Genomic DNA, 57,671 nt, shown 5'->3' on the forward strand with positions numbered 1-57,671 from the left:
TGATCATCCTCTCAGACCAGCTAGGGATCGTCGCCTTGGTGAGCCATTACCTCACCAACTAGCTAATCCCACCTAGGCATATCTTGACGCGAGAGGCCCGAAGGTCCCCCTCTTTGGCCCGTAGGCATTATGCGGTATTAGCCATCGTTTCCAATGGTTATCCCCCACATCAAGGCAATTTCCTAGGCATTACTCACCCGTCCGCCGCTCGACGCCGTTATCGTTCCCCGAAGGTTCAGATAACTCGTTTCCGCTCGACTTGCATGTGTTAGGCCTGCCGCCAGCGTTCAATCTGAGCCATGATCAAACTCTTCAATTTAAGATTTTGGTGACTCAACGAATACTGACTTCAAAACTACAAAAAGTAATTCTAAAGCTATTACCATTCCAACAGAATGATAATGAATTGACTGTGCCGATAATAAATTATCGATTGGTCACTCAGTTTATTGAAATCAATGTGATTCCTAAGAATCAATTTTGATATTCACCAACGAGTGCCCACACAGATTGATAGGTTTAAATTGTTAAAGAGCTTTGCTTATCGAAACTTTCTTTTTACAAAGAAACCCTTTAAAGCGGACGTGAATTCTAGTGATTTAATCTTAAGTGTCAAACACTTTTTAAAATTAATTTCTTTCGAAGTTTCCGTCTTACTGATTCCTGCTGAAGCCTTGTGGCGTCTGCCGCGTCAGTGAGCCGGCATTATAGAGATCATCGAAAACATGGCAACCCCTTTTTTGATAAAAATTCAAAAAAACTTGTTTAAGTGTCTACTTTTACGTCAAAAGTCTCTTTCAACGCTCAAAGCTCATACAATAATAGGAATATTCCTCAAAACTTTGTGATTAAATCTCTCGAAAAGGGTTCTATATCTAACTCTATAGCCCATTTTTTACTCAACTCTACGATGTTATCTAGAGAGTGCTGCACCGTCGTTATGGTCAATGTGTTGTTATCTAGGTCGTATACTTGTTTTTGTGTGGTGTAATAGAAGTACAGAATGACCAACGCATCTTGGTCTCCTTGCTCAGCCTTCGGTTGAATTCGTTTTAGCTTTCGATAGATTTGATTGTGGATTTGTTTAAGGTTCCACACGTACACCGCTTCCTTGAAGTATTCATGTCCTTTTACACGACTCGCAATAAAAGCATTTAGCGCCACAGACAAGATCACTCCAAGCACGTTTAAATGGAAATTGCCCGTTGATTCACCAGCAATTGAATTGGTTGTACCAAATAAGTCAATCAGAATGGTGCCGAATACGATAGCAAACACTGCAAGTGATCCAACTAAAGCAACCAACAATAGGTTCATCTTCTTTCTATATTCTTCTTTATTTATTTTCTGTATCTTCATCGACTACTTCCTTCCGTAAGCCACCTAATAATTTGCGCATACTATCTATGTAAACAACCGGTCGCTTCAACCTTCACCATCTTGTAATGTGTTCATTCTCTATTTAATACGTTGAGTTCTTGAAGTTAGCGCTATAAGCAACTCTATTTGACTTCATTAATAGAAAAGAGTTACATACCGCCACAATTTTGGTTATTCATCAATTCATGTTGCTAAAGCTCGTTTCGCTTTATCACATACTGACAAGGTACATTCTATGCGTTCATTTGTATTACGCGCTCGCGCAGCCCCTACAGAAAGCAAACTTATCTTAGAAGGCGTTGGTCAAGATGCTCATACTGAGATTCTTGCTCATACTCTGATGAACACGATCTTCGTTGCTCAGTCTCACCGCGAGAATGTCACCGTACACCTGGTATTAGAAAGTACTAAAGATTTTTCACGCACGATTACATTTGATTCAAACGAGATCACCAACATTGGTGGTTTCCATGAATCGGCGTTGTTGTCAGCGATAGTAAGAGCGGTTGACGCTTCCCAAGGTATGACTAAAGAGCAGACGCGTCAGGTTGAACCGGGCATCACTGTTCGTACTATGAGTTTTGAAAAGCTGGTTAAAGAACTGGCTGAAGACCACCAGCTTTACATGATGGATAAAAAAGGTGACTTTATCCGTGATGCAGAGATTGCTGAAAACCCATGTTTCCTTTTGACTGATCACATCCCTATGCCTAAGAAAAGCTACAACAGCTTAAAGCGCCTAGGAACAGAGAAAATCAGCTTAGGCCCAAACATGCTATTCGCTTCTCAGTGTGTTGTGTTAATCAACAACGAATTGGATATCCGCAGTTTCTAAACTCAATAAGATGAAATCCAATTAACAAAGCCCGGTTGTGCCGGGCTTTTAGTTTTTCCGATGTATATAACACCTTCGTTTAATGTGTCGCACGCTCCACCCTCACATGAGATCTCGCTTTAACGTCTCGTATTGCTCCGATGCTAAGGCGACTAGATGATTGAGCTCTTTCGCATCGTCCTCAGCTAACACAATTGTAATAAAATGCACGGCATACCCTACACCGCAAAAAATCGACTGTTTTGGACAAGCAAAGACCGAATCGGACAGAAAAGAGAGCGTCGCTTTGGTATTCCAATGTATCGTTTTCAATTCCCCGGTATTACTAACAATTACGGGGATGCAATTAATCGACACCACTGCGATGTGTTAGCAACTAATGCTTTCGCGACAAAAAGAACTTCTTCTGCACTGTCTAACTCTGTGTGATGTTGCGTTGCTGCTTTCCTTTAAAAACAAAAAGAGCTCAACAATGTGAGCTCTTTTTTATTAACTATACTTTCGTATCGATTGTGTTATTTAAGATTAACCAAAGATGAAAGTGTATAGGTAACCTGCACCAATCGCCATACTTAGTATTACGAATAGAAAGGCCGCAATCATCTGATTTTTGAAGATAGACTTAAGCAGAATAACTTCTGTCAAACTTGCGCCGGCACTACCAATGATTAATGCCATTACTGAACCTAAAGCCATACCTTTTTTTACCAATGCAGCACTCAGTGGAATCACAGCTTCAGCACGGATGTACAGTGGAATACCAATTACTGCTGCGATTGGAATCGCGTACCACTTGCCCTCACCTGCATATTCAGCAATCAGGTCAGTTGGAATGAAGCCATAGATGAATGAACCAATTGCGATACCCATCATCAAGTAAGGGAACACTTGTTTGAAGTCTTTCCAAGTTGAGAACCAGATTCTTACCCAGCGGCTAGGTTCTTTCTTCTCAACCACTGTCGCTGTACCGTCAGCCGAGCAGCATGATACTTCTACTTTCGGTTCTTCTTTCTTCGTTCCACAGCATGCGCTCTCTTTAACCATTACTGGTGCAGGCTCACCACATGCACTTGTACCACATGAAGATTCCGCTTTTGCTGGTTCTGCTTTCTTAGGAGCAGAGTCACCACAACTACTACCACAGCTTGAAGATGAGCCTGTTGATTCATACGCTTCTGATTTTACGTAACGCTCAAAGCCTAGTTTTTCCAGTGTGTAACCTGCTACTACTGATACCGTCATTGCGACTAAGAAGTAGAACGCTGCCACTTGCCAGCCAAAGGTAATTACGAACAAACCAATGATCACTGGGTTCAATAGTGGACTACCAAATAGGAACACCATCATTGGACCAAAACCCGCTCGTGCACGAAGCAAACCTTTTAGGAAAGGAATCGTCGAACATGAACAGAAAGGTGTAATCGCTCCCAATAGTGCGGCAATCATATAGCCCTTACCGTTACGTGAGCTCAAGATAGATTGAATCTTCTCGGGCGTAAGGAACTCTTGAAGAATCCCAACGATGTAGCTGATCGCCAAGAAAAGGATGATGAGTTCTGCTGCTAAGAAAGCGAACATATCCAGCGCGTCTTTTAGCATTGTTAACATTTCATTGCTCATAATTAACTCCAAACAGGATTGAAGGTCGAACTCTATGATGCAAGTATTCGACCCTTTCATTTCGAATATTATCGAATTATAGAAATAAATAGTTACAGATCAAGTTTTATTTCGATAAAAATCGAATTAAATTTACAATCGACTAAACTTTCAAGAACTTACGTCTTCACTTTTTTTTAGATTTGAATTTGACCTTTATTTCGACTATTATCGAAATTAAATCTTGAGGAGTTAATATGAACTTAGAAGTCGTAGCAAAAGCACTTAAAGAACTAGGCCACCCAATTCGCCTTAGTATCTATAAGAGTGTTGTAAAAGCTGGCTACCAAGGCATTGCGGTTGGCGGCCTACAAGAAGAGCTCGGTATCCCCGGCTCTACTTTGTCTCACCACATATCAAGCCTTGCATCAGCGGGCCTCATCAGCCAAAGACGTGAAGGCAGGACTCTCTTTTGTGTTGCAGAGTATGAATGTCTAGAAGGGGTTATTGGTTTCTTACAAGACGAGTGTTGCGTCAATGAACAGTGCAGATAGCACATCTTTAAACTTAGAGAAGGTGTGGGCTGAGTATCAGCAAACATAAAAAGCATTCCTCCACTCTAAAGTCCGTAATACCGCCGATGTAGAAAATTTGCTGCATGAGATCTTAATTAAGACTTTTCAGAACCAGCACTAAGTGCAAGATGCGAGCAGTGTTAAATCGTGGCTATTTCAATTAACCAATAACACGATTATCGACTTCTACAGTAAACATGCTCGCCAACAACGTGATAGCAAAATTGATGCGGACGATTTGTGGTTTGCAGATTTAGACCACAATGAGGAGTTCAAGCAGAAGTTGTCTTTATGCATTGAACTCTTCATCCAAGCGTTGCCTGAGCAGAGTGCCTCGCTATTGCTTGCCGTTGATATCAAGGGTCAGAGCCAGAAAGCGCTAGCAGAAGAACAAAACGTCAGTTATTCGACCATTAAACCTCGTGTTCAGAAAAGCCGTGGCGATCTTAAGAATCTATTTGAACAGTGCTGCAACTTGTCGCTAGACAAACAAGGTAATGTGATTGATTGCGAGCTCAAACCGGAATCCGGTTGTGGCAACTGCTAAGTGTTGAATGACTATTTTCACATAGAACAAAGCCAGCTATTGATGCTGGCTTTGTTGTTTTTTATTGGTTGTAATATAGGCTTAGACTCAAGTTCGCTAAGCCGCTTCCGCTTTTACAACCGGTTGGTAGCGCCCAGGTTTATGATTCATCACGAGAATCAGGTTGGTGACTACTGCACCCAATACTGACAAGAGTATTAGTGGTGCATCAACGATAAACAGTGAAAGCACCACAATGGTACAGTCCAATGCCATCTGAACCTTGCCTGCTCGAATCCCAAAACGTTCTTGTAAGAACAGCGCCAGAATATTAAAACCACCTAAGCTCATCTTGTGACGGAAAATCACCAACATACCAGTACCAATTAATCCGCCGCCAAGTAATGCTGCATAGAGTGCATGAATCTCGGCGATCTGAATCACGTGATATAAGTGATCCACTGCGAGCGAAACTATCGAAACTGCAATAAAAGTATTGATTGTGAAACGCCACCCCATACGAGCGACGGATAAAATATAGAAAGGTAAGTTTAGTGCAAAGAACACTTGGCCAAAGCTTAAGTCTGTTACTTTGGTGATGAAGATTGCTAGACCAGCGGTCCCCCCGGTGAGCAAGCCGACTTGGTTGAAAAAGATAACGCCAAGTGAAACCAGTGCGCTACCTAAGATCAGTGACAGCAAGTTTTCGCGAAAGTTATGATCTTTATCCATATGAATGACTCTCCCTGAATCTTTTAACATCGCGTTTCAGTCATGTTGAAACGATTTACGCCCAAATTTACGATGTTCAATAGATAAGTCGAGCAAGCGGACAATCTTATACGGAAATTAGTTTGTATATTAGTTTTTACAGTTTTGTGAAATATATCAATAAAGCATATAGTTACAGAGACATTACTAAGTATCCATATTGAATTGCTGGCTTCTCCCTTGGAATCGGTAAGTACCGAGTTTTCCCATTTTTTAGTCACATTTCGTTCTCAGAGCAACAACGTATAAATATATGCATGAAACGCATAGAGTAAATCACAAATAGTCATTTGATACATACCCTACCCATCATTATGATGCGCGACTTCTTACAACATCGAGCGCATGTAAACACCTTATGTTTTCACAATCTCTTTTTGCTCAACTAGCCAGAATGACGTTATTCCTCGTCATTAGTTTGGTTATTGTGCATCACAGTCAACCACTGATTGATCTTTTGGCTCAGCACGCCGTGAGTAGTGGCTGCCACCAGCAATCAGGGCATGAGCATCACCATCATATGACTGAACAAAACATGTCTGCGCAAGACCACTCACATCACCACCATTAATTTAAGAGTATTAGAATGAGCATTTTCCATTTTCCTTTACTGGTATGGCTTGGGATCGGCACACTTATTATCAGTCTAGGGATCAGACAATCATTCGGCATATTCATGATGCCAATTTCAGAGCATTTCGGTACCGGTCGTGAGTTTTTCAGCTTCGCTATTGCTCTACAAAACCTATTGTTCGGTGTGTTCCAACCTTTTATTGGCATGGCTGCAGACAAATGGGGAGCAAGGCGCATCATTATTGCTGGCGCATGTGCTTACGGTTTGGGTTTACTTCTTACCTCAATTTCTACCGAATCGAGCATGCTTTACGTTTCGTTAGGCGCACTGGTTGGCCTTGGACTAAGTGCAACAAGCTATGTGATCGTATTAGGTGCAGTAGCGAAAGTGGTACCTGCAGAACACGCTGCTAAAGCATTTGGTTTAACTACGGCTGCGGGTTCATTTGGCATGTTTGCTGTCATTCCGGGTGCGCAATACATGTTGAACGGATTTGATTGGCAGAGTGCTATGCAAGTGTTTGCAGTGTTGTGCTGCGTGATGATCTCATTTGCACTTTTCATGCGAGCGCCAAAAGTCGCAACGAGCAAACAAACGCAAATGGAAGATAATCAAACCTTGAAAGAAGCGCTGTCAGAAGCCTTCTCTCACAGAGGTTACTGGTTGATTCATGCTGGTTTCTTCGTGTGTGGCTTCCACGTGATGTTTATTGCGACTCATTTACCAAGCTACCTAGCTGACAAAAACCTGCCAGCGAGTAGCGCAGCAATGGCATTGGCTTACGTTGGTATCTTCAACATCTTCGGTTCTTACTTCTGGGGTGTGATGGGCGACAAGTTCAGCAAGCGTCATGTGATGTCTGCACTTTACTTAGTTCGAACTGTGGTTATCGGTGCATTTGTCACTCTGCCAGTAACAGAATCGACCGCAGCGATCTTCGGTGCTGCAATTGGCTTCTGTTGGCTTGGTACGGTTCCACTGACTTCAGGTTTAGTTCGTCAGATCTTTGGAGCTCGTTACCTATCGACTCTGTACGGTTTGGTATTCTTCACGCACCAAGTCGGTAGCTTCTTAGGAGCTTGGGTTGGTGGTTGTATTTACGATTATTACGGATCTTACGAACCAATCTGGTGGTCGACGGTAGTACTGGCATTTGCCGCAGCGCTTATCCATTTACCAATCAATGACAAGCCAATTGAGCGTCTGAAATTGGCAATGGCTTAACGTTTAATACTGATTCCCCCAATCAGAAACAGCGATAAGCAATCCAATGAGAGAGTGGATATTGAACGGAGTAGTTCCTGAGATATTCGCTCTCTTTTTTATTGGGCGTTAAAATCGAAATTATAACTAACGAAACTTGCATAAACCTCACTGAATATTAAGACTATTTCTACCGTTTTAATTTATAGTATCCATTCGCTCCTTTAGAACTTACTCGCAGGCCTATGGAATACCTAAATCAGACTGCCCTTATCGCAATGGCACTCATTTTTGTTGGTTCATTTGTACAAACCGCTATCGGCTTTGGCTTGGCTGTTGTCGCCGCCCCATTGCTGTTTTTGGTCTCGCCAGACTATGTCCCTGCGCCTATCTGCCTCATTGGTCTATTTATCTCAATATTTAATGCGTTAAAACACCGCGCAAACATCTCTATTGGCGGACTCAAAGTCGCACTGCTAGGCCGAATCCCTGGCTCATTGGCAGGAGGTGCTTTGTTGGTGATGGTGTCAACGAGCGTATTGTCACTGTGGCTAGGATTACTGGTAGTGTTTGCCGTGATTGTAAGCCTACTACCATTTAGATTAGAGCCAACACCCGCGAAGATGGGGATTGCAGGATTTTTCTCAGGGTTCTTTGGGACAAGTTCGGGTATTGGGGGACCGCCGATGGCGTTACTGCTTCAACACCAAGACGCTAACCAGCTTCGCGGCAATCTTTCTGCTTTCTTTGTATTTAGCTCAATCATTTCATTAGTCGTGCAGATCCCGATTGGCTTCTTCACGCTCCACCATTTGATCATCACAATACCCTTGCTGCCCGCAGCTTGGTTAGGTTACAAAATGGCTATGGTGACCACTCAAACGATTTCGAAAGAGAAGATACGTATCGCTTCTTTGCTGCTATGTTCTATCAGTGGCTTGACGGCTATTTGGCAAGGCTTAGCTGGCTAACTTCAAGCGGTATCCTAAATAAACACCACCAGCACGGAACTATAGAAAGGGCGCTCTATGACATACGATGAATTCAATGCTTTTTGCGAGTCACAAGCTGCTACTAGCTATGTCATGCAATGGAACAATTCCCACGTTTGGAAAGTGGGTGGTAAGGTGTTTGCGATTGGAGGCAGGGGGTCGAACGACGAGCCTGCATTTATCTTTAAGGCATCTGATCAGAATTTCGATTTTCTCAAAGAAGAGCCAGGGTATAAACCCGCCCCCTACTTTGCTTCGCGTGGAATGAAGTGGATTCAGCTGTTTGAGAGCACACCAGAAAGGGACGACGAGTTGAGATACTACCTCACGGAATCTCACCGAATCGTCTCTTTGGGACTAACCAAAAAGAAACAAGCAGAACTCGGGCTTAATCAATAGCCAGAGATTCCGCTTGTTAAGCTAATACCAAGTTGCTTTTGGGCCGCTAACTTGTTTTCAAGAACTTATTTTTTTAAAACTTAGTTGCCTTAAACAAAGAAGCTCTTCTTGAATGGTTAAGCCGTTCTGAGGAACTTAGGCAACAAAGGTTCTATTTTTTGCGTTGGCACCAGTGGTACTAATAAGTAGATTAAGCCCGCAAGAGCGATAGATGCAGCTAAATCTTCAGGACGATGCATACCAAGCCAAACGCGGCTATACGCTACGCCACCAGCCCAAGCTAGCATGCCACCTACAAGGTAAAAACGCTTCACCTCTAAGAACAACCCACCAAAGAATGCTAAGCAAACACCCACGAAAATCATGTGTCCAGACGGGAATGAATAGTCTGTTTCGCCAAGCCAATGACGCGTTCGCCATTCGCTGACCTTATCCTCTACAGACTCAATAGCCACGTTCTTTTCTTCTAGTGGCAGTTCATAAAACAACTCTGGCATATCAACCACTTCTTCGGTAACTAAATACTCAGTATATGGACGTGGGCTCTCCGTTGATGATTTAAGGAATGTCTTCGCAGCAAAGCTTAACACCAATAAAACACCGAGCTGCAAACAAAGGCTCACTAACTTTGCTTTTGAGAACTTTAACGTCAGCACCAATAAAGAGAGAACCGCGAGTGTGATTAGGAACCCTTGATTACCCGCTGAATAAGTCACGAATGTCATCACAGCACCATAGAAAGGCAACACGGCACTTCCAAGGTCGAAATGAGACCCAAAGTTCAAAAAGGGAACAAGAGAATACAAGCTTAAAACGAGCAGTAATAAGCCTTTGGATTTGTTGGAGAACAGAGAAGTCATGGCTAAGATCTTTTGGATAAAGTGGTCGGATGCTATCGCAGCTTAGCACCGCCAATATCAATTTTTTGTAAAAACGCCCAGTAAGACATCGTAGTGCAATAAACTTCATTTATTCGAGTCGCTTTATTATTGGTTACGTGAAACACCGCAACCCATCAGCAGCAACACCCTTATTTCACATTCCAATAGCAAATGGCGGGAACCAAGCTAGCCCATAATAAAGCGCCCTGCCTGCGTTCTGCTGATAAAGTGAACACTTACCGATTTAAAAGCGATGAATCTAAAAAACTTTGCTGTGAGTCCTTTAAATCCAGTATTGAAAGGATTACCATCTGATCTGCTTTCATAGCAAAACAAATTATTAATTTTTATTCTCAGGGCGGGGCGAAATTCCCCACCGGCGGTATGTCCTTAGCAAAATCTAAAGATAAGCCCGCGAGCGCTCGATTCGTCGAGGTCAGCAGATCTGGTGAGATGCCAGAGCCGACGGTTATAGTCCGGATGAGAGAGAATGGAAACACACTCGTTTAAGTTGGAAATGCGTACCTGTTTATTGGGTTCATGCCTCCAACTCATACGTGTGCATTTCGTTTTGGATAAAACCATGATGAACCGACTTGTAATGAGTTGGCTTTGTTGTGCTCGTTGAGATCCCTCATACAGCCCTGATTCTGGTGATATTTTAGGAGTTTAACCATGAATCAGTCTTCACTACTTGCCGAATTTGGCGAACCAATCACTCGTGTTGAAAACGCACTGCAAGCTTTGCGCGAAGGTCGTGGCGTACTTTTACTTGACGATGAAGACCGTGAGAACGAAGGCGACATCATCTACTCAGTAGAACACCTAACTAATGCTCAAATGGCGCTTATGATCCGTGAATGCAGCGGCATTGTGTGTCTTTGTCTAACTGATGATCAAGCTAACCAACTTGACCTTCCACCTATGGTTGTTGATAACAACAGCGCAAATCAAACTGCGTTTACCGTAACTATTGAAGCGAAAGTTGGCGTAACAACAGGTGTTTCTGCCGCTGACCGTGTAACTACGATCAAAACAGCTGCAAACCCGACAGCTAAACCTACTGACCTTGCTCGCCCTGGTCACGTATTCCCATTACGCGCTCGCAAAGGTGGCGTACTTGCTCGCCGCGGTCATACAGAAGGTACTGTGGACCTAATGCAAATGGCAGGTCTTCAACCAGCAGGTGTATTGTGTGAAGTCACTAACCCAGATGGCACAATGGCAAAAGCGCCAGAGATCGTTGCTTTCGGTAAACTACACAACATGCCAGTACTAACCATTGAAGATATGGTGATGTACCGCAACGAGTTTGATCTTAAGCTTGCATAAAGCTGAGTGCTTAATGACTCGCTTTGTAAGTCATTGAGTGCCGCACAAATATCGAAAGGCCTCATTCTTTAATGCTGTTTCTAGTGAGCACCATTAAAGAGTGAGGCCTTTTCAATTTCCTCATGGCAACAAAAGTCAGCTCTGAAATCAAAGATACATTCCACTTTCGATGGATTACCTCTCAAAAAACCCTGCAAAATATGAGAAACATTCACTCGAATGGTGAAGTTATGCACCAATTTTGATCATTCAAAAACCGCACAGAATCATAAGTAATTGAAATATATCAACTATCAGTTCTGGCACAGCATCTGCACTACCACTAAATAGGTATTAAGATATTGGGAGTTGAATATGTTTGTAGTTATCTCAGTGGGTTTATCCATAGCAGTGCTTGCCACTCTGTTCTATTTCTCCAGAAAAAGACAGACGGCGCTATCGCACAGGTTTGAGACCTTAGTTCTACTCAGAGAGCTGCTGTTGCTGTCACGAAAACACCGTGCAGCGACGCATTACGCTCTGGCTTGTAAATTATCTAGCAACTCAATTCGCAGAGTAAATGAGATATACGACAACATACTTGAAGTATCTGAGCTGCTTCAATCGCACGTCTCATTTGATAGCCGACCTATGTATCGCATCTACCACCTCAAGCTCATCGCCATGCACACTGATTGGCAAAACCGGAGCTTAGTTCGCAACCAATCGATTCATGGCAAAACCATTCGCCACTGCATGTTCTTGATGGATGAAGTGATGATCGTATGGTTAATCCAATCTGAGCGTGAAGACATGAGCCGTGAGTATCATATGAACTGGCAGCAAATCTTGGACTGCATGGATGTTCTGACAAAACTTCGTTTGTGTATCCCAGAAATTACAGATACTGATAGCGAGAAGCTGGAAGAATATCTGAGGTTTAAGTTCTACGCGTCTCAGATGCATCGGAAGCTTAACCAACTATCGATAATTTGCCCAATCAGCACTGGCTCACCCGTTTTTTCACGAGCAATGCATTCGCTCGACGAGATCTATTCAAGCAGTGAACTAACTCAGCCTGCAGATAGCATGTATGAACTAACCAGCGATATATCTCGTGCGATTTCGCAAGTCTATGATCAGATGCTATCTGAAATAGCCAAAAGCTTGTATCAGCCTTTACCAGACATCAATGGAAATACAGTAAATACCCGATTATCCGAGCATGGATATGTATAACGACTTCGTGAGAGGAGAGCGTGCTAGAACTCTAGATTATTGAGTTCAAATCCGATATCACCATTGATATCGGATTTTTGTATTTATGGACTTTTAAATGTCCATTGCTTTGTAACATTGCCTATAAAGTTTCAAACATCTCCAGACTTGATATCGCAAGACCAAGCTTCTGCTGCAAAATCAATGAACTGACGAACAACCGGAAGCTGATAGCTCCGAGATAAATACACGGCCAAAGCACGCTGCTTGGTGAAATAAAACCCTCCAATATCCGCTTCAACTGACCATCTGCAATCAATGGGTTAGCTAGGCTACATCGTAAAAAACACTGCGACTAGGTTTTTGGAAACATTACCAACTATCGGCATCGAGCGCTTGTTGTGGGTTAGTGGTGCAGGTTCATTAGAAGTGGCATCAAACGTATCGCTAGTGACCGTTCCAGATTTCCCTGAAGAATATAAAAATGAAGCCTCAGCGCAAGGCGAAGCCCTTGAAGTATTGGAGTCGCTTACTAGTGCTCAGACATGCATCAAGTAAGCTCAATAAGCACTAGAGTCTAAAAAGCCGCTGACTTTTGGTAAGCGGCTTTCTATTTTACTTGTCGAGATAATCATCATATCAGTGGCAAATGACCTGTTTTCACTAGGATGACCGTCTCTTCTTCCACATAAGGGAAATGCTCACTCATGTGAGGGCTGCGCATCCAAGTATGCTTGGGGTACACGCCCTGTTCATCTTTAAAGGTGCCCGACAACACAAAGATCTCTTCTCCACCAAAGTGATGGTGTGGCTGAAAGCGCTCACCGACAGGCCACTTCACTAAAGCGACATGTTCATGCTCAAACTCATGCAGTGGCATCACCTGTAACCCGCCAATACCCGGTAACCATTCCGTTTCTAGCGTATTGATTCGAACTTGAGTTGAGTCTCTCGCATCAAACTGATTTAGCTTAACAAAGATCGTGCAACCCTCTTTGCTCGATGGAGAATGCGCGCTGCCAGGTGGGTTGCGAATGTAAGTGCCTGCTGGGAAATCGCCTGTTTCATCAGAGAACACACCGTCCAACACGAAGATCTCTTCTCCTTGCGGATGTGGATGTTCAGAGAATGAAGATTGAGGATCGTATTTCACCACGCTAGTCGTGTGACCCGATTCTCTCTCTTCTCTTTCTAGGGGCTTACGCCATACCCCTTTGGCAGGGCTTGCTACCCAATCTAGTTTATCGGTTTCGATAACCAGTCTCTTTGAAAAGTCCATGTTGAACATAATAATGACCTTACTCTAAGTATTGCTTTAATTATTATTGTCTTGCTAATGTCTATTCTACGCGAATAACGAGCGAGGGGGAGACCTCGCTGTTAGCTGCTACTTGTTCATTGCTAACAAAGCATCCCCCCATATTGAAAGCTCAACTTGATTAATTGCGGCCCGCGATCACACCACCATCAACATCCCAGATTGCACCCGTTACCCAATCAGCACTGTCAGATAATAGGAAAGAGATGCTGTTTGCGATGTCTCTCGGTTGGCCCACTCGACCAATTGGATGGAAAGCATTGAAGCCTTCTAGCGCTTGGTCCACCTCTTCTGGCTTAATGAATGATTCGTAGATCGGCGTTTTAACGACTGCTGGAGAAACCGCATTCACGCGAATGTTGTGGTCCGCCAATTCCATTGCCATGTGCTGTGTTAAAGCGTGTAGACCAGCCTTTGCCATTGAATAAGCAGAAGATGGCGTCGCTTTAATAGCTTGTTTCGCCCACATAGAGCCGACGTTTACCACATTTCCGCCACCGTTTTTGATCATTAACTTGCTGACAGCTTGAGTGATGAAGAAAGTCGCTTTGTTGAGCTGCATGTATTGCTCGTAATCCGACTCTTGGTGCTCGACAAACGCTTTAGGGTTAAAGTAGCCAGCCGCATTAACAAGGTAACCAATACCCTCTTCAAGCGACTCTAAATGCGAAATAAGACTCGCTACACTCGCATCATCATAAAGGTTAGCTTGCCAACCAGAAGCGTGGCCTAGTGATTGAAGTTCTGACACCGCTTTATCTAACTTAGTAGGGTTATTGCCGACAACCAGTACATGGATATTTTGAGCGACTAACTGCTTCGCTGTTTCAAGGCCCATACCACTTGTGCCACCGATTACGACTGCAATACCATTTTTAGTGAAGTTCATTTTGTTATCTCCTAAGTCATGTGAACGTGGTAATCTTAGGCTTTGAACTAACACTATGAATAGTAAGTACAAATCGGTTAGGTAGGTACTTATTGGTACATCTTTATGAAAAATCAGGAAAACTTTTTTTCAAGAAAATCCGCACCAGAGCGTTCAGCTCGGATGGTAGAGACCATCTACGGTTGTAAATGGTCGCTCACGATTTACCAACTACTGGCAAATGGCATCAATCGTCCCGGTGAAATGGTACGCTCGGTCGAAGGGTTATCGACCAAGGTCTTGAATGAGTGTTTAAAGCGAAATGTAGAGTTTGGGATTCTAGATAAGCAAATGTTCAACGAACTGCCACCAAGAGTGGAATATCAAGTCACTCCATTTGGTGAGAAGTTCTTACTGATTCTGGATCAGCTAGAAAGCCTACAAAACGAAATCAACGAAATGTAAGTTCAAGCCAGCACAACTATTGTCAAAAACGGGAGACAAAAGAAGGAAGACAGCAAACATACTTAGCTGACTGGCATTTGCTCAAAGCGACTTTTCACAAAATCAATAAAGGTTCTAATCCGGCTTGGTTGATAGCGGTCTCGATGGTAGATCGCTGAAAAGTCCACTTTAGGTACCACCCAGTCATCAAACACCTGCACTAATTGCCCATCATTCAGTTCTTGTAAACAATAGATAGTCGGTACACGAATAATTCCGTTACCCGACCTCGCGCCCTGCACTAACACTCGACCATTTTTGCATTGCAACCTTCCAGTCACATTTACATCGAGCGTTTTCTTGGTGTCATCGAGCGCTTGAAAACTCCATTTACGCACCGAGCCGGTTAAGCAGTCATGATGGATCAACTCTTTAGGGTGGTTAGGCTTTCCTTTACGAGCAAAATACTCAGGGCTCGCGAGCGTTCCCATCTCTATATCCAATAACTTCCTTGCAATAAAGCCCGCATCTTCAAGGCTTCCCATACGAAAAGCGATATCGAAAGCGTCTTCAATCAAGTCGACTCGGTTACTAGTGAAATCCAGGCTTATACTAATGTCGGGATAGAGCAGCATAAACTCATTAACCAGATCAGCAATGATCACCTCCCCCAAATAACCACCTACGCAATTGACTTTGATGTCACCGCGTACCTCTTCGACATCATCAACCGCAGCAATCAGCGCTTGGTCTATATTATCTAGAGCTTGTTCGCACCTCGTGTACAGATCTTGCCCTGCGTGGGTCAACCTCAGAGTTCGAGTTGTGCGAATAAACAATGTCACACCCATCTGCTTTTCTAGACTACTGACTTGGCGTGATACGTGTGAACGCGACACATCAAGCTCCTCCGCTGCTTTAGTGAAGTTACCTAAACGAGCAATAAGCACGAAGGAACGAATATCAGACAGGTTAATTTGATTGAGCATAGCTGCCACTCACTTGTGAGATTAAAAGGGATGAAGCAATGAGGTGAACACCTTTATTGTTGCACCACAGTAACAGTGTTTCAAGTGAGGCGCTATATATCAACAATTCTATTTTCCTTAATATACCTCCATCGCAACGAAGCAAGGCAACAAGCACTTGATTCGAATGCACTTAAACAATACGTCGTAGCCAACCTACGCAATAAAAGTACAGAGGAAATAAAGTGAAAAAACTAATCGTAATTACAGGTGCAAGTTCTGGTATTGGTGAAGCAATTGCTCGTCGTCTTAGCGATGAAGGTCACCCTCTGCTACTTCTAGCTCGTCGTATTGATCGCCTTGAAGCGCTAAACCTACCAAACTCATTAACAGTAAAAGTAGACGTGACTGACCAAGCATCATTCGAAGCAGCTATCGCACAAGGTGAAGAAAAATTCGGCCCTGTTGACGCGCTAATCAACAACGCTGGCGCAATGCTTCTGGGCCAAATTGATACGCAAGACGCATCTGAGTGGAAACGTATGTTCGATGTGAACGTGCTTGGCCTTCTTAACGGTATGCAAGCAGTTCTTGCGCCAATGAAAGAGCGTAGCAGCGGCACAATCATTAACATCAGTTCAATTGCGGGTAAGAAAACATTCCCGAACCACGCAGCTTACTGTGGTACTAAGTTCGCTGTACACGCTATCTCTGAAAACGTACGTGAAGAAGTCGCTGCAGCAAACGTTCGTGTAACAACAATTGCACCAGGTGCGGTAGAAACTGAACTTCTTTCTCACACAACATCTCAAGAGATTAAAGATGGTTACGGTGAGTGGAAAGAACAAATGGGTGGCGTACTGGCAGCTGACGACATTGCTCGCGCAGTATCATTCGCTTACCAGCAACCACAAAACGTATGTATCCGTGAAATCGCTCTAGCACCAACTAAGCAAGAGCCATAGAACTGATCTATCGCTACTAAATCAGCGATAAAATAAACCATATACTAAAAGCGCCACTACTTACCCAGTAGTGGCGCTTTTGTTTTGATTCAATCTAATTGCTAGCAATAAGCGAGATTAGAAATCAACGCGATAAACTGATGTGCTACCGCTGACTTCATTACCAACCGCAATAAAGTGGTTACCAGAACGAGTGAAATGCTTGATTGATTCTGGACCTAAGTCACCGGCTTTCGAGTTGTAAGTATCGTTGTCACAATCGCCGTCTTCATCAATCTTAGTACACACAGGTTGAGTAAAATCACGATTATTGAGATAGCTGATGAAGCTTGCGTTCTTAGGCTGCGTTACGTCGAAAACCATGATGCCACCTTGGCGTTCAAGACCGATAAAGGCATAGTGCTTACCGTTAATCTCAGCCACTTCGATAGCTTCAGGTTCCACTCCTTTATCATCGCTGCGATCGTCACCACTCTGATTGTTATCATTGGTGCTGTTGAAGTTTGCAGGATCTTGCTCAAGTACGATTCGAGCAAAGTCATCACCACTATCAAACACTAACTCGCCTGAGTCATTCCAGATAGAGAAAGAGCGGCTACCGAACGCTTGAACCTTTTGGTCAGCAGCAAGCGTGCCTTGTGGCTTGATCACTTTAAGGCGAGCCAGTTGCTTATTGTCTTTCAATGCACCTACCAATGGGTGGTTAGCGTCAACGTCTAACTTTTTGCCACGCACTTCATCAACATAAGCAATACAAAAGTCTTTCTCTGTGGTGTAGTTCTCAGTGCCTTGATAGTCATCGCCATCCCACTCAAAGCCTTTATCATCGCACACTTTTTGCGTTGTCTTGATGCCATACTCGCGGCCGTCACCTTCGTTCGCTGTTACGATGTAGGTATTGCCATCGACACTGTAGCTAGTGATGCTGTCTGGCATGTAAAGTCCTTCTAACATCGCGTAGCTTTGCAGGTTGCCGATATTTTGATCTTTATTCGACGCATCCAATTGCGCGCTATCCCAAGATTTACCGCCTAAACCAAGAATCGCATCCACCTCTGCAGTTGCGACATCAATCGCTGCTAGTGCATTGTTCTCTTGCAGGGCAACGTAGAGCTTACCGTTATCAGCAAACGTTAGGTATTCAGGCTCTAGGTCTTGAGCAAAGGTCGCATTCGGAGCTGAGATTCGAACCTTGTCGGTGAGTTCTTTGTGACGAGGCTGACCTTGGTTGAATGCTTTGAAATCAATCTGAGTTACTTTAGCTCGTAAAGGACCATTGGCTAAATCAACTAGCGTCACTGAACCTTCAGGGTCAATGGTATAGTCCGAATTCGGTTCACCTTCATTTGCTGAAGCAATATAACGACCGTCTTTAGAAAAGCTCACCATATCTGGCAGTGCGCCCGTAGTGTACGTGGTAATTAATTCTAAAGTATCTGAGCGATACAGAGCAATCATGCCATTTTGTTGTTTGTCGGCGTTTTCAATCGCGACTGCAACTAATCCTTGATGTGTCGAGACACTATTTGCTGCTCCGATATTGATACCAGAAGCTAACGCGGCAGATTGAAGATCAATCGAGCCTTTCGAGTTTGGAGAGCTATCGGCATTCATCGATAGCACGTCAACTTTCTTTGCTTGAGCATTTACGACATACAATTTATCGGTACATGAATCGTAGCTGACAATTTCTGCAGCGGAAGTTGCGAAAGGAGCGTCGGCAATAGAACTACCAACCAAAGTAAGCCCGGTAATCTCAGCATCACTTGCGATTGGCTGTTGACTGGATTGACATTGGAAGCTCAAAGCATCAAGTGAGGTTTGAGAGTGTGTACTAGCCGTAGGTGATGTTGACTGAGAACACCCAGCGAGAGCAGAACTCACTGCGATAGGTAGTAATAAAGTCAGCTTATTGATTTTGCGATTCATATATCCTCCATAATTTGAATCGCGATTTTATGAGGTGATTATGACAGCTATCTTTCTGTTTTGTTAATAACAGATGACGACAATAGGTCTACTTTACCCATAACAACAAGACGTTACAGTGACTAATCAATTAATAATAAAAAAGGCGCACAAGCAGGCTGGTGCTTGAGCGCCTGAGTAAATGGAATCGTAGGTTAGAAGTTGTAACCGCCACCGATCATGAATACCCATGGGTCGATATCAACGTCAGTTTTAAATGTATCTGTCGCAGTCTTGTATGTTGCCGTTGTTCCAATATCTGCGTACCAAACCGATGCATTTAGGAACCAGTCTTCATTGATCATGTAGTCCATGCCAACGTTTGCAGCTAGGCCCCAAGAGTCATCTAAAGACACATCTGTTAGACCAGCGTTTTTGCCGTTAGCATTCAAACCTTCATCAAAAAATACGGTGTAGTTAAGGCCAGCACCTACGTATGGACGGAAGTCACTGTTCGCCTCACCGAAGTAGTATTGAACCATGAACGTTGGTGGAAGGTGTTTAGTATCAGCAATTTTACCTAAACCGTTAACAGAAATGCTGTGAGAAAATGGGCTGGCTGCTAACACTTCAAAGCTGATGTTGTCAGTGAACATATAACCGAAAGTCAGACCAAGCTGAGTATCAGAATCAACTGAGAATCCTAAGTCAGGGTTATTGAGTACAGCGTCGCTGCTGTCGTTCGGAGATACTGTTGCTGCACCTGCACGGATGATGAAATCACCTTCTTTATGAGCAAGAACATTCGTTGACATAAGAGCCGCAGTAATCGCAATACCACATACTGTTTTTTTCATTATTATTTCCTTTGAGGGCTTCATTTTATTGGTGAATGAGTAATCATTTCTTATTTTGCGTGCAAGTTATCACAGAATAGCCCTACTTTATTGATGGAAATCAATTTGTGAAAAGATGCGACTATTTATGTAACTTTATATCGATCCGGTCACTTTATTCCTTCATTTTATTGACAGTTTTGTAACGTTCCCTCCATGCATTATTCTGTTTAACCCAACCTCATCGGCTCGTTTTAACTTGTCTGAATCAAAATAGAGCAAGCTAAGATTCTAAATGCATCAATTTGGTGCAACGAGATGGAAATCTTTATCCCCTCTTCTAATATTCAGTGGGTTACATTTGGCTTAGTGCTTGCAGGACCTTAAACATAATCATAAATACATTGAGGTTCTGACTATGCAAGACACTCTAACAATCATTCTAGCCGGCGGTGTTGGCTCTCGGCTTTCTCCTCTCACTGATAACCGCGCAAAGCCTGCGGTGCCTTTTGGTGGCAAATATCGAATCATCGATTTCACGCTCGCGAACTGCCTGCACTCCGGGCTTCGCCAAATACTGGTACTGACTCAGTACAAGTCTCACTCTTTGCAAAAACACTTACGTGATGGTTGGTCGGTGCTTAACCCCGAGCTCGGCGAATACATCACCAATGTGCCCCCGCAAATGCGCACAGGTGACAGCTGGTATAGCGGTACGGCCGATGCGATTTATCAAAACTTATATTTGCTGTCGCGTAGTGAAGCCAAACATGTAGTGGTCTTATCCGGCGACCATATCTATCGCATGGATTACGCCCCAATGCTCAAGCAACATAAGCAGAATAAAGCTGACTTAACGGTAGCCTGCATGGAGGTCTCGATAGACGAGGCCAAAGAGTTTGGAGTAATGGAGATCGACGAGTCTCATCAGATTAATAACTTTACCGAAAAGCCGCGTTACCCCGCGAGCGTACCCAGTAGGCCAACACGAAGTATGGCTTCTATGGGAATTTATATCTTCGATAAAGAGATACTGACACAGGTCTTATTAGCAGACGCAGAAGACCCAGATTCGAGACATGATTTTGGGAAAGACATCATTCCTAAGCTAGTCGAGAACAACAGTGTTTACGCCTATAAATTTGGCGACGAAGAGGGGCGCGTAACTCAGGATGCCTATTGGAGAGACGTGGGTACTATCGACTCTTATTACCAAGCGAACATGGATTTGTTAAAGCCAACTTCGCCAATCGATTTGTACCAACAGGATTGGGCAATTCGTACCTATGAACCGCAACTACCACCAGCTCGCACCATTGCTTCGGTAGAGGGAAATCAGGGGATATTCATTAACTCGATGATTGCTAATGGTGTCGTGATAGAGGGAGGCTCTGCACAAAACTCTATCTTCTTCCCGAAGGTAAAAGTGAGCAACGCGGCAATCGTGATTGATAGTATATTGTTTGAAGATGTTGAGATTGGACGAAATTGCCACATTCAAAACTGTATCATAGATAAAAATGTAAGAGTACCAGATGGAACCCAAATTGGTCTTGATAGCCTTGCTGACGCCAAGCGTTTCCACATTTCGAAACAAGGTGTCATCGTCGTACCCTCCTCTTATCAGTTTGAAGAGTGATGTTCTATCTCGGGTAACTTCACCTCAAACGAAAAAGGCAGCGATTTTGCTGCCTTTATGTTTGTTTGAATGATTTCAAGCAAAGCTCATCCGACTAAAGCCCGAGCCTTAGAATGGACCTAACTCTATCATTTGAGCAATCACGACTGAAATCAGAGCGCCTAACGACCAGAACAAAAATAATGGTAAGAAGAAACGAACCCACTTGCCATAAGGTATTTTGGCAATCGCCAGTACCGCCAGCAAGCCACCGTTGGTTGGATAAATGTAATTCGAGATACCGTCACCCAATTGAGACGCCAGCGCCGCAACTTGACGAGTCACTTCACCAATGTCTGCCAGTGGAATAATAATTGGCATGGTGATCACAGCTTGACCACTTCCCGACGGGATAAACAGGTTAATCGCCGCTTGTGAGAAGTAGATACCCGCCGCAGCAACAAGCTTAGAACTTCCTGAAATGATCTGCGCCAGATAGTAGATGATCGAGTCGACAATCTTCGCATCTTCCATAATGGTCAACACCGAACGCGCAAAGAAGATGATCAATACAGCGACCAATACATCGCTGACACCTTTGGTCCAATATTCACAAATCTTGTTTGGAGACAATCCCGCCACTAATCCCGGAATGATCGCCATTGCCACAAACGCACCTGCAATCTCCTTAAAGCCAAAGCCCATCGTCAAGGTACCGAAGATCATATACGTGAACACACCCAAGAACGCGATACCCGCTAGCTTCTCACGTAGAGTTAGAGCCTTCGCTTCAACATTTGATTCGTAATGGTAGCCAGTGCCATACAACAAGCCTTTGGTTGGATCTTGTTTTACTTTTCTTGCGTAATTCAACACATACCAAGCGCCAGTCAGCAGCATAAACATACTGACAATAAAGCGATACCACATGCCTGAATACAAAGGTAGTTCAGCAATAGTATGAGCAATACCCGTGAAAAATGGGTTCGCTAACGCCGCAGCAAAACCCGCACAACTTGCCAGTAGAACAACGCCTAACGCTGTTATCGCATCGTATCCAAGCTTGATACAGATCGGGGTCATCAACGAGATGAAAATAACATCCAATTCACGCATACCGGTGAAGGTCACGTTGAAGAAGATCGCCGTCATGATCACTGGCGCGATCACATACAAGCCTTGTTTCTTAAGCTTAGTGGTGAGCGCAACAACCGATGCGTCTAGCAGACCCATGTGTTTGATGATACCGAAAGCACCACCAACAAATACCACAACACCCATCACGCCAGAAGCGGATTTGAAGCCTTTAAAAAATGATTCGAAAAAAAAGAGGCTAATGTTGTTGGGTTGCTTGCTAATAGTGTATAGCTGTCTGGATCAATCACCGTGCGGCCATTCATAACCACTCGTTCAAACTCGCCAGCAGGGATAAAGTAGGTTGCGATTGCTGCAACGATTACCATGATGACCAAAGAAAGAAATGGATGATTTACTTCTTTCTCTGTTGAAGCTGTATTACCAGCCTGAGATGTAGGTACGGATGTAGATACCGGAGACGTCATATAGACTCCTTACTTGTCAGCAACCAAGTAATACTTGGTGCCAGGGGGATTTTTGGAAAAACGAAACCCTTCACGCAGAACGTAGTTCTACGCTAACTAGGCTGTTTCTAAAAGGCCTTTGATAGATGGTGCTCTCAAATGTACATAGTGAAGTAGTGAGAACTACTCTCTTTGCGTCCGAGCAAAATGCAGATGTTCAACCAAGTCAGGCCAAACTGAATGAGGTCATTACAAGCAGATAAACGGAAAATTCTGCTTTAGTAATGCGTTTTTTATCAAAAACAAAGACAAGCGGCGCATTCTAGCACAACGAGCGGTAAAATGTCATAAAAGTGTGAGTTAAGTCATGTTTTGGTGGCAATACAAAAAGCGCCCTGCAAACCAGAGCGCTTTTCGGAAATGGAATCAAACTACTTAGGCGCTAGCTCGTAGTTCTCTTGTATCTCATGAGGGGCAATCCCGTACTCATAATCTGCTAAGTAACCGTCCTTATAAACCTTCATCCCTTTTTCATCCCAACTCACTTTTATTACGGCTGTTTTGCCATCTTCGGTGCCCATTAGCTCAAGCATTTCAGCGTCAATCGTAATGGCCTTGATGGTTTTAATACGCTTAAACGGCTTGAACTCAGTGATCTACGTTGGCAGTGAACCATAGCTACTGATCCACGTCTCTTTTGCAACCAACCATTGGTTGAAAACATCATCAACAATCGCCTTAGGCATGCTTGCAATAACCACATCATCCGTCATCACGTTGTTAGTTTCTAAACTGTAACCACCCTTTCCGTCAGAAACGTAGGTTGGAAATCAGTGCCTATTTCAGATTCAGCAGGCAAGCGCCCCAGAGTCACTGACTTTTAAACGTACAGGTCTGCAGTTTCAAATTGCTGCATGATCTCTGGAACTTTCTGAAACTCAACAGGCGCAGCAAAAGCATTTAAAGCGAAAGAAAGTGAAGCTGCAACAGCAGCCAATTTAACAGGCATTTTCATGGTAACGAATCCAAATTTAACGAAGATGTTATGGCATCCCGTACTAACAGATAGCCCAGTAAACTACCACAGCCCTTATTTGTAATTGTGATATGGAGTGACGAATTCATCAGTGGTTAGTGCGTTACTCAGAACTTTCGGAGCTTTAAACAAATTTCAATATGGAATGGGCAGTTGAGTGTCTATAAATTAAAGTCTAGTGGTAACTTATTTATCAAAAACGAAAGAAGTTGGCTAAGTGACAAGTTCGGAATTATAAAACCGATGAAGAGATATTCACTAGAGTGGCGCTCATAATTAGAGCAAATCATCAAAGATGGAGTATTTTTTAACATGTATCGAAAACACGAAACATAATATGCGCTCAGTTATTCGGACTTTCAAGGGAGTAAGTAGAGATTATTTGATAACACTGAAGTCAATCACACATGTGTACTTTCTCTATTGGTTAATCTAACCGATGTTTGCTACGTTTAAATGACACAGTCATTGGAAAGGTATGATTTATGAAAATAAACGTTCAAACACATCACGTATCAATTAACGACGACTCACGTAAAGACATCGAAGGTAAATTCGAAAAGATATCTAACCATTTTCCATCACTGATCAGCTGCGACATCATCATTACCAAAGAACATGGTCAACATCAGGTTGAAGTGTTCACCAACTACGAAGGTGTACGTGTAACAGCAAAGGCGACAGATGACGTTATGTACCCAGCTGTTTCGTCAGCAATCAAAAAGCTAGAAGCAGGCCTGAGCAACCGTAAGGGACAATTGAAAGCAGATCTACACGAGAAGCCAACAAGTACCAAGCCAGAAATCGCTTCGGACATCATCCAAGAGATGAAGCTGGTGTAACTCCTCAAGTAGTCAAAGTTTATCGATAAAAAACTTATTAAGAATTTCAAAGCCAGCACATGTTGCTGGCTTTTTCGATCTTGAGAGTCAGCAAGTCACTCTCGTTACCAAATCACTTTTCCAGCTCAGTCCATAATTCCAGCCCCTGATAGCTATGACAATCATCAGTGGTCTTTGGTAAAGTACCCCTAGATTACCTACACCAAACGGAATATTTGTTATGAAGAAAGTCGCGTTGATCCTTTTCCTAGCCACTCAATTAATGGCTTGTACAGAAGTTGGCAGTGAAGCTTGGTGTGAAGATATGAAGGAGAAGCCAAAAGGCGACTGGACAGCGAACGAAGCAGGTGACTTTGCTAAACACTGCATTTTCTAAGCGCCAACTCTCCGCTAAATGCAGTAAAAACTGCATAAAAAAACGACCGCTAGGTAGACCGAGTACCTAGGGTCGTTTGAGCTTTAAAATGCTAGATAGACAAGCTCTCAACTTTCACACGAATCACATGTCATAAGAAATATAGTGAACACAACACATCGGTTAGATTAGTTTGTTGCGGATGTGGATAACCACAGCTTCTGCAACGATAACCACCGCAAAAATACTCACTAATACCATCGATACTTTTTGCCATTCAAAAAGGTTTTGCGCATCGTTAAGCACCACGCCAATACCGCCGGCGCCCACCAAACCCAATACCGCGGATTCACGAACGTTGATATCCCAACGGAATAACACGATTGAGTAGAACGCTGGCATCACTTGTGGCCAATACCCTTTCAACAAGATACTCATCCATGAAGCACCCGTTGCGCGTAAAGCTTCAATAGGCCCCATGTCCACTTCGGCAATAGCTTCCGCTAACAGCTTCCCTACAAAGCCGATACTGCGAATTGCAATTGCCATAATACCGGCGAGAACACCGGGGCCAAACAGTGCGATAAATAGTAATGCCCATACCAGTGAGTTCACCGATCGTGAAGACACAAGGAAAAATTGAGCAAACCAGTTCAACGCTTTATTGGGAGTAATGTTTGGTGCATTTAACAGCGCCAAAGGAATCGCGAACACCAAAGTAAACAGCGTACCCAAGGTCGCGATGTGCAGCGTTTCAATCATCGCGGCATGGATCGTTTGTGGGTAAAAAGCGTAATCCATTGGCACCATACGCTGAAACATATCAGCGAACTGAGCAGGCGCGTCATAAAGAAATTCAGGAATCACTTCCACCGTCTGCCAAGACCAAACAATGGCACACACTAGGCTAAGGTAGACGGCGAATCGAGCCACACGTTCATTAGGTGTAAAACGCTGCCACTCTCTATCGATAGATGCAGTTGTCATTAGAAGATTCTCCTAACAATGTTGGAAAGGAATTCACCGACAAGAATCAGTGCGATAATGGTGAGCAAGATAGCGGCAACGAAGTCGTAGTCGAAACGTTGGAATGCAGAGAAAAGTGTGCCGCCAAGGCCGCCCGCCCCCACGATACCCACCATAGTCGAGTTACGCAGATTAGAATCCAACTGATAGCTTGCAAAGCCAATAAATCGCGTGAAAACCTGCGGCATCACGGCATACAGAATGACACTAACAAAGCTAGCGCCTGTCGCTCTAATTGCTTCAACCGGTTTAAAAGAGATCTCTTCAATCGCTTCAGCGAAAAGCTTAGCGATGAAGCCTATCGACGCAAACACCAAGGTCAAGATGCCAGCTAGCGCCCCAAAGCCCACCGCTTTTACAAATAAGATGGCGATGATCACTGGATGAAAAGAGCGACATAAAGCGATAAAAGCACGGACCGGTGTTGAAACGATCGCTGGCATCATATTTCTTGCAGCAAGTAGACCAAGAAATAATGAAATCACAATGCCAAAGAAGCTCGAAATAATCGCTATCTGCAAGCTCTCTGCTAGACCACTCAATAGCAAACTAGTACGCGAAAAGTCAGGCGGGAACATTCGAGATAGTAATCGTTCACTTTCACTAAAGCCGACGATCAAACGATCAAACGTCAGCCCCAGTGTCGAAAAGCTATAGAACAAATAAACGATAACACCAGCGATGATCGCACGGTTCGTCCACGACGCTTTAAACGGGTTTTCACGGTTAGCTTGCGAAAGACTTGGCGACGAACTTGGGTTTAATCCAGCCATGACTCCCCCCCATAGATGATTTTCAGATCCTCCTCTGAAATGCCTTCTGGGCTGCCATCGTAATGTACCTTGCCATTACACATCCCAATGATACGCTTGGCATAACGCTTGGCTAAGTTCACATCGTGGATATTCACCAACACCGGGATGTTTTTCTGTTCGGCAAAAGTTTCCATCAACTCCATGATCTCAACCGCGGTTTTCGGGTCAAGTGATGAAGTAGGTTCATCAGCAAGAAGAATATAAGGGTCTTGCATTACTGCACGAGCAATACCAACACGCTGCCTTTGGCCGCCAGATAAGCTGTCGGCACGTTGGTTTGCAAAATCTTGCAGGCCAACAAATTCCAGTAACTCAAACGCTTTTGCTAAGTCTTGTGCTGAGTAGTTACGGCGCCACGCATTCCAAGCGGTCATGTAACCTAAACGCCCACTCAACACGTTTTCGATAACCGTTAAACGCTCTACCAAGTTGTACTCTTGAAAGACCATTCCGATATGACGGCGCTGTTTACGAAGTGCTTGGCCTTTTAGTTGAGTCAGGTCGGCACCATCAAAAATGATCTCCCCTTGACTAGGGTTGTTAAGACGGTTAATACAACGTAGAAGCGTACTTTTACCCGTACCTGACGGTCCGATAATCGCGATGATACCAGGTTCGTCTATATCAATATTAATGCCTTTAAGGATTGGCTTGCCTGCCACATATTCATGAAATAGGTTGTTGATCTTTATTCCGTCATAGCTTGCTACGGCCATACTGCATTTCCTTGTGCGAATTTTAGAATGATCTATGCCCTACCCGCGAGGGCATAGATATTGATACCAATCGTAGTAAATAACTGGTTTTGGTTGAGATAAGTGTTCTTCGAACTGTGGGTTAGCCGTTGTTTGCTTGTTTCGCTAACTCAGTGGCTTTTTTCTTTGCGCGTTTAGCAGCGTCTTTTTCAGCCAGTTTTTTCAAACCTGCTTTGGTGTAAGCCGTGCCTGTCGCATGAGCTATATCACGAATTACGCCCCACTCTTCCTTATAGCTAATTGGCGAGAAACGGTCGGCCCCTTTGAATGATGCACTCATCTCTGGTGTGAATCGGTAACTAAAGAAAGCTTCGTTGATCTTCTCAACTAACTCTGGTTTTAGGTTGTATGCGTAACCGAAAGCAGATGTTGGGAAACGTGGGCTACGGTAGATGATCTTAAGCTCAGAATCATCAACACGGCCTGCTGCCACCATGCGATCATACACGTCAGATGCCACAGGTGCTGCATCATAGTCTCCGTTATAAACACCTAAGATAGATTGGTCATGCTTACCTGAGTACAGTACTTTGTAGTCTTCATCTGGCACTAAGCCTTTTGCTGGGAATAACGCTCTAGGAGCTAGGTTGCCAGAGTTTGATGATGCAGAAGTGTGTGCAACCTTTTTGCCTTTCAAATCAGCCATGGTGTTGATACCGCTATCTTTACGCACAATGGTGATCAAATTGTAGCCTTGGAAACCAGACTCATCGCCTTTTACTGCAATTGGAACGTAACCCGCGAGGTTAACCGCGTAGCCAGTTGGACCCGTAGAGAAACCAGCTACGTGCAAACGACCAGAACGCATCGCTTCTACTTGTGCAGAGTTCGAGTGCACCGTGTAGTAAATCACTCGCTTACCTGTAATTTTACTTAGGTGAGCTTGGAAGTCGGCAAACGCGTCTTTGTATAGCGCAGGGTCTTCTACTGGTGTATAGGTGAACACAAGCGTACTTGGGTCATTCCACTCATCTGGATTTTTTGGTGAATCTGCCACCAAATCTTGGTTTTCATCACAGTATCGATCGTCTAACACACCACGGCTAGAGCAGTCGCTTGCCATAGCCATTGAAGGAAGTAGTAATGAGCTAGCGATTAACAGTCCTTTAACACTGATTTTCATATTCAAACCTTACTTTTACTTATTGTTGAAAGTCGCCTTCACTATTGCAGCCTTTGTGCCAAATTTTTACTTATTTAAATTCAACAACTTAACAAGATATTCAAATTCAACAATCTATTTTGAGTCATTCATGTCCAGCCCAAAAGCTTACATTTGGGTCATTTATGTCCCATCAATTTTAACGGTAAAAAAAGAGCCCGAAGGCTCTTTGGTTCACTACTTCTTCTCTTATTATTCTTCAATAATCCAGATAACTTAGGCGTCGCTGTCCATGCAGTTTGCGTAGTAAGTTACCGTTGCAGGCCAGTCACTAAATACACCCATCACACCTACATCTTGTGCCAACACGTCGAGCATTTTCATCATGTCGCCATCATTGTTGATGCCATCTTTCACGCTCTTATAGTACCAACCGCCGCCTTGCGCTAGTGGGCCTGAACGTTCCAGAGTCCATGCGATAATCTCGAGGTCTGCGCCTTTAGCGAGCTTAGCGTAATTAGACGCAACCAGTTCGTTATTCTCATTTAGATCAACCAGAGCAAACAGAGGTGGCGCAATAATGTTGACACCTGCATCTTGCAGCTCTTTCATGTTCTCAACAGACGCAACAAAGTCCGCTTGCTTGTAAACACGGTCATCAAGATAAACGGCTTGTTTTCCGAATTTTGGTGCTGCTTTGATCCAGTACTTCACATCATCTAGGTTGAACGATTGCATGTAAGTCTCTGAAGGTGCAAAGCCCGCTTCTTTTAATTCATCCACTAGCTTTTGCGCGTACATCTCTTGGCTGAAGCCATTGAAAGGCATCTCAACCGCTGCCGATTTCAATTCAGGAGTCACTTTTACACCGTGGTCTTTAAAAAGCGCCGCACTTTCTGCGTGTGTCATCAGCGTCCCACTCTGGCTGTAAAGATCCGTTCTCCAACCTGGAGTACCGTTCATATACTCTTCGACAGTGGTTGCTTTCGGGTTCGCCCCATCCATTTTACCTTTTAACGTCTTAAACTCTGCTAGCGTGAAATCGGAAGTACGACACTCAACCTGAGCATCTTCACCTGTCGCAGGGTTCGCAGGTTTAAATGGAACTGAACACTTCTTGGCAAGCTCTGGGTGAGCCAACACATCGGTTGTGGTGTGCAGGTCACTTTGAGAATGCCGACACACCAATTCCTTATCTTTAGTAAAGGTTACATCACACTCTACGACACCAGCTCCCATCTGAATCGCCGCTAAGTAAGATTCTTTGGTGTGCTCGGGAAACTGCATTGCAGCTCCGCGATGCCCAATAGAAAAATCGCTGCGATGAAAAGGCCCTTCGCTACAACTGAGCAGCTTGGTTTTCAAAGGGCTCTCGTCCATATTGTTGACTATAAAGAGGGGACGAGGTCCTAGGTTTGCTGACTCTGTCGCCGCCCATGCTGTCATTGAGCTAACGCCGAGTATCAGAGCAATCGAACCTTTCAGTATTTGCTTCATGTTTGTATCTCCTTGCAACAAGCAATTATGTTTCTAATTTCCTTAATCCGGTCATTTCTATTTTCCTGAGGTGACCTCATGTGGGCTGATGCCACAATGTTGGGATTGCACGCTTTGTGCCAAATGTTAAAACTCTTTTATTACAATCACTTGAAACAGTTAATCATTCCACTAATTGATTAATGGGTCATTGTTGTCTGTGCTTTTTCTTCCGCTTGGTCTTTTGGTTTAAGTTTGCTCTTTGCTCCTCAAGAACCAAGTTAATGAATTAGGCTTTAAAGCTCTCTTTATCCAACTGGTGTTTCTTCATTTTTCGATAAAGCGTTTTTCGTGGTAGGTTCAGCTTACTTGAGACCTCATTGATATTTCCCGCGCTCTCTATCAAGGCTTCGGTTAATACGTTTCTCTCGTACTGCTCCATCTGCTTTTCAAAGGCGAAATCTTCCCCAGTCGATTCACAAATTGGCGATTGTAGATCAAAGCCATCGCCGACAATACCGAGTATAAACCGGTCGGCAACATTACGTAACTCACGCACGTTTCCAGGCCATTCATGTCGGCACAACTGCTGTATCTGTTCGGGATAAATCGTCGATGGACGCGTCTTGTACTTGTGGCTCGCTTGTATCACAAAATGGCGGAACAACACCTGAATGTCCTCTTTGCGTTGGCGCAGTGCCGGAAGGTTTAAACTCGCAATATTTAGACGATAGAAGAGGTCGGCTCTGAATTCACCAGATTCACTGAGGCCTGCGAGGTCAGCTTTACTCGCGGCAACCACCACAATATCGACAGGTATCAATTCATTACCGCCAACACGCTCGATCACCCGCTCTTGAATTACGCGTAGCAACTTAATCTGCACTGCAATCGGCATGCTTTCAATTTCATCGAGGAAAAGAGTGCCGCCATTGGCTTGTTCTATTTTTCCGATGCGTTTCTTATTGGCACTGGTAAACGAGCCTGCTTCATGACCAAACAGCTCACTCTCAATAATGCTCTCTGTCATGCCACCACAGTTTATTGCGACAAACGGCTTTGCCTTACGACGACTAAAATGATGTAAGGCGCGAGCAATCACCTCTTTGCCCGTTCCAGTCTCGCCGTTAATGATGGTGTCGACGCCAGTATGAGAGAGCGCAAGCACTTGCTTACGTATGGTGTCCATCGCTTTGGATTGGCCGATAACCACAGATTCAATCGGTAGTTCTGTATCCTGCTCGCCGTGTAACGTTGCAGGGTTGTTATGGTGACACTGTGCCAACGCCAAGTCGAGCTTTTCTACCAACTCACTGGTATTGAGGGGTTTTTCCACAAAGTCGAACGCACCCAACTTCATCGCCTCTATCGCCATAGGAATATCTCCATGCCCGCTCATCATTAATACCGGAACATTGGCTGCGCGATGTTGGATTGAGCTCAGCAACGTAAGCCCGTCGACTTGTGGCATTCGCACATCACACAGCACCACCGACTGACTATTTGCTTTCAGGGACTTTAGACCAAGGTTTGGGTCGGTAAAGCTCGTGACACGAAAACCCTCGAGCTCCAACATTTCGCTCACGGCTTCAACAACGTCTGTTTCATCGTCTATAAGAACTATGTGTTTTTCTGAAGTCATGCGCTTATGCCTTTTGGTAGAGTGACGATAAAGGTGGTGCCTTGGTGTTCAACCGATTCGACGTGAATCGAGCCACCAAAGTCTTTAATTATGTTGTATGCGATAGACAAACCGAGCCCGAGCCCTTTGCCAGTTGTCTTGCGGGTATAAAATGGATCAAACAGGTAAGGAATATCTTCTTCGTGGATCCCTAATCCATTGTCTTTAACTGATACCTGAATGGTGTTCAGATGCTCTTGAGTGGAGATGTTGAGCTGAGGTAGATCTCTATGTTCAACGGCATCCAAAGCATTGCTGATCAAATTCACCAACACCTGTTCTAAACGAATGCTGTTGGCTCGCACCAATTGGCCACTTTGTGGCGAATACTGAATTGACACCATACTCTGCCGCGTTTCAAAGAGATCGATCGCATCACCAATCACCTTATCTAATTCGACGTTATCTATTTTGCCATCGCTCTTGCGCGAGAATGCCTTCAAGTGACGTGTAATCGCAGCCACCTTATCTAGTAAGATCTCGATCTTTTTCAGGTTCTCTTCTGCTCTGTCTGGCCTCTCTTGTCCTAACCACAGTTGCGCGCTTCGAACGTGACTGTTCACCGCCGTTAATGGTTGGTTTATCTCGTGAGTAATACCAACACTTAACTGCCCCAATGCAGCCAGTTTTCCAGCTTGGATGAGCTCATCCTGAGTAACACGCAGCTTGGCCTCGGCTAAGGTGCGCTCTTCCACCTCAGCCTCCAATTTGCGGTTAGTTTGCTTGACGACTTTGGCCGTAGTTTGAAAGACCTTTAGGTACTTGGCCATTTGCGTCACTTCATCTTTGCCACGAATGGCCACTTCAGTATCTAAATGACCAGTCGAAATCGCGAACATGTTGTCTTTAAGCTGCAATAGCCTTTCTAAAATACTCTTGCGCACATAGAACCATGAGATAGCCGCAGCAGCTAACACACTAAAAAGAGAAAGAAAAAGTGATAAACGTTGGTTGGATTGCAAAGAGTGTTGAGCCTGCTGAATCGACTGATCAATATTGCGGTTCACTTGACTAGTGTTCCGTTCGATTTGTACCGTTAACTGATTCAAATGTTCACGGCTGTTTTGTAAGAAATACTGCTCCTGATAGAGATGATCAAGCGCTTTGTTTTTAAGCCCGTACAAGCTGCTATCACTTGAAGCTAGGTTGTAAATTACGGCGAGCTGATGGTCCAGTTCTGGAAAGGCACTTCTTAAATCGCCACTTACCCAAAGCTGCCACCACTCTTGTCCAACTTGCTCGAGTCGTAAGCTAGTGTAATCCAGCTCATTAAAACTGGAATCGTTATACAGTTTTTCTACCAAGCCTAATTGGTAGTACAGCAGGGACTTTAATTGCGTGAATTGAACCTGCTCTTTGGCTGATTCAGGCAAGCTATCGAGTGAATCACTGGCTTGCTGCAATAGCGGGTAAAAGCCTTCGAGTAGATTCCGAAGTTCTTGGTTGAACTGTTCAGATTCAATCTCACTTTGGTACAACAGACTGAGGCTATTGTTAACTTGAGCGATAAGAACTTTAAAATAGGAGTGATAATCCGGAAATTGCACCATAACGCTATTCATGACTGAAATAGCGCCTTCAATTTTTAGCATCGCTTGTTTACGCTCTAAATTTGATTCCGCGTCACTGAGTTGAGATGAGGTTGTGATAATGACACGCACCATGTCATTTAAGCGAGCTGCGTTATCTAAAGCGGGGATTTCACTCTCTTTTAGCTCAACAAGGCGTTGATTTAGGTTATCAAAGGTGAAACTGGAGACTACCGAGAGGAAGATGGTGGTCATCGATAACATGGCTAACGCCAACACCAAACGCAGCTCTATGCCTTTCCAGCCAACCCACTTACGACGAGGAATCTTGATCGGAAATGGACGTTCAAAACGGTCCTTGTTATCTATCACCTCTGAGACACGACTACTCACTCGCCCCACCTTCTCCTTATCAAATCACCAACATTAAAGGCCAATGATTCAATCAGTTAGGAGGTTAGCCCGACTTAAAGCCATTTCAATAGCTTTAGTGAAACTATGAAAACAAGAGTAATCATTAACATTTCACATAAAACACTATAACAATTATTTTATAAACCCTAGACTGTCTGTTTTGAGAGAGAAGAAAGTGACGTCACCGACAAAAACGTGATTACTCTATCAATACAGAAAAGCGCATAGGCTTTCATCTATGCGAGTTCATCAGTATCACGTCAATTTAATGTTTGAGACTCAACGAGTTAAAGAATGATCATTCCATCTCGATAAGTCAGTGCTGGCGGCACGTCTTGACCAAGTAATACAGGTCCATCAAGATCGACAATGTCAGATTGCGCAGCGATTGGCAACGCTGAACGCATTGCCAATGAAGTGCCAAGCATACACCCCGACATAAGAGTAAAACCAAGCCTTTGCGCTTCTTCGGCAAGTGCTAACGCTTCAGTCAGACCACCGGTTTTATCAAGCTTGATGTTAACCATTTCATACTTGCCCAATAGCGACGAAAGCTGCGACGTGGTGTGGCAACTTTCATCAGCGCACAATGGGATTGGATGCTTGATGTGTGCTAGCGAGGCATCATGCTTTTGCGGCAGAGGCTGTTCTATCATCGCGATATCAAACTCAGCCAATTGATTAAACAGCTCCTCGAGACTCAGCCCTGTCCATGCTTCATTGGCATCAAGTACAATTTTGACTCCAGGCGCTGCACCTCGGACTGCACTCACACGCTCTACCACTTGCTCGCCATCTAGCTTCACTTTTAAGAGTTTTGCACCATTAGCCACATAATCACGAGCTTGTGTTGCCATCGCTTCTGGTGTGCCAATCGAGACCGTCATTGCCGTAACTATTTGAGTAGGTAACTCAAACATACTATTTGGGAACATCTGCTCGTTTTGCTTCGCTTCAAAATCCCAAAGCGCACAATCGACAGCATTACGAGCAGCTCCTCCAGTCAATAAAGACTGAAGATAATCTCTTAATTCAACTGGCTCAGTCATACCACGTTCAAAGGCCTTTTCAAGAGAGCTCGAGGCTTGTTGAATTTGCGCCAAGACAGATTCGGATGACTCACCATAACGTGGGTAAGGAGTACACTCGCCTTGCGCTTGTTTACCGTTGTGCTCAATGTAAACGCGAACAACATGGCACTCTGTTCTGCTGCCTCGAGATATGCGAAAAGGCGTTTGCATCGCGATAGTAATTGGTTCTGATGTAATCTTCATAATTTCACTCGGTTGATGTACGCTTTAACAAATGGATCGTAGAAATGATGAAATCGTTAAAGTGAACGTCGCAAATGATCAGTAATAGGTTGTACACCAAATCGCACTGGATCCGTCACTGGCACTTGATAGGTCTCGGTCCATTCTTGGCACAATGTTTCAGCCTCTTCAATTCTAATCGCCGATGTATTCAGGCATATACCCACTAGCTTCACGTCTGGATTTGTTAATCGTGCGGCTTGTATATTTGCATCAATAGTTTGCTCTATTGTCGGCAATTTGGCATGCGGCAGATTGAGAATATGTGGTCGCCCTACTTCATGACATAGCAATAAAGCATCAGCTTGCGCACCATGTAATAAACCCAAACTCACTCCTGCAAAAGAGGGATTGAACAAAGAGCCCTGCCCTTCAATGATGTCCCATTCGTAGTCAGTAAAATCTGGGCTAATCGCTTCAACCGCACCAGAGATAAAATCTGCCACCACTGCATCAATCGAAATACCGCAGCCTTCAATCAAGATGCCAGTTTGCCCTGTCGCTTTGAATTGAGCAGATATTCCCACTTCTTTAAGCGATTTTTCTATCGCCAATGCAGAAAACATCTTGCCTACCGAGCAATCGGTTCCGACAGTGAGCAGGCGCTTCCCTTGGCGAGGCTTGCCATTACCTACATTTAGAACACCATCAAAATGGCGCACATCATGAAGCTTAGTCAATCCTCGCTGCTGCATGTCAGCAAGCGGTGAAAATCCACTCAAGCGCTGGTGCATGCCCGATGCAATCTCAAATCCCATTTCTGCAGCTGCCAGTATGGTTGGTTGCCATGACTCAGGGATCACGCCACCCGGATTGGCTGTACCAATAACAAGCGTTTTCGCTCCCTGCGCTTGTGCCTCTTGCAAGGTCATATCCGTCAAACCAAGAGAAACTGTCTCTGCTGTTAAACGTAATTGACCGAGGCAGATTTCAGGGCGCCATTGTTGAATACCACGAGCGGTTTTTGCAGCCAATAGGTCTGCAACATCCCCAAGAAAAAGAAGGTAAGGTTGAGCAATAGACATGAGCATTCCTAGTTAATAAGTCCTTGTATAGATTTACTTTAATTAAGAAATTAAGCCCTGCCGAATACCAATTCATAGCGCACCTATAACATGATGTTATAGGCTGTAAACTGAGCGAAAAATATGGTGATAAATAAAGTTATTCGTTCCCTAACAAGAACCCTTCAGTACTGCAATGAACTGCTTGGTAACAATCGACTGCGGCGTGTGCTCGGCATACAAAGTCGATACTGAGAATGGAATCTCTGGCTGCAATGACAACACACAAACAGCATCCTCATTTTGGTACTGTTCTGCCGTCCACGGATCGACAATCGCAAAACCTGCTTGATGCTTAACCAGCTCCGCCGCAGCGCTGTATCCGCGTACCGATATCGGATGGTGGTAATGCTCATCGCGTGCAATCAAGCTTTGATGAAGCAGCAAACCCAGTGGATCACGACTATCGAGCCCGATGATTGGCAACGGATAATTGATTAAGTCATCAAGGGTTAAGTCTGCTGGTAGATGCTCAACAGTGTTAAATGGAACCAGAACCTGAAGGGATTTGGTTAATAGCGTTTCTGACAATATCGCAGGCGGTGCTTCATCTCCAAATACGATAGCAATATCGAGTTCATGCTTTAACAACCCTGAACACAATTCGTCGCGATTGGCAGTCAGTAATTCAAAAGAGAGCTCTTGCTCGCGAGACATTTGGGCGATCACTAGTGTTAGTAATTTAGTTGCCAATATTGGTGGTGCACCAATACGTAAATGCTGATGGCCTTGCTTGACTTTGTTAGTTAAAGAACGGAATTGCCCCAGTTGTTGGTAGACCTTCTCCGCTTCTGGCAACAAAGTTTTCGCTTCAACTGTTGGCACCAGTCTGCCTTTAACACGCTCAAATAAGCCAAACCCAAGCTGTTGCTCGGTATGCGCTAGAATACGTGTCACGTTTGGCTGAGATACATGCAAACTACGTGCAGCTCCAGATACGGTTCCGGTCTGCATAATGGCGTAAAAGACTTCCAGTTGTCTTAGGTTCAAATCGGTGTCCTTGTAATTGGCGAGCTCAATTAAACCATTAGACTAACACACACATTGCTATTAGAGGCTGACATAAACGAAGGTTACATAGCCTCCGCGTTGGATGTGTTGGTCATGTAATTCATTGGTGTCATGCCTGTTTTCTGACGAAAGAAATGAATAAATGCACTGTCACTGGAGAACTCCAACCTATCGGCGACATCCGATATGCGCATGCCACTCGACAGCAATTCAATCGCCCCCAACAAGCGCCACTGCTGACGCCAACTTTGATATGGCATACCGGTTTCTTTATTAAAGATCCTAGTGATCGTCTTTTCACTCGCTCCTACAATCTGACTCAAGTATGCCAATGACGGTGCCATGAATTCTTTGTTATCGATATCTGATAGCCAAAATTTGAGACGATGATCTTGAGGTAACGGCAACGACAAGTACACCTCTTGCGAGTCGTTCAACTCTTCGATGAACAAATTCAACGTATTAATTTGCTCATTATTCGGCTTATCAAATGCCCAAAATGCCATTCGTTCAATCAAGACTCTCATCAACGCCGTGATATCAAAAATCATCACACCTCTAGGCAAGCGCTCTGACAAGGATGGATCAAAGTACAGTGAGCGATATTGGGTAATGTTGGTCATCTGAGCATCGTGTTGGACGCCTTTCGGGATCCATGCAGCCCTCATTGGGGGCAAGACATACTTCACATCTTCCAATGTGATTGTCATGCATCCGTGCTTCGAAAACAGTAATTGGTCTTTTTCATGAAAATGTATGCCGGAAACGTGATTAGAAACCTCAGCAGCAACACCAACGACTAACCCGTTATGGTCATCTGCACAAAAGTCATCTTGTTCTGAAATCAATGCCATTGAGCAACCCGTCCTCATTTCGATATTTTATGTGCTAATCTCATTATAAGACATTAGCATATAATGCCTATAATAGTACCTGTTCTGTTATCCCCCCTGATTAAAAGGTTCAGGAAATAACTAAATCATTACTATGTTAATTAGAGGTATTTGAAAACAAAAAAATGAACAAGATTATTGGAAAAATTTCGATCCCATTGGCGGTTGTGTTGCTAATGTTTCCACAAATAGTAGAAACCATGTATAGCCCAGCTCTGACTTCTGTAAAAAACCACTTTGGGGTTAGCGGTAGTGAAGCGGCACAAGCGATGTCTATATTCTTTATTGCTTTTGCGTTCGGAGTCGTATTCTGGGGTCGCATGTGTGATGTTATAGGGAGACGAGTTTCAACCTTACTGGGTTTGACCGTCTTTATCATTGCAGCGCTGTTTACCATGTTAGCACCGACTTTTACTTTGATGCTCACAGGGTTTGGCTGCTGTGCCTTTGGTGCTGCTGTTGGTTCTGTTTGCACCCAAACTATTATTCGTGATGGCTACCAAGGTAAAGAACTCAGCCACGTATTCTCGATTGTGGGTACCTCTATCGGTATAAGCCCTGTTGTTGGGATGCTAGCCGGTAGTTGGTTGACATCTGTGGGTGGCTATAAATGGGTATTCATGGCTATGGTGATACTTGTGGCTGCCTTACTGGTGTGGTCATTAAGTAAACTGCCAGAAACAAAGCCAACCAATACAAAACGAGACAGCCTAATTTCTGTTGCTTTAAAAATGCTAACTGATGCACACATCTGGTACGTAACCCTAATGGTTGGTCTATTTAATATAGCGCTATTCTCGTACTACAGTATCGCACCATTCATGTTTGAACATTTAGGTGCAAGTGTGAACTTTTTTGGTAACACCGGTTTTGTCCTTGCGATGGGTTCAGTATTAGGATCTGTTATTAATATGAAGCTTATTCGCATGCATTTAAGCCATGACAAAATTGTAGCGTTTGCGTCTTGCCTATTACTGATTGCTGGCATTGGTGTATTTATCATGCAGGAATCTGTTTGGTTCTTCATCCCAATGGTATTTGTATCATTATCATTCGGGCTTGCATTACCGAATTTGCTTAGTGGTGCTTTGACTAAGTATCACGACCACCTAGGCAGTGCCGGAGCTCTATTAGGCCTGTTCTATTACTTGATTATTGGCTTTGGCTTACACAGAGCAGCCGAGTTCGCCGACTTAGCATTGACGCTTTTGGCTTGCGCTGTTGCCGCCATTGTATTGGTTATCATGCACTCTCTGCATCAGATGAAACGTCAATAGCCTTAACCCTTAAAATAAAAAACCACCTTGTTAGGTGGTTTTTTATTACTGAAATACATTAACTAATATAAAGGTAACTAAAATGACAATGTTAATTTATGCCGCGTTATCTATTGCGAGCATCTTCTTTATATTTGCCATCGTCAAATATATTTTAAATCTGTTTACCTTCGATTTTAGCGATATTGAATTTTAAAAACATCTAACAACGAGCGTCAGATTAGCACTTCTCCTTGATAACCAAGTGGTTGCGGTTATCGCGGCTTTTCTTAATCAGCTCGTTACTCTCGTCCATTTCATCTGACTTAGCAAGGCGGTCATAAAGTAGCACATTCACGGTTGCAGCCAAGTTCATGCACCCAACCGTTGGAACGTAAACCACGTGATCAGCTCGATCGGCCACGTCTTGAGCAATAGAACCGTCTTCTGGGCCAAAAATGTAAATCGCGTTTTCTGGGTGTTTAAAACGTGGCAGTGGCGTAGCACCTTCCGCAAGTTCCACACAAACGATTTTGGTTTCAGGGTCAAGGTTATCTAAAAACGACTCAACGCCCGTCAACGGAATAGTACGCGTAGCACTCTTGGTATCAGTGTGAAATTTAGCGGCTTTTTCGTAGCGTTGCCCTGTGTATTTAACTTCGTCGACCTGATAACAACCAGCCGCACGCATGACAGCACCCACGTTTGTCGGGCTTTTAGGGTTAGTTAAACCAATAGTCACATGGCTTTTGTTCATGAATCTTTCTCACTTAGCGAATAGAAATAGTAGGGTGCTACAAAGCGCCGCATTCTAACAAAGCAACGTAGAATTCAAAAGCATCGAAACAAAAGGCCCGAACAAAAAGGACTTTTTCACCATCTAGCCTGATTGGAACAAATGTCACAACAAACATCTAACAGCCATCATATTTATAAAACAAAATCGCTCTGGGGTAACAATTCATCAATAAGCTCATTTACAAATAGCAACTGCATTCATATTGTGTTTTTAAAGTTGCACAAGACGATCAAACAGGAAGTAGACATGACCCTAACCATCAAAAAACGTCTTTATATTCTCTCTTTCATTCCTCTGCTACTGATGGCCATCGGAATGATGAGCGTAACATATATGAAGAGTGCAGCGCTGACCGCGCAACAAGTCGAATCCACACGCAGCAAAATGATGGCCATGAAAGAAAAGGAACTTAAAGCTTATCTACAAATGGCCCAGTCTTCTATCAGCCCGCTCTTAGAACGAGGTGCAACTTTAGAAGATGGCTTGCCAACCTTAAGAACACTAGAGTATGGCGAGTCGGGCTATATCTTTGGTTACGACTCTAAAGGAGTGAGAATATTCGCAGGGCAAAATACCGATGGTATTGGAAAAAATTATTATGACTTGCAAGATAAAAAAGGCCATTACCTGATTCGTGATCTTATTAAGAACTCAAAGCTTGGCAAATTCACTACCTACTATTTTCCAAAACTTGGCCAGTCGGAAGCACTACCAAAACTCAGCTACTCAATATTTATTCCGCAATGGGACTTAATGCTTGGTACTGGCTTTTACACAGACGACATTGATGCAGTCATCGCCGAGATGAAAGAGAGTTCAAACGTTGCACTACAAAGCTCACTCACCGCGATTACACTTTTTTGTGGTTTGATCGCTCTATTGGTTACTCTATTTGCCATTGCTGTAAACCGTACTATTATGAAGCCCATAGAACAGTTCGATCTGTCAATTAAGGCTTTCGCAACTGGTGAAGCCGACTTAACAGCTCGAATGGAAACATTCAAAGTACCGGAATTCGCGAAGCTTAGCGAGAACTTCAATGCTTTTGTTACTAACCTGCAAACCATTATTCGCAGTGTAAGCGAGGTAGGTCAACAAGTTGTGTCTGAAACATCCAGCATGTCTTCTCGCGCAGCTCAAGTTGATGAACTCGCGACAGGGCAACGGGAAGAAACTGAACAAGTCGCTACCGCTATGACAGAGATGACAACAACGGCTCAGGAGATATCAAGCAACGCTAGCCAAGCCGCGGATTCAGCGAAGCTTGCAGAGGGCAATGCCAAAGAAGCTCAGCAAATCGTAAACGCGGCGGCTGATTCAGTAGCTGTTTTAGCCAGTGAGGTGTCGGAAGCTAACGCTGTCGTGTCTCGTTTAGAAGACGATGTTCAGAACATCTCCTCTTCGTTAGCTGTCATTCAAGACATTGCCGAGCAAACCAATCTATTGGCACTGAATGCTGCAATTGAAGCCGCTCGAGCAGGTGAACAAGGCCGAGGGTTTGCAGTAGTCGCCGATGAGGTTCGTAAGCTGGCGAGCCGAACTCAGGAGAGTACAGGTGACATACATGAAATGATTGAGCAGCTAAAAGCCGCTTCAGATGCCGCAGTGAAAGCGATGGATTCAAGTCAGAATAGAAGTACTCAAACCGTCGAAGAGGCGAACGCTGCCGCAACTGCACTGGCGAAGATCCAAGAATCGATCGATACCATCATGGATATGAACTCGCTTATTGCGACAGCAACCGAACAGCAAAACATTGTCGGCCAAGAGATATCTCAACGTATTGTCGTCATATCAGACCAAAGCTCTCAATCGGCATCGCTAGCCAACCAAAACCGCGCTGGTAGCCAAAACCTCAATAACCGCGCGAATGAACTTTACCACTTGGTCGACCGTTTCACGGTCTGATGTGAAGCGTTCAATAAAAATAACCTTAACAAAAGAGCTTTAGAGTTTAGTTTCTTCAGCTCTTTTTTACGTCTATGAACAGACTGTTCAAAACTAATCTAATTGTTCAGAAAGGAAGTCCACCAGTAGACGTACCTTTGAAGACAGATTACGATTTTGAGGATAAAGCGCCCAAATACCTTCTTTATCGTCTCGATAATCAGAAAGCACCTCAACTAACTCTCCAGAGTCTAGATCTTCACTCACATAATATTCTGGTAACTGTACCAAACCTATGCTTTGCTTTGCTGCTTCTAACAAAGCCAAACCACTATTGCACTTAATACGCCCATTAACACGCACCGAGCGAGGACGACCATTTTCTTTAAAGCGCCAATGCTCAAAACCACCAACCAAACATTGATGATTGCTCAATTCGGAGATTGTGTGAGGCTCACCGTAACGTTCGATATAGTCAGGGCTTGCACATACGTAGAGCTGTCGTTGCGAAAGCCTCTTCGCCACAAGACTTGAATCTTCTAATCGACCCAGGCGAATCGCAACATCCACGCCAGAGTCGATCAAGTCAAGCTTTTGGTTAGTCAGCATTAGCTCTAACTCAACTTGAGGGTGAAGCTTTAAAAACTGATGGAGTAATGGTGCAAGCTGGCGCTCGCCATAAGTCACAGGAGCTGTCACCTTCAGTAATCCTTTCGGTGTCGATTGCATTTGAGTAACTGCTAACTCCGCAATTTCTAATCCCTCGACTAACAATTTACATTGCTGATAATATAGCTGCCCGGCTTCAGTTAATGAAACCTTTCGAGTCGTTCGGTTAAGCAGTTTCACCGCGAGACGCTCCTCGAGGTTTGCTACTCTGCGACTAATTTGAGCGACCGATGTAGCAAGCTTCTGCGCTGCACCAGTAAAGCTTTCACGCTCTGCAACTGCAACAAACTCACTAACTCCTTCCCAATTGGCCATGCCTTTACCTTGTGCTGAACTACGGATACCAATGCAGTGTATTGAAGTTACCGATCTCTGTCACCTTAATCAGCAGACTTTACCCATAAATATCAGTTACCTTTGGCTATCGGACTTTTTCAAGCAGCTTTGTTTTGAGTTCAAATATCGACTAATTTAGAATTATTTGTGACGAATCCTCTCAAATAGTGGAGAAGTATCAGAAATAACACCATAATATACTGCTCTAAAATAAGTAGGTAAGAACATGAAAATTTGTGGTGTTGAAATCAAAGGTAACGATGCAGTCATCTGTCTTCTTTCTCTGTCAGATGGTGTATTTAACATCCCTGATTGCCGAGTTTCTAAGGTTTCTATCAGTGACGCTAACGACACACAGAATATGAAAGACTTTCAATTCTCTTTTGCAAAGTTAATGGAAGATTACCAAGTAGAAAAAGTAGTGATTCGCCAACGCCAAACTAAAGGTAAATTTGCTGGCGGTGGCTTCGGCTTCAAGCTAGAGGCTGCGATCCAACTGATCGACGGCCTAAACGTTGAAGTTGTTTCTCCGGCAGACATCAAAGAGAGCCTAAAGCGCAACCCTCTAATGATGAAGTTCAAAGAGACGGGTCTTAAGCAGTACCAAGAAGCACCGTTTACAACGGCTTACGCTTGCTTGATGAAGCGATAATCCAAAGCCGCTAGAAAGTTATTGATAGAGAAAGAGCCTGAGTATTCAGGCTCTTTTTGTTTTTAACGGTTTAAAGCCGCTGGTCTTCGGAACCTAATCAATTCGGGTTTCTTCACTACCAGATAAACCGCAGTGGCTGACAGCGCAAAGCCCATTGCACCATAGACATCGAATGACTCGCCGAAGATAAGCCACGCTTGAATTGCGGTCGTCGGTGGTACGAGATAGAACACTGATGCCACATTTGAAGACGCCCCATTCTCCACCATGTAAAGCAACAGCAGTATTGCGACACAAGATAGAACGACCACCAGCCAAATCAGCGTTAACGTGAATTCTAGCGTCCAGCTCACCTGCATGGTTTCGTAACGCATAGCGAAAGGCAGGAACAACGTTGCCGAGGCCAAGTATTGCACCATTGCACCACCCACCATGTCTGTCCCCTTACAAAAACGCTTTTGATATAAAGTGCCGCAGGTAATACCTACCAATGAGACTAAGCATAGCAGTGTCGCCAGGACTTTTTGGTTATCCGATTGCCATTCAATATTCCCCATTAGCACCAAACCAATCCCCACAAAGCCAAGCGCTAAACCAAGCCATTGCGCAAAGTTAAAACGCTGTGAGGTGCAGCTGACCATGATCAGCGCGGTAAGAATAGGTTGTAGACCCACCAGTAAAGAGCTCAAACCTGCTGGCATCCCCATATCAATCGCCAGATAGGTACCACCGAGGTAAAAACCATGAATCAATATCCCAACCACACACGCATGAAAAAATGCTCGACCACGAGGGATACGACGTTTAAGGATTGCAATCAAAACCAAGAACAGTGCCACGTTGGCTACCATCCTAAGTGACAATAACGTTGCAGGCTCTGCGTATTCCACACCAAGACGTGCGCCCACAAAACCTGACGACCACAATATTACAAACACGAACGGAATCATTTTAATCAGCATTACAAACCTCTGGTCAACTCTTCATCAATGCTGTTACCTTAGTTGGGTACAGATAACTAATAAAGATACAGATATAACACTTTAAATGGTTACAGATTGATAATTATGGAACGGGAGAACCGCGTGGAAACAGAAGTCAGCGGCAATAAATACCTCGCCACCGAGCAACACATTAAGGCTCAAATTGACAAAGGGCTCTTTCACCCTGATGACCGCCTGCCCTCAATCCGCCAATTAAGTGAACAATTGGGTGTGAGTAAAAACACCGTGATTCGAGCCTACCAAGAACTCGAAGCAACAGGTTGGGTATATTCCGTTCCCAAGTCGGGTTATCGCGTCAAAGTACCGAATACAACGAGTTGGGATGCGCCAAGCCAGCCTCAAAAAGTTGATCTGTTATCTGTCACTAAATCTGTGCTCTCCCGTCCCAGCAGGCGTTTAAAGTTACAATCAGGCTCTGCTCACCCAAACATTAACACCCCCGCCATTCGTAGCCTGTACGCTGAAATTGGTCGCCACAGCCGCTTGCAGACTCAACTTCCCGGCTATTACCAACTGCCGCCCGGCGACGAACAATTAGTAAAACAATTGTTAAAGATCACCCATGATCTTGGTGTACCTGCGGGATCGAAAGAGATTGCGATTACTCACGGCGCGCAGCAAGCGATCAGTTTAGCGCTGCGTGCTTTAACCAAACCTGGCGATATCGTTGTGGTTGAATCTCCCTGTTACTTTGGTAACTTACTCCTATTGGAATCACTAGGCTTACAAGCACTTGAAATACCAAGCAGTGTGAGTCATGGAGTCGATATTCAAGCACTACAAAATGCCTTAGAACAATGGGAAGTGAAAACGCTGCTGCTGACACCAAACTTTACCAACCCAACTGGATCGAGAATGCCTCTGGCGAATCGAAAAGCACTATTGGAGATAACTGGATCTTTGCCGATTATTGAAGATGATGTGTTCGGGAGTTTGGCATTTGATGCTCCGATTGCGAGCTTGAAAAAACTGGATGACAAAGACCGAGTGATCTACGTGAACTCTCTATCCAAGACTTTGGACTCTCGCTTGCGTGTTGGCTGGCTGCTTTCCGGTCGCTATCAACCTTTAATCGAAAAGTACCTACTGTGTGACAACATGGGCAGCTCTAACCTGATGCAGTCAGCCGTCGGCCAGTTTCTGACCACAGGAAAGTATCGCAGTCATTTATCTAAGATGAAGCGACTCTATCAAACCAACCAAAAGCAGTTTCAAAGTCTTTTGATTCAAGCATTAGATAGCTACCCACATCTTATTGGACGCTACCATCTTTCCAAACCTGAGGGGGCATTTATAAACTGGATAACGCTCCCCGAATCTCTCGACAGTTATGCCGTCTACCAAGAATGCTTGAAACACAAAATCGGTATTTTACCTGGCACTATTTTTGGTACCCACGATCAATACAAACATTGCCTGCGCTTTACTGTCGCGAACATTGAAGAGAACAAGGATTGGAAAGAAGGAATCGCAACTCTGGCGAAAATTATCGCGAAGCACGTAAACTAAGAGTCTCTGAGTATTCAAAAATACTCAGGACTCAACTTTAATTTTAATAGCATGTTAAACACTAGAGGTTCGCGACACTCGCAGTCTTTGCTATCTTGATGTCATTTAACGATGTAGAACTACTCATCCTAACTAATTTGGTCAGGTCAACAAAATTTTAGAGACTTTTCTCGTCTTTCACCTATTTGCCTTCAAACTGGTAAAGCGATCTGAGTGTGTCTTTTAGCCATAAAACGAGCGGATTGTAGGCATTGCGTTTATGCCAAATCATAGTGAAAGGAATTAGCAATTTATTCGCATGTTCTTCATCTAACGGAATGGGTAAGCAGGTTAGGTTAGGATGAAGTTGCTCTGCATAGCGACGGCAGTAATTGGGCGCAACCGTCGTCATAGTGTGATTGGATTGAGCCGCCATAAACAGAGACTGCTCGAAGCCTGCAAGCGTAAGGGCAATGTTTCGATCTAGTTGCAGGTCGGTAAGCACTTCATCCAGTGCCCACGTTTCACTTTTTTCCCACACAATATTGATATGCGGATATTTAAGGAAAGCCTCAAGGTTCCATTCTTCCTGTAAGGCCGGATGATCTTTTCTGAGATACACCACTGGCATATCGTGGAACAGGACCTCGAAATCGATAAAGTAAGGCAGCGCGTCTAGAGACTCTTTTGAGCGCGGATGACTTTCTCGCCCTGAAAAGCCGATATCAGACTCACCACGCACGATGGAGTCTATCGAATCGTAATCCCAGTTGCGCATTTTTATCTTCGCGTTGGGATAGCGTTGATAAACACTTTGCGTCAGCTCGTTAAGCATGATTAGTGACAGTGGTGATTCCGCCTCTAACTTCAATCGCACATCTTTGGGCGCGTCATCACCACGAGTCGTAAGGATTTGACTGCCAATCTGCAGCCAGTCTTGAAGATCTTTTACCATACTTAGCGCAAGTGGTGTCGGCGTTAAACCTCTTGGCGTTTTTACAAACAGAGGATCATCAAACCAATCTCGAAGCTTAGTCAGTGATTTACTCACCGTTGAAGGGGTCACGTTAAGCTTTTTGGCAGCTTTCGAAACACTCTGCTCTTGCAGCAGCAATTGCAGAGTGAACAGCAAGTTGAGATCAAGACGGGCTAGTGGCTTCTTCATAATCACTTTTCACTTGGGAAGGACCTACCCATAGTATTAGAGCAATACTGATAACGCCACCAGCAGCCAGTATAGATACCAACATACTCAATGCGCTGAGTCCGATTACACCCATCAACCAGATAAACAGTGCTGATGTACACACCTGAGAAACACCAAGTATCGAGCTCGCCACGCCCGCTCGTTGTGAATAGCCACTCAATGCTTGGCTCATTGCGACGCCAAAACCGAGTGAGAAGCCACCGCACACGAAGGCAAAACCGATAAGCGTCACGTTGTGCCCTAAGCCGCCATCAATCGATGCAAGCAGCAAGATAGCTGCAATCACAAAGCATATTTGAGATGCCAGCATCAGGCTTTTCTGCCTAAATACAATTAGTGCAAACGGCGCAGAGAACGACACCAACATACTAACTAGTGCAGTAAGAGCCATGGTAGAGGAATATTGACCGCGGTCGAAGCCAAGCTCAGTCATTATCAGCATTGGAGACACATTCACGTAAGTCAGAATCGCCGTCACGCCCAAGCTGGTCATGATCACTCGGCTGATAAACAAGGGCTCCTTAAAAGTTTCGATTGAAGTTGATTGAGACACAGAAGCTTTTGTGACTTTCGAGCCTACGCTATTCGGCTTGGTTTCTCTTAGCACTAACACCGACAACAAACACACGACTACCCCCATACTTGCCATAGTCGTGAACAGACTCGGCCAAGGATATACCGTCATGATTAAATGACCGATCACCGGTGCAAGCACTGGCACGATGCAGGTAATGCCATTCATCATCGACAACACCTTAGCGCGTTTTTGATCGTCTAACACATCTCGAAGTATGGCGAATGCCACCACATAACATGAACCCGCGCCAACACCTTGGAAAAAGCGCACCGCTAGAAACGGTTCCGCACTAGTCAAGACCTCGCCTAACATCGAAGAGGTCGCAAAGACAATCCCACCGAAAATCGCGACAGGCTTTCTTCCTACCCTGTCGGCAAATTTACCGGCGAACAGCATGGTGGTTGCCATGCCCGCAAGGTAAATAGAAAACGCCACATGAAGCTGCGCCTCAGAGGCATTTAGGTCAGCAGCGATTTGAGGCAAGCCAACCAAATACAAATCAATCGCCGTTGGATACAAGAGAACAAGCGCGAAACTACAAAACAGAAAACGATACATAAGACCCTCACATAATTGGTGTGAGGATAATAAGAGTGGAACGCCCAACTACCGAGTGGCTTATACGACAACGGATCTTTCCATTTACGACAAACCATACAAGATATGAACAAAGAGACAGTAGTGGATTAATAAAAAAGCAATCACCAGTAAGATAACGAAATGTAACATCCATGTGCGCAGCAAATTCCGGCTTAATTATTTTAGAAAAATTGGAAAATAAGCCCTAACTACTTTACTGGATGATTTGTTATTCTCGGCGATAAATATTTACACTCCAACTAAAAAGCATAACTTGAGGTATTTATGGACTGTCCAGCTTGCGAAGAACATATTGGGTGGGAATGGGTAGAAGAGGAAGCCATCGAGCCCAATGAAGAGTTCGACTGCCCTGAATGTGAAGCAACTCTGATGTACACCATCGATGAAGGCACTTATTACGGTGCACAACATAAAACCGTCGAAGTTGTCGACAACTAGCCTTCATCAAACATTGAGCAATATTCCAAAGCAAAAGCAGCCAAAACTCTAGAGAAAACAGGGACGGCAGCAGGCCTTAAGATTAAGGTAGAAACACAAGGTCAAAACGGCATTCAGAACCGCATCACCGACCTAGATGTAGCAAATGCGAAACTGGTTATCTTGGCTCACGATATTCAAGTGAAAGACGCTCACCGCTTTGCCAATGCGAACGTGATTGAGTGCTCAACCAAAGAAGCGATGAAGAAAGCCGCGGATATGGTCACTATATAAACCGGAAGTTATCAAACACGAAAAACCATCCTCAAGAATCAATAAATTAGTGAATGCTCACTATTTATAAAGTTCCCCCTACTAAGAAAAATCCCCGTTCGTCTAGTCAACGAATGGGGATTTCTTTATTCAGCTCTCACCTAATTGGAGAGGTAAGATCAGCTCTTAGGAGCAAGCGTCTCTTCGGTTTCTAAATCGAATAAATGACATTGGCTTGTGTTGAAATGCAGCACTGTCTCTTCGCCACTGTTTGCCGTACGATCGGCATCGAAAGGCACGCGAGCCACCAGCTTATCGGCACCCAAGTTGAAGTAGAGATACAGCTCATTCCCCATCGACTCGACCACGTCAAGCCTGTGCGTTTGAGTATTTACCTCATACAAGGGTGCGTCGTGATTAGCCAACTGAATGTGCTCAGGACGAACACCAAACCACACCCACTCGCCCAATTTTTCACGAGCAATAGCTTGCTTGTCTTGTGGTAGCGCCCAACGACTGCCACTTTCAGAGATCACGTTCATCACACCATCAATCTCATCCAATCTCACCTTGAGAAGATTCATCGCTGGCGAACCAATAAAGCCCGCGACAAACTTGTTTGCCGGGTATTGATAAAGATTCATAGGCGTATCGACCTGCATGATCTCACCTTGATTCAACACACAGATGCGGTCGCCAAGAGTCATGGCTTCCACCTGATCGTGTGTCACGTAGATCATGGTGGCGTTTTGCCCTTCTTGCTTAAGATTATTATGCAGCTGCGCAATGCTCACTCGCGTTGACACACGCAGCTTTGCATCCAAGTTAGACAAAGGCTCATCAAACAAGAACACATCTGGCTTACGAACCATCGCACGACCAAGTGCCACACGCTGCCTTTGACCGCCCGACATTTCACCCGGCTTGTTATCTAACAAGTGCTCAATGTCTAATGTCTTGGAAGCTTCTTCAATACGTTCAGTGATTTCACGCTTTGGCAGCTTCTGTTGTTTGAGGCCAAAAGCCATGTTGTCGTATACCGACATGTGTGGGTAAAGTGCGTAGTTCTGAAACACCATAGAGATGCCACGATCTTTAGGTGGCAATTCATTTACACGCTTATCACCAATGTAGACATCACCTTCTGAGATATCTTCAAGGCCTGCGATCATACGAAGTGTGGTAGATTTTGCGCAGCCAGACGGCCCAACAAACACCATGAACTCACCTTCGCGAATATTCAGATCAACACCGTGCACGGCCTTAAAACCATTTGGGTAGGTTTTCTCTACCCCTCTCAGTGTGACTTCAGCCATAACCTGTCCTTAAATCAATTCGTTAAATACTATCTTTGCAATCTGTCGTGAAACGTTTTAACCACGTTCTTGCAGCTGATTAAGCTCAAAGTGAGCGACCGATGCGATGACCAGATCTGCCACTGGCTCTAATTCACTGTGTTGAGCCGTGCCAGTTAGCACGCCGACATTGCTTGCGCCTGCGTTACGGCCAAATTCCATATCCGAAACCGTGTCACCAAACATGATCACCTCATGTGGCTCAATACCGCATTGATCACAGAAGGCATTAAGTAGTGCTGGCGCTGGTTTAGGTTCGATATCCCCATCGGAGTAACCGACATAATCAAACATCTCACTCAAACCCGATTGCTCTAGTGTGTAGATCGTTGAGTCTTTGGTGTCTGCAGTTGCGATGCCTAAAATCATGCCCTGCTGTTTAAACACACCCAGCTTTTCAGCCACACCTGGTAGTGCTTCAATCCAGCTTGGGTTTTCTTCCACTTCGTCATTGAAAGCGGCTTTAGTCACCTTAGTAAACTCAGCGAGCGAGACATTGGGTTGCAACATGTTGAACCATGCTGTCGCGGTATCTTCCACTGGGTTTGAGGCTAGTAGTCCATAGTTATCAACCACATCACCTTCAACACCGATGGCCAAGAGTAACTCAGCAGGTGTGACAGTTTGATTACCCTGATGCTGGTCACTGTAAGATTTCACACGCTCACAAGCACCACGAGAAACGTTGAGCCACATCTTGTGAAACTCTAACAATGTGCCGTCTTTATCAAATAACATCGCCTTAAACTTCATCACGGCTCATTCGCTCCATTAGTTCTCCCCAAGTACGCACTAGGGGTTGGTTAAACTCTGGTTGTTTGCCATCAAATACGGCGTTGATGCAGCCTTCAAACTCACATTCCTCAGATGCAGGTTGAGTGCTGTTGATTAATGCTGCAGAAAGTTCTCCGCGACGAATATCGACACGGCACCAACGGTAACCCTCATCAATAAGGAGACTTTTCAGCTCATCACTCAAAGCGATTCGTTCAATAATCTCACCATCCACCACGCACTCCGCGTAGTAAGGGTTTTCTGAGTCAGAGACAGCAATTCGGTATGTAAGCGCTTGTCCTTGAGAGTCGTTACCCGGTAGCAAATCACCTAAGTTGATATCAAACTTCAAGCCGCAACGACGCTCTAAGTAAACTTGCCCATTACGCATTCCAGACAAGATGCCTTCACCACTCAAACCATGGCTGTAAACGAAGGTGGATGGGTCACCGTAGATGGAAGGCTCATCCGATTTAGGATTACGTTCATGCGGTTCAAGGTGTGAATCGCTGCCGCCAATCGCGGTAATGCGCTGGCCACAATTCCACATTTCATTAAGAACCAATAACGCCTCTTCGGTCGCTTTTGGTGAAGTTGACCAAGTAGGGTCACAACACACTTCAAAGGTAGATACTTGGCTTAGATCCACTTGATCGTAATGCCAGTGCCACGGCTTCATCATTGAGTGATTAATGCCAAGAGAGCTGTGTCCGCTTTTGGCTAAATTCAATCCTGCTTCCATAGTCGCTTGGCTGCTGTGTTCAACGTCTCTAAGGTCCAAAGACTTAACCGGACCATGCACATTGAAGTGCCCGAGATCGGTTGTGACTTCTAACGCAGGTAAGAACAAGCACTGCTTTGATACTGGCAATTTAGGCTGGCAGATGTTGTGCTCTGTAAAGAAGAAAAAATCGAGCCCTTGTGATTCCACAATGTCTTTAGCCGCTGCTAAGGTATTGTGACCATCAGAAAGCTGAGTGTGAGCGTGTAAGTCACCACGATACCAACGAGAATCGGAACTCAGCATGTAGCTGTAATCAAACTCGATATCGTGAGAACTTGTCACCGTTGGAGTCAGTTCTAACTCAACATCGTTATTAACTAACTCATTAGAGCAAAGTGCATCGACTTGATACTGCATCGCACGCTCGGTGCGAAACTCACCTTCAAGGTTGTAAAGCTCTAAGAACCATTCGCCCGATGGAATCGCCCCATCAATCGCGCCTAAACCAGAGTTTTGCGGTTGGATAGTGAGTGACTTGTGCGCCTTTTCAAACAGCACTTTGCCACGAAATGCTTGGTTGGCATCATACGCCGCTGCGTACAAGAATCCTTTTTTCACCGTTGTGCCGGTAATCGTTACGCTGTGAGAACCTGCTGGCACATCAAAGGGGATACGTACTCTACCAAACGGCAGCTCACCTTGAAATTGGGTCATTGTCTTCACCAAATTCGTCCTAATTGAAGGACTGGGTCAAAAAGAGGCCCACCCGAATAGATGGGCCTTGATGCGTGCAAAGATAGTTTTGTTATCTTTACGGATTAAGAACGATTCGCTCGGTCTAGTGCACGTTGTGCTTTCTTAGCCGCTTGTTTTAGCGCTTTGTCAGCAGGCACGTTTTGGATTTGAATCTGATCCGCTGCCACCTTCAGAGCATCCATGATCTTACCGTTGGTAGGGTCAAGGAAATCTTTGGTCGCCGTGTTCGCTTGCTTCAATGGAATTAGAGCTTGTGGGTTATCTTTAGTGAACGCTTGGTACTCTGGCACCTCAGATACGCTGTTACGTACAGGGATGTAACCGGTGAACATTGACCAAGCAGCCGTGTTTTTCGCGTTGGTGTAGAACTCAACAAACTCAAATGCACCTTTCGCTGCTGCGTCGTCTGTGCCTTTTGGCATTACGTAAACCAGCGCACCCGCTTGTGGTGCAGAAGGGTTTGAGCCCCAACCTGGTTGCGTGGTTGCTGAAAGCTTAGTGAAGTCCAAGTCACCTTGGTCACCCGATGAACCGGTGTAGCCTAGTGCGTTGTCTTTCATCACATCATCAATGGTTTTGTACCAGTATTCCCAACCTTGACCACCGTAGTGAATACGCATGATTTGATCATCGTGGATCCACTTACGGAAGCTGTCCCACACCTCAACCCACTCAGGAGAGTCAATCAGCACTTTCTTACCGTCATCACTGATGATCTTGGCGCCGTTAGAAAATGCCGCGTCAATCATGTTGTCTTGACCCCACATCGGCTCCCAACCGTAGAAGGTCACATTACCTTTCTCATCACGTTGTGTGACTTTCTCAGCGACCTTAGCCACGCCTTGCCATGTCTTTAGATCTTGCTCAGTAAAGCCGTTATCTGCCAACACCTGCTTGTTGTAGTAGAACACTTGAGTGGTACCGTAAGCAGGTAGACCGATGATGGTGCCGTCGTCTGCCGTCACTTGATCTTTGAACGCGCCAATGAAATCAGAGAAGTTGAACTCTTCATCCATGAACGGCGTTAGGTCACGGCTCAAACCACGTCCGTGCATTGCTTCCGCACGACCTGAATCTAGCAGCACAAGTTCAGGTGCCGTTTTAGACGCTAAACCAGCTTGCAGCTTCTGATAGGTTTCCGTGTAGTTACCTTGCAATGCAGGCTTTACAACATACTCATCTTGGCTCGCATTGAACTCTTCGATGAGCTTAGTCATCATTTGCTGTGGCTTAGTACCACCGGAATACCAAAAGTTAACTTCGGTTGCCGCAAGAACACTGCTAGAGAACATAGAAGCGCTTGCTGCGCCAGCACACACTAGTGCGAGAGTTTTTAGTTTCATTTCCGTTTACTCTTTTACGCCGTTATCGGCGATACCTGAAAGAATCGTCTTTTGACAAATGACGAATAGAATTAACAAAGGCAATACTGCAATGGTGCTCGCCGCCATGATTTGCGACCAGTTCAACCCATAGTTACCTTCGGCAATAAAGTAGTGACGAATACCAGTAGCGATCAGATTTAAATCCTGAGTCGTAATCACCAGACTTGGCCACATGTAGCTGTTGTAATTGGTAATAAAAGTGATGAGGAACAGTGTTGCGACTGCTGCTCGGCATTGCGGTAAGATGATTGCCCATAAGATTTTGAGCTCACCTGCACCATCAATTCGTGCCGCTTCAATCAGCGATGGATGCACCTTGATAAACACTTGGCGTAGATAGAACACACCGAACACCGAGGCTGCGTTCGACGCAACCAAGCCCATGTGTGAATCCAACAAACCCAGTTTTGCCAAAGTGATATAAGACGGAATGTAAGTCACTGCGCCCGGCAGCATGTAACAGCCCATCACGATGAAATAAAGCACGGTCTTCGAGCGAAACTTCAGCTGAGTCAGTGCGTATGCAAACATCGCTGAATTCACAATCACTAACAAGGTAGTGAACAAAGCCACACTAAAGCTGTTGAAGATGTACAAGCCAAACGGCGCGCTGTGGAAGGTTTCAACAAAGGTTTCCCAACGAAATTGCTCTGGAATCAAGTCCAGCGGGTTAGCAAAGATCTCATCGTTGCTTTTCAGTGAACCAGACAACATCCATAAGAACGGGAATACCATAATGGTTCCGCACGTTGCCAAGAATAGGTGCTTAGCCAGTGCGAGGAACGAACGGCGATCCACTGAGGCTTTCTTTGACGCAACTTCTGACTTCGTCGCTTTGACTTGAGCTCTAACTTTGGCTTTCGCGGTGCTCTGGTTTAATACTTGATTGGCATCCAATACTTGCGTGGTCATAATTCTGTCCTTTCAAAAATCGACTAGTAGTACACCCAGCGCTTGCCGATGTAGGTATTAATAAGTGCCAGTAATCCAGTAATCAGGAATATCACTAACGATGTCGCGGCTGCAGGTCCCATTTCGTAACGTTCGAACGCTTGTTGGTAGAACAAATACAACAGGGTGCGTGTTTCACCACCCGGTCCGCCTTGCGTCAGGATCTGGAACTGATCGAACGCCTGCATTGCCGTGATAATATTGACCACTACTAAGAAAAATGTGGTTGGAGAAATCAGTGGCAGCGTTATCTTCAAAAAGCGCGTTAAGCTGCTGCAACCATCAATCAAAGACGCCTCATACAGTGATTCTGGAATCTTGTTGAGCGCACTGATGTAAAACAGCATCGTCCAGCCAATCGCCTGCCACACCGTCACGATAATCACCGCAACTAAGGCTGTGTCTCCGTTCTCCAACCATGGAATAGCACTAAACCCTGCCGACTCTAACAAGTGGTTTGCCAAACCCGATTTGGTCTCGAATACCCAGGACCACACAATCGATACCGCGACTGTGGGTGTGATCCAAGGGGAGAAGATCACCGCACGATAAAACTGGCTGCCCTTGAAGTTTTTATGCAGCAGCATGGCAAATACAAGACCAAGAAGGATGGTTGGAATCACCACACCAACAGAGAACCAAAACGTGTTGAGCATCGCTTGGATGAACTCATAGTCCTCAACCATGTACTCATAATTTTCTAAACCGATGAACGAATAATCTGGCGAGATGTAATCCCAATCGGTGAAGCTGATGTAAATCGAATAACCAAATGGTACGAGCCAAAAAGTAAACAGTGGCACCAACAACGGTGCAGTAAATAGCAGTACCTTTAAGCGGTTTTTCATTGGTTCTGAGAAAGCACTCATGGTGACCTCGTCCTTATTTGTATGCGGTTAAATTAAGGGGTTTGTGTGACAGGTTCGTAAGAGCGTCCTTCATTTTTTTTATGGCTACCCATTAGAAAATCTTTCTTCCAGTTCACCATCTTCCATCTGGTGATAAAGCCAATCACAAAAGAAATTCACCTTGGCACTGCGCCGGTGTTTAGTGATCAAATAGTGGGCTGATTCAGCAGGCATCGAGGACTCTGTCGCCAAAACAAGTTCGTTTTTCTCCAACAACTCAGACACCGCAAGCGAACGCACCAACAGCACACCAATACCATGCTTAACGGCCTCTAGAGCGTGCAAAGAATTACTCACTTCAAGTAGCACCTTAGGTAAAGTCATCTCGAATTGGTTATGGCTCAACCATTGCAACCAGTTCTCTCGGTAGCCTTTTACTTGCACGGTCGGCAAAGCAGAGAAATCATGCTCAGCCAAGGTGTCTTGATATTGGTTCTTAAATTCTGGGCTGCACACTAACTGCCAATGCTCTTGAAACAGTCGCTCACTATGAGTGTCTTCGCTTTCGACCTTACCGTTGGTCAGTTCGATATCAACATTCTGACAAGGGTTAGTTGATGGCCAGTCCACCAGCTGAATATCGAGCCTGATAAAAGGGTATTTTTGATAAAAAGATGGCAGGCGAGGTAGCAGCCAGTTATGGCAAAAGGTGTGATTAACGCGCAGGCTCAAAACATCGGTTTCTTTTTCCCCGAACAGGATTTGAGTCTGTAGTTTCAGGTGCGCCAATGAGCCCGCAACAATCGGTTGATAATGCTGGGCAGCCGACGTTAGTTTTGCGCCTTTGGAGCTGCGTTCAAACAGTGTGGTATCGAGAAAGGTTTCTAAACTTTTAAGCTGCTGACTCACCGCAGCTTGGGTAACACAAAGCTCTCGCGCAGCAGCGCCAATAGAACCAAGGCGGGCAACAGCTTCGAACGCAACAAGTGCACGTAGAGGGGGTAACATGGCTTCACCTGATTGAAATAAAGGTGAAAAATACTTCAGTCAGGTTTCAGTTTTTTGCGCTTATCGTTACAGATTAATGACGAAGGGACGCTGATCAGAGATTTATGATCAACGTCCCTTTTCTTTATTTCAGACTTTTAATAATGTACCAGAAGCTCAACTACTCTTTGATGTAGAGATCCTTAGAGTAGATACGCCCTTCTACATTGTTCTTCGCAAAACCACCGACACTTGGTCGCACTAAACGAGCCTGCATGTAATAGTAGATTGGCGCGATCGGCATGTCTTCTGCCAGCAACTGTTCAGCTTGGTCATAGAAACCTTGGCGATCTTGTTCTCTGGTTGCGGCTAGTGCGCTATCCATTGCAGCGTCGTACTTGTCATTACTGTAGCGAGCAAAATTGCCCGAAGAACCAGAACGCAGTAGGCTCAAGAAGGTTGATGCTTCGTTGTAGTCACCACACCAAGAAGCGCGCATTACGTCGAAATCACCTTGGCGACGTGACACCAAGTAAGACTTCCACTCTTGGTTTTCAAGCTCAACTTGTGCACCTAGGTTACCTTTCAGCATTGACGCAATTGCCACTGCAATCGACTTGTTCGATTCACTGGTGTTGTAAAGCAGTTTGAAATCCAATGGGTTAGACGCATCGTAGCCCGCAT

Annotated in this window: 51 protein-coding genes, 1 rRNA gene, 6 pseudogenes and 1 riboswitch (1 of these 59 running past the window's edge); of the genes and pseudogenes, 20 read left to right on the forward strand and 38 right to left on the reverse strand. The window is 44.5% G+C overall.

The features are described 5' to 3' along the window. Together A3712_RS00005 and A3712_RS00010 are read right to left on the reverse strand one after the other, a co-directional pair. A 16S ribosomal RNA gene (locus tag A3712_RS00005) occupies positions 1-319 on the reverse strand; the annotation flags it as partial. A 515-nt stretch (positions 320-834) separates the two neighbouring features. Then, entirely contained in the window at positions 835-1,359 is a 525-nt protein-coding gene (locus tag A3712_RS00010) for a DUF3087 family protein (protein ID WP_063521728.1), read from the reverse strand. 256 nt (positions 1,360-1,615) lie between these two features. Here A3712_RS00010 and trmY point away from each other — a divergent pair, with 256 nt between their 5' ends. Next, positions 1,616-2,215 carry a tRNA (pseudouridine(54)-N(1))-methyltransferase TrmY gene (gene trmY, locus A3712_RS00015; protein ID WP_063521729.1) on the forward strand — a complete coding sequence of 200 codons (600 nt, stop codon included), beginning with the start codon at positions 1,616-1,618 and terminating at the stop codon, positions 2,213-2,215. A gap of 525 nt (positions 2,216-2,740) precedes the next feature. Here trmY and A3712_RS00020 read toward each other — a convergent pair. Further along, positions 2,741-3,835 (reverse strand): permease, encoded by a 1,095-nt coding sequence (locus A3712_RS00020; RefSeq protein ID WP_063521730.1) that lies wholly within the window; start codon positions 3,833-3,835, stop codon positions 2,741-2,743. A gap of 236 nt (positions 3,836-4,071) precedes the next feature. Here A3712_RS00020 and A3712_RS00025 point away from each other — a divergent pair, with 236 nt between their 5' ends. Together A3712_RS00025 and A3712_RS00030 are read left to right on the forward strand one after the other, a co-directional pair. Beyond that, a complete protein-coding gene (locus tag A3712_RS00025) occupies positions 4,072-4,368 on the forward strand; it encodes an ArsR/SmtB family transcription factor (protein WP_063521731.1) in 297 nt (98 codons plus the stop codon). Next, positions 4,352-4,936 (forward strand): annotated as a pseudogene (locus A3712_RS00030) (sigma-70 family RNA polymerase sigma factor). Before A3712_RS00025 ends, A3712_RS00030 begins: the two are co-directional and overlap by 17 nt. A 96-nt stretch (positions 4,937-5,032) precedes the next feature. On the opposite strand, the gene A3712_RS00035 reads toward A3712_RS00030, so the two are convergent. Further along, positions 5,033-5,647 carry a YitT family protein gene (locus A3712_RS00035; RefSeq protein ID WP_063521732.1) on the reverse strand — a complete coding sequence of 205 codons (615 nt, stop codon included), beginning with the start codon at positions 5,645-5,647 and terminating at the stop codon, positions 5,033-5,035. Between the two features lie 461 nt (positions 5,648-6,108). Continuing rightward, positions 6,109-6,243 (reverse strand): hypothetical protein, encoded by a 135-nt coding sequence (locus A3712_RS28775; RefSeq protein ID WP_443083533.1) that lies wholly within the window; start codon positions 6,241-6,243, stop codon positions 6,109-6,111. A gap of 29 nt (positions 6,244-6,272) precedes the next feature. On the opposite strand from A3712_RS28775, the gene A3712_RS00040 reads away from it, so the two are divergent. The 3 genes from A3712_RS00040 to A3712_RS00050 all read left to right on the forward strand — a co-directional run bounded on the left by A3712_RS00040 (position 6,273) and on the right by A3712_RS00050 (position 8,854). Further along, positions 6,273-7,484, forward strand: coding sequence for an MFS transporter (locus A3712_RS00040; protein ID WP_063521733.1), 1,212 nt, complete (start codon positions 6,273-6,275; stop codon positions 7,482-7,484). A gap of 224 nt (positions 7,485-7,708) precedes the next feature. Then, positions 7,709-8,434, forward strand: coding sequence for a sulfite exporter TauE/SafE family protein (locus A3712_RS00045; protein WP_063521734.1), 726 nt, complete (start codon positions 7,709-7,711; stop codon positions 8,432-8,434). A gap of 57 nt (positions 8,435-8,491) precedes the next feature. Beyond that, positions 8,492-8,854, forward strand: a complete 363-nt coding sequence (locus tag A3712_RS00050; protein ID WP_063521735.1) for an MmcQ/YjbR family DNA-binding protein — start codon at positions 8,492-8,494, stop codon at positions 8,852-8,854. 116 nt (positions 8,855-8,970) lie between these two features. On the opposite strand, the gene A3712_RS00055 is transcribed toward A3712_RS00050, so the two are convergent. Beyond that, a complete protein-coding gene (locus A3712_RS00055) occupies positions 8,971-9,714 on the reverse strand; it encodes a phosphatase PAP2 family protein (protein ID WP_063521736.1) in 744 nt (247 codons plus the stop codon). Positions 9,715-10,080: 366 nt separating this feature from the next. After that, a riboswitch (FMN riboswitch) is annotated at positions 10,081-10,231 on the forward strand. A gap of 179 nt (positions 10,232-10,410) precedes the next feature. Here A3712_RS00055 and ribB point away from each other — a divergent pair. Continuing rightward, on the forward strand, positions 10,411-11,067 hold the full coding sequence (ribB, locus tag A3712_RS00060) for a 3,4-dihydroxy-2-butanone-4-phosphate synthase (RefSeq protein ID WP_063521737.1): 657 nt from the start codon (positions 10,411-10,413) through the stop codon (positions 11,065-11,067). A 354-nt stretch (positions 11,068-11,421) separates the two neighbouring features. Then, a complete protein-coding gene (locus tag A3712_RS00065) occupies positions 11,422-12,285 on the forward strand; it encodes a hypothetical protein (RefSeq protein WP_063521738.1) in 864 nt (287 codons plus the stop codon). 131 nt (positions 12,286-12,416) lie between these two features. Here the strand turns inward: A3712_RS00065 and A3712_RS26350 are convergent. Further along, positions 12,417-12,607, reverse strand: a pseudogene (locus A3712_RS26350) (LysR family transcriptional regulator); the annotation flags it as partial. On the opposite strand from A3712_RS26350, the pseudogene A3712_RS00070 reads away from it, so the two are divergent. Continuing rightward, a pseudogene (locus A3712_RS00070) lies at positions 12,601-12,801 on the forward strand (NAD(P)-dependent oxidoreductase); the annotation flags it as partial. The pseudogenes A3712_RS26350 and A3712_RS00070 sit on opposite strands and share 7 nt — an antisense overlap. A 97-nt stretch (positions 12,802-12,898) precedes the next feature. Here the strand turns inward: A3712_RS00070 and A3712_RS00075 are convergent. Further along, positions 12,899-13,552 carry a cupin domain-containing protein gene (locus A3712_RS00075; protein WP_063521740.1) on the reverse strand — a complete coding sequence of 218 codons (654 nt, stop codon included), beginning with the start codon at positions 13,550-13,552 and terminating at the stop codon, positions 12,899-12,901. Between the two features lie 151 nt (positions 13,553-13,703). Continuing rightward, complete coding sequence (locus tag A3712_RS00080; RefSeq protein ID WP_063521741.1) at positions 13,704-14,471, reverse strand: SDR family NAD(P)-dependent oxidoreductase; 768 nt, start codon at positions 14,469-14,471, stop codon at positions 13,704-13,706. A gap of 105 nt (positions 14,472-14,576) precedes the next feature. Between A3712_RS00080 and A3712_RS00085 the strand changes: the two genes are divergently transcribed. Then, positions 14,577-14,915, forward strand: coding sequence for a winged helix-turn-helix transcriptional regulator (locus A3712_RS00085; protein WP_063521742.1), 339 nt, complete (start codon positions 14,577-14,579; stop codon positions 14,913-14,915). Between the two features lie 62 nt (positions 14,916-14,977). Here the strand turns inward: A3712_RS00085 and A3712_RS00090 are convergent, their stop codons facing one another. Next, positions 14,978-15,883 (reverse strand): LysR family transcriptional regulator, encoded by a 906-nt coding sequence (locus tag A3712_RS00090; protein WP_063521743.1) that lies wholly within the window; start codon positions 15,881-15,883, stop codon positions 14,978-14,980. A 224-nt stretch (positions 15,884-16,107) separates the two neighbouring features. On the opposite strand from A3712_RS00090, the gene A3712_RS00095 reads away from it, so the two are divergent. Further along, positions 16,108-16,827: an SDR family oxidoreductase gene (locus A3712_RS00095; RefSeq protein ID WP_063521744.1), complete on the forward strand. Its 720-nt coding sequence runs from the start codon at positions 16,108-16,110 to the stop codon at positions 16,825-16,827. Between the two features lie 117 nt (positions 16,828-16,944). Here A3712_RS00095 and A3712_RS00100 read toward each other — a convergent pair whose 3' ends face one another. Further along, a complete protein-coding gene (locus tag A3712_RS00100) occupies positions 16,945-18,756 on the reverse strand; it encodes a choice-of-anchor I family protein (RefSeq protein WP_063521745.1) in 1,812 nt (603 codons plus the stop codon). 194 nt (positions 18,757-18,950) lie between these two features. Next, complete coding sequence (gene ompW / locus A3712_RS00105; protein ID WP_063521746.1) at positions 18,951-19,592, reverse strand: outer membrane protein OmpW; 642 nt, start codon at positions 19,590-19,592, stop codon at positions 18,951-18,953. A 397-nt stretch (positions 19,593-19,989) separates the two neighbouring features. On the opposite strand from ompW, the gene glgC reads away from it, so the two are divergent. Continuing rightward, the gene (glgC, locus tag A3712_RS00110) at positions 19,990-21,210 is read left to right on the forward strand and encodes a glucose-1-phosphate adenylyltransferase (protein ID WP_063521747.1); all 1,221 of its coding nucleotides are present in this window, start codon (positions 19,990-19,992) and stop codon (positions 21,208-21,210) included. 108 nt (positions 21,211-21,318) lie between these two features. On the opposite strand, the pseudogene A3712_RS00115 reads toward glgC, so the two are convergent. Continuing rightward, positions 21,319-22,751, reverse strand: a pseudogene (locus A3712_RS00115) (YfcC family protein). 410 nt (positions 22,752-23,161) lie between these two features. After that, positions 23,162-23,745 (reverse strand): annotated as a pseudogene (locus A3712_RS00120) (hypothetical protein). Between the two features lie 506 nt (positions 23,746-24,251). Between A3712_RS00120 and hpf the strand changes: the two are divergent. Both hpf and A3712_RS26355 read left to right on the forward strand, forming a co-directional pair. Continuing rightward, on the forward strand, positions 24,252-24,608 hold the full coding sequence (gene hpf, locus A3712_RS00125; RefSeq protein WP_063521748.1) for a ribosome hibernation-promoting factor, HPF/YfiA family: 357 nt from the start codon (positions 24,252-24,254) through the stop codon (positions 24,606-24,608). 220 nt (positions 24,609-24,828) lie between these two features. After that, complete coding sequence (locus A3712_RS26355; RefSeq protein WP_008216583.1) at positions 24,829-24,984, forward strand: DUF3012 domain-containing protein; 156 nt, start codon at positions 24,829-24,831, stop codon at positions 24,982-24,984. A 162-nt stretch (positions 24,985-25,146) separates the two neighbouring features. Here the strand turns inward: A3712_RS26355 and phnE (A3712_RS00130) are convergent, their stop codons facing one another. From phnE (A3712_RS00130) to A3712_RS00180, 11 genes are all read right to left on the reverse strand, one after another. Beyond that, positions 25,147-25,950: a phosphonate ABC transporter, permease protein PhnE gene (gene phnE / locus A3712_RS00130; protein ID WP_063521749.1), complete on the reverse strand. Its 804-nt coding sequence runs from the start codon at positions 25,948-25,950 to the stop codon at positions 25,147-25,149. Continuing rightward, entirely contained in the window at positions 25,950-26,762 is an 813-nt protein-coding gene (gene phnE / locus A3712_RS00135; RefSeq protein ID WP_063521750.1) for a phosphonate ABC transporter, permease protein PhnE, read from the reverse strand. The genes phnE (A3712_RS00130) and phnE (A3712_RS00135) overlap by 1 nt, the downstream gene beginning before the upstream one ends. After that, complete coding sequence (gene phnC, locus A3712_RS00140) at positions 26,750-27,520, reverse strand: phosphonate ABC transporter ATP-binding protein (protein ID WP_063521751.1); 771 nt, start codon at positions 27,518-27,520, stop codon at positions 26,750-26,752. Before phnC ends, phnE (A3712_RS00135) begins: the two co-directional genes overlap by 13 nt. Before the next feature lie 121 nt (positions 27,521-27,641). Next, positions 27,642-28,682 carry a phosphate/phosphite/phosphonate ABC transporter substrate-binding protein gene (phnD, locus tag A3712_RS00145; RefSeq protein ID WP_063521752.1) on the reverse strand — a complete coding sequence of 347 codons (1,041 nt, stop codon included), beginning with the start codon at positions 28,680-28,682 and terminating at the stop codon, positions 27,642-27,644. Between the two features lie 255 nt (positions 28,683-28,937). Then, positions 28,938-30,158 (reverse strand): glycerophosphodiester phosphodiesterase family protein, encoded by a 1,221-nt coding sequence (locus A3712_RS00150; RefSeq protein WP_063521753.1) that lies wholly within the window; start codon positions 30,156-30,158, stop codon positions 28,938-28,940. A gap of 268 nt (positions 30,159-30,426) precedes the next feature. Further along, entirely contained in the window at positions 30,427-31,779 is a 1,353-nt protein-coding gene (locus A3712_RS00155) for a sigma-54-dependent transcriptional regulator (RefSeq protein ID WP_063521754.1), read from the reverse strand. Then, a complete protein-coding gene (locus tag A3712_RS00160; RefSeq protein ID WP_063521755.1) occupies positions 31,776-33,749 on the reverse strand; it encodes an ATP-binding protein in 1,974 nt (657 codons plus the stop codon). Before A3712_RS00160 ends, A3712_RS00155 begins: the two co-directional genes overlap by 4 nt. Before the next feature lie 299 nt (positions 33,750-34,048). Next, positions 34,049-35,035 carry an N-acetyl-D-Glu racemase DgcA gene (gene dgcA / locus A3712_RS00165; RefSeq protein WP_063521756.1) on the reverse strand — a complete coding sequence of 329 codons (987 nt, stop codon included), beginning with the start codon at positions 35,033-35,035 and terminating at the stop codon, positions 34,049-34,051. Between the two features lie 56 nt (positions 35,036-35,091). Then, positions 35,092-36,099 (reverse strand): N-acetyltransferase DgcN, encoded by a 1,008-nt coding sequence (gene dgcN / locus A3712_RS00170; RefSeq protein ID WP_063521757.1) that lies wholly within the window; start codon positions 36,097-36,099, stop codon positions 35,092-35,094. A 150-nt stretch (positions 36,100-36,249) separates the two neighbouring features. Then, positions 36,250-37,128: a LysR family transcriptional regulator gene (locus A3712_RS00175; protein ID WP_063521758.1), complete on the reverse strand. Its 879-nt coding sequence runs from the start codon at positions 37,126-37,128 to the stop codon at positions 36,250-36,252. 83 nt (positions 37,129-37,211) lie between these two features. Further along, entirely contained in the window at positions 37,212-38,003 is a 792-nt protein-coding gene (locus A3712_RS00180) for an AraC family transcriptional regulator (RefSeq protein WP_063521759.1), read from the reverse strand. 164 nt (positions 38,004-38,167) lie between these two features. Here A3712_RS00180 and A3712_RS00185 point away from each other — a divergent pair, with 164 nt between their 5' ends. Continuing rightward, a complete protein-coding gene (locus A3712_RS00185; protein ID WP_063521760.1) occupies positions 38,168-39,319 on the forward strand; it encodes an MFS transporter in 1,152 nt (383 codons plus the stop codon). A gap of 220 nt (positions 39,320-39,539) precedes the next feature. Here the strand turns inward: A3712_RS00185 and A3712_RS00190 are convergent, their stop codons facing one another. Next, on the reverse strand, positions 39,540-40,055 hold the full coding sequence (locus A3712_RS00190) for an RNA methyltransferase (RefSeq protein WP_063521761.1): 516 nt from the start codon (positions 40,053-40,055) through the stop codon (positions 39,540-39,542). A gap of 288 nt (positions 40,056-40,343) precedes the next feature. Between A3712_RS00190 and A3712_RS00195 the strand changes: the two genes are divergently transcribed. Then, a complete protein-coding gene (locus tag A3712_RS00195; RefSeq protein WP_063521762.1) occupies positions 40,344-42,005 on the forward strand; it encodes a methyl-accepting chemotaxis protein in 1,662 nt (553 codons plus the stop codon). 93 nt (positions 42,006-42,098) lie between these two features. On the opposite strand, the gene A3712_RS00200 is transcribed toward A3712_RS00195, so the two are convergent. Beyond that, positions 42,099-42,968 (reverse strand): LysR family transcriptional regulator, encoded by an 870-nt coding sequence (locus A3712_RS00200; protein ID WP_004741146.1) that lies wholly within the window; start codon positions 42,966-42,968, stop codon positions 42,099-42,101. 247 nt (positions 42,969-43,215) lie between these two features. Between A3712_RS00200 and A3712_RS00205 the strand changes: the two genes are divergently transcribed. After that, positions 43,216-43,641 (forward strand): DUF3010 family protein, encoded by a 426-nt coding sequence (locus A3712_RS00205; RefSeq protein WP_004741147.1) that lies wholly within the window; start codon positions 43,216-43,218, stop codon positions 43,639-43,641. A gap of 62 nt (positions 43,642-43,703) precedes the next feature. Here A3712_RS00205 and A3712_RS00210 read toward each other — a convergent pair whose 3' ends face one another. Continuing rightward, positions 43,704-44,603: a DMT family transporter gene (locus A3712_RS00210; RefSeq protein ID WP_063521763.1), complete on the reverse strand. Its 900-nt coding sequence runs from the start codon at positions 44,601-44,603 to the stop codon at positions 43,704-43,706. Positions 44,604-44,726: 123 nt separating this feature from the next. On the opposite strand from A3712_RS00210, the gene A3712_RS00215 reads away from it, so the two are divergent. Continuing rightward, positions 44,727-46,154 (forward strand): aminotransferase-like domain-containing protein, encoded by a 1,428-nt coding sequence (locus A3712_RS00215; protein ID WP_063521764.1) that lies wholly within the window; start codon positions 44,727-44,729, stop codon positions 46,152-46,154. A 181-nt stretch (positions 46,155-46,335) separates the two neighbouring features. Here the strand turns inward: A3712_RS00215 and yidZ are convergent, their stop codons facing one another. Next, complete coding sequence (gene yidZ / locus A3712_RS00220; RefSeq protein ID WP_063521765.1) at positions 46,336-47,298, reverse strand: HTH-type transcriptional regulator YidZ; 963 nt, start codon at positions 47,296-47,298, stop codon at positions 46,336-46,338. After that, positions 47,273-48,475, reverse strand: a complete 1,203-nt coding sequence (locus A3712_RS00225; protein ID WP_063521766.1) for an MFS transporter — start codon at positions 48,473-48,475, stop codon at positions 47,273-47,275. The genes yidZ and A3712_RS00225 overlap by 26 nt, the downstream gene beginning before the upstream one ends. Positions 48,476-48,781: 306 nt before the next feature. Here A3712_RS00225 and A3712_RS27650 point away from each other — a divergent pair, with 306 nt between their 5' ends. Continuing rightward, on the forward strand, positions 48,782-48,955 hold the full coding sequence (locus A3712_RS27650; protein ID WP_171367433.1) for a hypothetical protein: 174 nt from the start codon (positions 48,782-48,784) through the stop codon (positions 48,953-48,955). A 36-nt stretch (positions 48,956-48,991) separates the two neighbouring features. Continuing rightward, a pseudogene (locus A3712_RS26360) lies at positions 48,992-49,228 on the forward strand (PTS fructose transporter subunit IIB); the annotation flags it as partial. Positions 49,229-49,386: 158 nt separating this feature from the next. On the opposite strand, the gene A3712_RS00230 reads toward A3712_RS26360, so the two are convergent. From A3712_RS00230 to A3712_RS00265, 8 genes are all read right to left on the reverse strand, one after another. After that, the gene (locus A3712_RS00230; protein ID WP_063521767.1) at positions 49,387-50,523 is read right to left on the reverse strand and encodes an ABC transporter ATP-binding protein; all 1,137 of its coding nucleotides are present in this window, start codon (positions 50,521-50,523) and stop codon (positions 49,387-49,389) included. Between the two features lie 57 nt (positions 50,524-50,580). Further along, entirely contained in the window at positions 50,581-51,315 is a 735-nt protein-coding gene (locus A3712_RS00235) for an HAD family hydrolase (protein ID WP_063521768.1), read from the reverse strand. Beyond that, positions 51,305-52,774: a CehA/McbA family metallohydrolase gene (locus A3712_RS00240; RefSeq protein ID WP_063521769.1), complete on the reverse strand. Its 1,470-nt coding sequence runs from the start codon at positions 52,772-52,774 to the stop codon at positions 51,305-51,307. Before A3712_RS00240 ends, A3712_RS00235 begins: the two co-directional genes overlap by 11 nt. A gap of 104 nt (positions 52,775-52,878) precedes the next feature. Beyond that, on the reverse strand, positions 52,879-54,159 hold the full coding sequence (locus A3712_RS00245; protein ID WP_063521770.1) for an extracellular solute-binding protein: 1,281 nt from the start codon (positions 54,157-54,159) through the stop codon (positions 52,879-52,881). A gap of 6 nt (positions 54,160-54,165) precedes the next feature. Continuing rightward, positions 54,166-55,113 (reverse strand): carbohydrate ABC transporter permease, encoded by a 948-nt coding sequence (locus A3712_RS00250; RefSeq protein WP_063521771.1) that lies wholly within the window; start codon positions 55,111-55,113, stop codon positions 54,166-54,168. 23 nt (positions 55,114-55,136) lie between these two features. Continuing rightward, on the reverse strand, positions 55,137-56,021 hold the full coding sequence (locus A3712_RS00255) for a carbohydrate ABC transporter permease (protein WP_063521772.1): 885 nt from the start codon (positions 56,019-56,021) through the stop codon (positions 55,137-55,139). An 84-nt stretch (positions 56,022-56,105) separates the two neighbouring features. Further along, positions 56,106-57,008 carry a LysR substrate-binding domain-containing protein gene (locus A3712_RS00260; RefSeq protein WP_063521773.1) on the reverse strand — a complete coding sequence of 301 codons (903 nt, stop codon included), beginning with the start codon at positions 57,006-57,008 and terminating at the stop codon, positions 56,106-56,108. Between the two features lie 160 nt (positions 57,009-57,168). After that, on the reverse strand, positions 57,169-57,671 hold the 3' end of the coding sequence (locus A3712_RS00265; RefSeq protein WP_063521774.1) for an ABC transporter substrate-binding protein. The gene runs 1,123 nt beyond the window's last position; 503 of the gene's 1,626 nt are visible here — the last part of the coding sequence; the start codon falls outside the window, past its right edge; it ends in the stop codon at positions 57,169-57,171.

Source organism: Vibrio sp. HI00D65 (assembly GCF_001635455.1).
Taxonomy (GTDB): Bacteria; Pseudomonadota; Gammaproteobacteria; order Enterobacterales; family Vibrionaceae; genus Vibrio.

Excerpts from the sequence above, each read along its gene's own strand:
- A3712_RS00010 (WP_063521728.1), bottom strand. The coding sequence starts at position 1,359 with ATGAAGATACAGAAAATAAATAAAGAAGAATATAGAAAGAAGATGAAC.
- trmY (WP_063521729.1), top strand. The coding sequence starts at position 1,616 with ATGCGTTCATTTGTATTACGCGCTCGCGCAGCCCCTACAGAAAGCAAA.
- A3712_RS00020 (WP_063521730.1), bottom strand. The coding sequence starts at position 3,835 with ATGAGCAATGAAATGTTAACAATGCTAAAAGACGCGCTGGATATGTTC.
- A3712_RS00025 (WP_063521731.1), top strand. The coding sequence starts at position 4,072 with ATGAACTTAGAAGTCGTAGCAAAAGCACTTAAAGAACTAGGCCACCCA.
- A3712_RS00035 (WP_063521732.1), bottom strand. The coding sequence starts at position 5,647 with ATGGATAAAGATCATAACTTTCGCGAAAACTTGCTGTCACTGATCTTA.
- A3712_RS00040 (WP_063521733.1), top strand. The coding sequence starts at position 6,273 with ATGAGCATTTTCCATTTTCCTTTACTGGTATGGCTTGGGATCGGCACA.
- A3712_RS00045 (WP_063521734.1), top strand. The coding sequence starts at position 7,709 with ATGGAATACCTAAATCAGACTGCCCTTATCGCAATGGCACTCATTTTT.
- A3712_RS00050 (WP_063521735.1), top strand. The coding sequence starts at position 8,492 with ATGACATACGATGAATTCAATGCTTTTTGCGAGTCACAAGCTGCTACT.
- A3712_RS00055 (WP_063521736.1), bottom strand. The coding sequence starts at position 9,714 with ATGACTTCTCTGTTCTCCAACAAATCCAAAGGCTTATTACTGCTCGTT.
- ribB (WP_063521737.1), top strand. The coding sequence starts at position 10,411 with ATGAATCAGTCTTCACTACTTGCCGAATTTGGCGAACCAATCACTCGT.
- A3712_RS00065 (WP_063521738.1), top strand. The coding sequence starts at position 11,422 with ATGTTTGTAGTTATCTCAGTGGGTTTATCCATAGCAGTGCTTGCCACT.
- A3712_RS00075 (WP_063521740.1), bottom strand. The coding sequence starts at position 13,552 with ATGTTCAACATGGACTTTTCAAAGAGACTGGTTATCGAAACCGATAAA.
- A3712_RS00080 (WP_063521741.1), bottom strand. The coding sequence starts at position 14,471 with ATGAACTTCACTAAAAATGGTATTGCAGTCGTAATCGGTGGCACAAGT.
- A3712_RS00085 (WP_063521742.1), top strand. The coding sequence starts at position 14,577 with ATGAAAAATCAGGAAAACTTTTTTTCAAGAAAATCCGCACCAGAGCGT.
- A3712_RS00090 (WP_063521743.1), bottom strand. The coding sequence starts at position 15,883 with ATGCTCAATCAAATTAACCTGTCTGATATTCGTTCCTTCGTGCTTATT.
- A3712_RS00100 (WP_063521745.1), bottom strand. The coding sequence starts at position 18,756 with ATGAATCGCAAAATCAATAAGCTGACTTTATTACTACCTATCGCAGTG.
- ompW (WP_063521746.1), bottom strand. The coding sequence starts at position 19,592 with ATGAAAAAAACAGTATGTGGTATTGCGATTACTGCGGCTCTTATGTCA.
- glgC (WP_063521747.1), top strand. The coding sequence starts at position 19,990 with ATGCAAGACACTCTAACAATCATTCTAGCCGGCGGTGTTGGCTCTCGG.
- hpf (WP_063521748.1), top strand. The coding sequence starts at position 24,252 with ATGAAAATAAACGTTCAAACACATCACGTATCAATTAACGACGACTCA.
- A3712_RS26355 (WP_008216583.1), top strand. The coding sequence starts at position 24,829 with ATGAAGAAAGTCGCGTTGATCCTTTTCCTAGCCACTCAATTAATGGCT.
- phnE (WP_063521749.1), bottom strand. The coding sequence starts at position 25,950 with ATGACAACTGCATCTATCGATAGAGAGTGGCAGCGTTTTACACCTAAT.
- phnE (WP_063521750.1), bottom strand. The coding sequence starts at position 26,762 with ATGGCTGGATTAAACCCAAGTTCGTCGCCAAGTCTTTCGCAAGCTAAC.
- phnC (WP_063521751.1), bottom strand. The coding sequence starts at position 27,520 with ATGGCCGTAGCAAGCTATGACGGAATAAAGATCAACAACCTATTTCAT.
- phnD (WP_063521752.1), bottom strand. The coding sequence starts at position 28,682 with ATGAAAATCAGTGTTAAAGGACTGTTAATCGCTAGCTCATTACTACTT.
- A3712_RS00150 (WP_063521753.1), bottom strand. The coding sequence starts at position 30,158 with ATGAAGCAAATACTGAAAGGTTCGATTGCTCTGATACTCGGCGTTAGC.
- A3712_RS00155 (WP_063521754.1), bottom strand. The coding sequence starts at position 31,779 with ATGACTTCAGAAAAACACATAGTTCTTATAGACGATGAAACAGACGTT.
- dgcA (WP_063521756.1), bottom strand. The coding sequence starts at position 35,035 with ATGAAGATTACATCAGAACCAATTACTATCGCGATGCAAACGCCTTTT.
- dgcN (WP_063521757.1), bottom strand. The coding sequence starts at position 36,099 with ATGTCTATTGCTCAACCTTACCTTCTTTTTCTTGGGGATGTTGCAGAC.
- A3712_RS00180 (WP_063521759.1), bottom strand. The coding sequence starts at position 38,003 with ATGGCATTGATTTCAGAACAAGATGACTTTTGTGCAGATGACCATAAC.
- A3712_RS00185 (WP_063521760.1), top strand. The coding sequence starts at position 38,168 with ATGAACAAGATTATTGGAAAAATTTCGATCCCATTGGCGGTTGTGTTG.
- A3712_RS00190 (WP_063521761.1), bottom strand. The coding sequence starts at position 40,055 with ATGAACAAAAGCCATGTGACTATTGGTTTAACTAACCCTAAAAGCCCG.
- A3712_RS00195 (WP_063521762.1), top strand. The coding sequence starts at position 40,344 with ATGACCCTAACCATCAAAAAACGTCTTTATATTCTCTCTTTCATTCCT.
- A3712_RS00200 (WP_004741146.1), bottom strand. The coding sequence starts at position 42,968 with ATGGCCAATTGGGAAGGAGTTAGTGAGTTTGTTGCAGTTGCAGAGCGT.
- A3712_RS00205 (WP_004741147.1), top strand. The coding sequence starts at position 43,216 with ATGAAAATTTGTGGTGTTGAAATCAAAGGTAACGATGCAGTCATCTGT.
- A3712_RS00210 (WP_063521763.1), bottom strand. The coding sequence starts at position 44,603 with ATGCTGATTAAAATGATTCCGTTCGTGTTTGTAATATTGTGGTCGTCA.
- yidZ (WP_063521765.1), bottom strand. The coding sequence starts at position 47,298 with ATGAAGAAGCCACTAGCCCGTCTTGATCTCAACTTGCTGTTCACTCTG.
- A3712_RS00225 (WP_063521766.1), bottom strand. The coding sequence starts at position 48,475 with ATGTATCGTTTTCTGTTTTGTAGTTTCGCGCTTGTTCTCTTGTATCCA.
- A3712_RS27650 (WP_171367433.1), top strand. The coding sequence starts at position 48,782 with ATGGACTGTCCAGCTTGCGAAGAACATATTGGGTGGGAATGGGTAGAA.
- A3712_RS00230 (WP_063521767.1), bottom strand. The coding sequence starts at position 50,523 with ATGGCTGAAGTCACACTGAGAGGGGTAGAGAAAACCTACCCAAATGGT.
- A3712_RS00235 (WP_063521768.1), bottom strand. The coding sequence starts at position 51,315 with ATGAAGTTTAAGGCGATGTTATTTGATAAAGACGGCACATTGTTAGAG.
- A3712_RS00240 (WP_063521769.1), bottom strand. The coding sequence starts at position 52,774 with ATGACCCAATTTCAAGGTGAGCTGCCGTTTGGTAGAGTACGTATCCCC.
- A3712_RS00245 (WP_063521770.1), bottom strand. The coding sequence starts at position 54,159 with ATGAAACTAAAAACTCTCGCACTAGTGTGTGCTGGCGCAGCAAGCGCT.
- A3712_RS00250 (WP_063521771.1), bottom strand. The coding sequence starts at position 55,113 with ATGACCACGCAAGTATTGGATGCCAATCAAGTATTAAACCAGAGCACC.
- A3712_RS00255 (WP_063521772.1), bottom strand. The coding sequence starts at position 56,021 with ATGAGTGCTTTCTCAGAACCAATGAAAAACCGCTTAAAGGTACTGCTA.
- A3712_RS00260 (WP_063521773.1), bottom strand. The coding sequence starts at position 57,008 with ATGTTACCCCCTCTACGTGCACTTGTTGCGTTCGAAGCTGTTGCCCGC.